Source organism: Hyphomicrobium facile (assembly GCF_900116175.1).
Taxonomy (GTDB): domain Bacteria; phylum Pseudomonadota; class Alphaproteobacteria; order Rhizobiales; family Hyphomicrobiaceae; genus Hyphomicrobium_B; species Hyphomicrobium_B facile.
Genome location: NZ_FPCH01000001.1, coordinates 971731 through 1029110, shown reverse-complemented (window position 1 = coordinate 1029110; position 57380 = coordinate 971731). Strand labels below are relative to the sequence as shown.

At 59.5% G+C, this 57380-nt stretch carries 54 protein-coding genes, 1 tRNA gene and 1 pseudogene (1 of these 56 running past the window's edge); 33 read left to right on the top strand and 23 right to left on the bottom strand.

Annotated elements, in window-relative coordinates; genetic code table 11:
- The first annotated feature begins 418 nt into the window (after positions 1 to 418).
- Positions 419 to 2584: a putative bifunctional diguanylate cyclase/phosphodiesterase gene (locus BM399_RS04960; protein ID WP_143111332.1), complete on the top strand. Its 2166-nt coding sequence runs from the start codon at positions 419 to 421 to the stop codon at positions 2582 to 2584.
- A 7-nt stretch (positions 2585 to 2591) separates the two neighbouring features.
- Here BM399_RS04960 and BM399_RS04955 read toward each other — a convergent pair whose 3' ends face one another.
- Entirely contained in the window at positions 2592 to 3965 is a 1374-nt protein-coding gene (locus tag BM399_RS04955) for an MATE family efflux transporter (RefSeq protein WP_092864970.1), read from the bottom strand.
- Between the two features lie 211 nt (positions 3966 to 4176).
- On the opposite strand from BM399_RS04955, the gene BM399_RS04950 reads away from it, so the two are divergent.
- Both BM399_RS04950 and BM399_RS04945 read left to right on the top strand, forming a co-directional pair.
- Positions 4177 to 5997, top strand: coding sequence for a sensor histidine kinase (locus BM399_RS04950; RefSeq protein WP_177228045.1), 1821 nt, complete (start codon positions 4177 to 4179; stop codon positions 5995 to 5997).
- A gap of 50 nt (positions 5998 to 6047) precedes the next feature.
- Positions 6048 to 6554, top strand: a complete 507-nt coding sequence (locus tag BM399_RS04945; RefSeq protein ID WP_177228044.1) for a response regulator — start codon at positions 6048 to 6050, stop codon at positions 6552 to 6554.
- Positions 6555 to 6562: 8 nt separating this feature from the next.
- Here the strand turns inward: BM399_RS04945 and BM399_RS04940 are convergent, their stop codons facing one another.
- Positions 6563 to 7372, bottom strand: coding sequence for a GNAT family N-acetyltransferase (locus BM399_RS04940; RefSeq protein WP_092864961.1), 810 nt, complete (start codon positions 7370 to 7372; stop codon positions 6563 to 6565).
- Positions 7373 to 7638: 266 nt separating this feature from the next.
- Here BM399_RS04940 and BM399_RS04935 point away from each other — a divergent pair, with 266 nt between their 5' ends.
- Positions 7639 to 7833 (top strand): DUF892 family protein, encoded by a 195-nt coding sequence (locus BM399_RS04935; RefSeq protein ID WP_244531076.1) that lies wholly within the window; start codon positions 7639 to 7641, stop codon positions 7831 to 7833.
- Between the two features lie 134 nt (positions 7834 to 7967).
- On the opposite strand, the gene BM399_RS04930 is transcribed toward BM399_RS04935, so the two are convergent.
- On the bottom strand, positions 7968 to 8156 hold the full coding sequence (locus BM399_RS04930; protein ID WP_092864955.1) for a hypothetical protein: 189 nt from the start codon (positions 8154 to 8156) through the stop codon (positions 7968 to 7970).
- Between the two features lie 97 nt (positions 8157 to 8253).
- Here BM399_RS04930 and BM399_RS04925 point away from each other — a divergent pair, with 97 nt between their 5' ends.
- Positions 8254 to 8439, top strand: a complete 186-nt coding sequence (locus BM399_RS04925; RefSeq protein ID WP_092864953.1) for a hypothetical protein — start codon at positions 8254 to 8256, stop codon at positions 8437 to 8439.
- Between the two features lie 530 nt (positions 8440 to 8969).
- Here the strand turns inward: BM399_RS04925 and BM399_RS04915 are convergent.
- A complete protein-coding gene (locus BM399_RS04915; protein WP_092864947.1) occupies positions 8970 to 10094 on the bottom strand; it encodes a YihY/virulence factor BrkB family protein in 1125 nt (374 codons plus the stop codon).
- A gap of 947 nt (positions 10095 to 11041) precedes the next feature.
- On the opposite strand from BM399_RS04915, the gene BM399_RS04905 reads away from it, so the two are divergent.
- On the top strand, positions 11042 to 12313 hold the full coding sequence (locus tag BM399_RS04905; protein ID WP_092864941.1) for a DUF892 family protein: 1272 nt from the start codon (positions 11042 to 11044) through the stop codon (positions 12311 to 12313).
- Between the two features lie 122 nt (positions 12314 to 12435).
- A pseudogene (locus BM399_RS04900) lies at positions 12436 to 13502 on the top strand (zinc-dependent alcohol dehydrogenase).
- A gap of 557 nt (positions 13503 to 14059) precedes the next feature.
- Here BM399_RS04900 and BM399_RS04895 read toward each other — a convergent pair.
- The gene (locus tag BM399_RS04895) at positions 14060 to 15220 is read right to left on the bottom strand and encodes a tyrosine-type recombinase/integrase (RefSeq protein ID WP_342028739.1); all 1161 of its coding nucleotides are present in this window, start codon (positions 15218 to 15220) and stop codon (positions 14060 to 14062) included.
- Between the two features lie 176 nt (positions 15221 to 15396).
- Positions 15397 to 15488 (bottom strand) — tRNA-Ser (locus tag BM399_RS04890).
- A gap of 183 nt (positions 15489 to 15671) precedes the next feature.
- Here BM399_RS04890 and BM399_RS04885 point away from each other — a divergent pair.
- Positions 15672 to 16292, top strand: a complete 621-nt coding sequence (locus BM399_RS04885) for a hypothetical protein (RefSeq protein WP_244531075.1) — start codon at positions 15672 to 15674, stop codon at positions 16290 to 16292.
- Positions 16293 to 16338: 46 nt separating this feature from the next.
- On the opposite strand, the gene BM399_RS04880 is transcribed toward BM399_RS04885, so the two are convergent.
- Positions 16339 to 16608, bottom strand: coding sequence for a sel1 repeat family protein (locus BM399_RS04880; protein ID WP_177228043.1), 270 nt, complete (start codon positions 16606 to 16608; stop codon positions 16339 to 16341).
- Positions 16609 to 17013: 405 nt separating this feature from the next.
- Here BM399_RS04880 and BM399_RS04875 point away from each other — a divergent pair, with 405 nt between their 5' ends.
- On the top strand, positions 17014 to 17283 hold the full coding sequence (locus BM399_RS04875; RefSeq protein WP_092864932.1) for a hypothetical protein: 270 nt from the start codon (positions 17014 to 17016) through the stop codon (positions 17281 to 17283).
- A gap of 19 nt (positions 17284 to 17302) precedes the next feature.
- On the opposite strand, the gene BM399_RS04870 is transcribed toward BM399_RS04875, so the two are convergent.
- Positions 17303 to 17950, bottom strand: coding sequence for a glutathione S-transferase family protein (locus BM399_RS04870; protein WP_092864929.1), 648 nt, complete (start codon positions 17948 to 17950; stop codon positions 17303 to 17305).
- A gap of 8 nt (positions 17951 to 17958) precedes the next feature.
- Positions 17959 to 18927, bottom strand: coding sequence for a quinone oxidoreductase family protein (locus BM399_RS04865; RefSeq protein ID WP_092864926.1), 969 nt, complete (start codon positions 18925 to 18927; stop codon positions 17959 to 17961).
- A gap of 157 nt (positions 18928 to 19084) precedes the next feature.
- Between BM399_RS04865 and BM399_RS04860 the strand changes: the two genes are divergently transcribed.
- From BM399_RS04860 to BM399_RS21070, 5 genes are all read left to right on the top strand, one after another.
- Positions 19085 to 19543, top strand: a complete 459-nt coding sequence (locus tag BM399_RS04860; protein WP_244531074.1) for a hypothetical protein — start codon at positions 19085 to 19087, stop codon at positions 19541 to 19543.
- 108 nt (positions 19544 to 19651) lie between these two features.
- Positions 19652 to 20182, top strand: coding sequence for a DedA family protein (locus BM399_RS04855; RefSeq protein ID WP_092866364.1), 531 nt, complete (start codon positions 19652 to 19654; stop codon positions 20180 to 20182).
- Between the two features lie 137 nt (positions 20183 to 20319).
- Entirely contained in the window at positions 20320 to 20484 is a 165-nt protein-coding gene (locus BM399_RS21075) for a hypothetical protein (RefSeq protein WP_177228042.1), read from the top strand.
- Positions 20485 to 20548: 64 nt separating this feature from the next.
- On the top strand, positions 20549 to 21916 hold the full coding sequence (locus BM399_RS04850) for a cytochrome P450 (RefSeq protein ID WP_092864923.1): 1368 nt from the start codon (positions 20549 to 20551) through the stop codon (positions 21914 to 21916).
- A gap of 183 nt (positions 21917 to 22099) precedes the next feature.
- Positions 22100 to 22246 carry a hypothetical protein gene (locus tag BM399_RS21070; protein ID WP_177228041.1) on the top strand — a complete coding sequence of 49 codons (147 nt, stop codon included), beginning with the start codon at positions 22100 to 22102 and terminating at the stop codon, positions 22244 to 22246.
- 28 nt (positions 22247 to 22274) lie between these two features.
- Here BM399_RS21070 and gatB read toward each other — a convergent pair whose 3' ends face one another.
- Genes gatB through gatC form a run of 5 tightly spaced genes read right to left on the bottom strand, consistent with a single transcriptional unit; the run spans position 22275 to position 26196 of the window.
- On the bottom strand, positions 22275 to 23756 hold the full coding sequence (gene gatB / locus BM399_RS04845) for an Asp-tRNA(Asn)/Glu-tRNA(Gln) amidotransferase subunit GatB (RefSeq protein ID WP_092864920.1): 1482 nt from the start codon (positions 23754 to 23756) through the stop codon (positions 22275 to 22277).
- Positions 23753 to 24061, bottom strand: coding sequence for a hypothetical protein (locus BM399_RS04840; protein ID WP_092864917.1), 309 nt, complete (start codon positions 24059 to 24061; stop codon positions 23753 to 23755). Before BM399_RS04840 ends, gatB begins: the two co-directional genes overlap by 4 nt.
- Positions 24054 to 24368, bottom strand: a complete 315-nt coding sequence (locus tag BM399_RS04835; RefSeq protein ID WP_244531073.1) for a chorismate mutase — start codon at positions 24366 to 24368, stop codon at positions 24054 to 24056. The genes BM399_RS04840 and BM399_RS04835 overlap by 8 nt, the downstream gene beginning before the upstream one ends.
- Before the next feature lie 37 nt (positions 24369 to 24405).
- Positions 24406 to 25905: an Asp-tRNA(Asn)/Glu-tRNA(Gln) amidotransferase subunit GatA gene (gatA, locus tag BM399_RS04830; RefSeq protein WP_092864911.1), complete on the bottom strand. Its 1500-nt coding sequence runs from the start codon at positions 25903 to 25905 to the stop codon at positions 24406 to 24408.
- Between the two features lie 3 nt (positions 25906 to 25908).
- Positions 25909 to 26196, bottom strand: a complete 288-nt coding sequence (gene gatC, locus BM399_RS04825; protein ID WP_092864908.1) for an Asp-tRNA(Asn)/Glu-tRNA(Gln) amidotransferase subunit GatC — start codon at positions 26194 to 26196, stop codon at positions 25909 to 25911.
- A 204-nt stretch (positions 26197 to 26400) separates the two neighbouring features.
- On the opposite strand from gatC, the gene ruvX reads away from it, so the two are divergent.
- The 5 genes from ruvX (at position 26401) to dprA (ending at position 31206) form a co-directional block, all read left to right on the top strand.
- On the top strand, positions 26401 to 26895 hold the full coding sequence (gene ruvX / locus BM399_RS04820; protein WP_092864905.1) for a Holliday junction resolvase RuvX: 495 nt from the start codon (positions 26401 to 26403) through the stop codon (positions 26893 to 26895).
- A 153-nt stretch (positions 26896 to 27048) separates the two neighbouring features.
- Complete coding sequence (locus tag BM399_RS04815; protein WP_092864902.1) at positions 27049 to 28023, top strand: aspartate carbamoyltransferase catalytic subunit; 975 nt, start codon at positions 27049 to 27051, stop codon at positions 28021 to 28023.
- Positions 28020 to 29351, top strand: a complete 1332-nt coding sequence (locus BM399_RS04810; protein WP_092864899.1) for a dihydroorotase — start codon at positions 28020 to 28022, stop codon at positions 29349 to 29351. Before BM399_RS04815 ends, BM399_RS04810 begins: the two co-directional genes overlap by 4 nt.
- Before the next feature lie 51 nt (positions 29352 to 29402).
- Entirely contained in the window at positions 29403 to 30035 is a 633-nt protein-coding gene (gene plsY, locus BM399_RS04805) for a glycerol-3-phosphate 1-O-acyltransferase PlsY (protein WP_092864896.1), read from the top strand.
- Positions 30019 to 31206, top strand: coding sequence for a DNA-processing protein DprA (dprA, locus tag BM399_RS04800; RefSeq protein WP_092864893.1), 1188 nt, complete (start codon positions 30019 to 30021; stop codon positions 31204 to 31206). Before plsY ends, dprA begins: the two co-directional genes overlap by 17 nt.
- Here dprA and BM399_RS21330 read toward each other — a convergent pair.
- Positions 31203 to 31526 carry a hypothetical protein gene (locus BM399_RS21330; RefSeq protein WP_244531072.1) on the bottom strand — a complete coding sequence of 108 codons (324 nt, stop codon included), beginning with the start codon at positions 31524 to 31526 and terminating at the stop codon, positions 31203 to 31205. The two genes, dprA and BM399_RS21330, sit on opposite strands and share 4 nt — an antisense overlap.
- Positions 31527 to 31613: 87 nt before the next feature.
- Here BM399_RS21330 and topA point away from each other — a divergent pair, with 87 nt between their 5' ends.
- The 5 genes from topA to rpmG all read left to right on the top strand — a co-directional run bounded on the left by topA (position 31614) and on the right by rpmG (position 38130).
- Positions 31614 to 34370 carry a type I DNA topoisomerase gene (gene topA / locus BM399_RS04790; protein ID WP_092864890.1) on the top strand — a complete coding sequence of 919 codons (2757 nt, stop codon included), beginning with the start codon at positions 31614 to 31616 and terminating at the stop codon, positions 34368 to 34370.
- Between the two features lie 20 nt (positions 34371 to 34390).
- Entirely contained in the window at positions 34391 to 36661 is a 2271-nt protein-coding gene (rnr, locus tag BM399_RS04785) for a ribonuclease R (RefSeq protein WP_092864887.1), read from the top strand.
- 53 nt (positions 36662 to 36714) lie between these two features.
- A complete protein-coding gene (locus BM399_RS04780; protein WP_342028738.1) occupies positions 36715 to 37173 on the top strand; it encodes a DUF983 domain-containing protein in 459 nt (152 codons plus the stop codon).
- A 12-nt stretch (positions 37174 to 37185) separates the two neighbouring features.
- A complete protein-coding gene (locus tag BM399_RS04775; RefSeq protein ID WP_092864883.1) occupies positions 37186 to 37887 on the top strand; it encodes an NUDIX hydrolase in 702 nt (233 codons plus the stop codon).
- 75 nt (positions 37888 to 37962) lie between these two features.
- Positions 37963 to 38130, top strand: coding sequence for a 50S ribosomal protein L33 (gene rpmG, locus BM399_RS04770; protein WP_045836778.1), 168 nt, complete (start codon positions 37963 to 37965; stop codon positions 38128 to 38130).
- Positions 38131 to 38710: 580 nt separating this feature from the next.
- Here rpmG and BM399_RS04765 read toward each other — a convergent pair.
- On the bottom strand, positions 38711 to 40081 hold the full coding sequence (locus BM399_RS04765; protein ID WP_092864880.1) for a PleD family two-component system response regulator: 1371 nt from the start codon (positions 40079 to 40081) through the stop codon (positions 38711 to 38713).
- Between the two features lie 23 nt (positions 40082 to 40104).
- On the bottom strand, positions 40105 to 40539 hold the full coding sequence (locus BM399_RS04760; protein ID WP_092864877.1) for a response regulator: 435 nt from the start codon (positions 40537 to 40539) through the stop codon (positions 40105 to 40107).
- Between the two features lie 141 nt (positions 40540 to 40680).
- Here BM399_RS04760 and BM399_RS04755 point away from each other — a divergent pair, with 141 nt between their 5' ends.
- A complete protein-coding gene (locus BM399_RS04755) occupies positions 40681 to 40950 on the top strand; it encodes a DUF3572 domain-containing protein (protein ID WP_244531071.1) in 270 nt (89 codons plus the stop codon).
- A gap of 42 nt (positions 40951 to 40992) precedes the next feature.
- On the opposite strand, the gene BM399_RS04750 is transcribed toward BM399_RS04755, so the two are convergent.
- Entirely contained in the window at positions 40993 to 41862 is an 870-nt protein-coding gene (locus BM399_RS04750) for a cell envelope integrity EipB family protein (protein WP_092864871.1), read from the bottom strand.
- A 126-nt stretch (positions 41863 to 41988) separates the two neighbouring features.
- Here BM399_RS04750 and BM399_RS04745 point away from each other — a divergent pair, with 126 nt between their 5' ends.
- The 4 genes from BM399_RS04745 to BM399_RS04730 all read left to right on the top strand — a co-directional run bounded on the left by BM399_RS04745 (position 41989) and on the right by BM399_RS04730 (position 44965).
- Complete coding sequence (locus BM399_RS04745) at positions 41989 to 42450, top strand: RidA family protein (RefSeq protein WP_092864868.1); 462 nt, start codon at positions 41989 to 41991, stop codon at positions 42448 to 42450.
- Positions 42451 to 42454: 4 nt separating this feature from the next.
- Positions 42455 to 43204: a glycerophosphodiester phosphodiesterase family protein gene (locus BM399_RS04740; protein ID WP_092864865.1), complete on the top strand. Its 750-nt coding sequence runs from the start codon at positions 42455 to 42457 to the stop codon at positions 43202 to 43204.
- Between the two features lie 114 nt (positions 43205 to 43318).
- On the top strand, positions 43319 to 44491 hold the full coding sequence (locus BM399_RS04735) for a GNAT family N-acetyltransferase (protein ID WP_092864862.1): 1173 nt from the start codon (positions 43319 to 43321) through the stop codon (positions 44489 to 44491).
- Between the two features lie 54 nt (positions 44492 to 44545).
- Positions 44546 to 44965: an HIT family protein gene (locus BM399_RS04730; protein WP_092864859.1), complete on the top strand. Its 420-nt coding sequence runs from the start codon at positions 44546 to 44548 to the stop codon at positions 44963 to 44965.
- A gap of 30 nt (positions 44966 to 44995) precedes the next feature.
- On the opposite strand, the gene BM399_RS04725 is transcribed toward BM399_RS04730, so the two are convergent.
- The 4 genes from BM399_RS04725 to clpS all read right to left on the bottom strand — a co-directional run bounded on the left by BM399_RS04725 (position 44996) and on the right by clpS (position 49017).
- Positions 44996 to 45694 carry a GNAT family N-acetyltransferase gene (locus BM399_RS04725; RefSeq protein ID WP_092864856.1) on the bottom strand — a complete coding sequence of 233 codons (699 nt, stop codon included), beginning with the start codon at positions 45692 to 45694 and terminating at the stop codon, positions 44996 to 44998.
- Positions 45695 to 45880: 186 nt separating this feature from the next.
- Positions 45881 to 46114 (bottom strand): hypothetical protein, encoded by a 234-nt coding sequence (locus tag BM399_RS04720; RefSeq protein WP_092864853.1) that lies wholly within the window; start codon positions 46112 to 46114, stop codon positions 45881 to 45883.
- Between the two features lie 85 nt (positions 46115 to 46199).
- Positions 46200 to 48656, bottom strand: coding sequence for an ATP-dependent Clp protease ATP-binding subunit ClpA (gene clpA / locus BM399_RS04715; protein WP_092864850.1), 2457 nt, complete (start codon positions 48654 to 48656; stop codon positions 46200 to 46202).
- Positions 48657 to 48663: 7 nt separating this feature from the next.
- Positions 48664 to 49017 (bottom strand): ATP-dependent Clp protease adapter ClpS, encoded by a 354-nt coding sequence (clpS, locus tag BM399_RS04710; RefSeq protein WP_092866355.1) that lies wholly within the window; start codon positions 49015 to 49017, stop codon positions 48664 to 48666.
- A gap of 743 nt (positions 49018 to 49760) precedes the next feature.
- On the opposite strand from clpS, the gene BM399_RS04705 reads away from it, so the two are divergent.
- Both BM399_RS04705 and BM399_RS04700 read left to right on the top strand, forming a co-directional pair.
- Complete coding sequence (locus tag BM399_RS04705; RefSeq protein WP_092864847.1) at positions 49761 to 51587, top strand: serine hydrolase; 1827 nt, start codon at positions 49761 to 49763, stop codon at positions 51585 to 51587.
- Between the two features lie 82 nt (positions 51588 to 51669).
- Positions 51670 to 52035, top strand: a complete 366-nt coding sequence (locus tag BM399_RS04700) for a cupin domain-containing protein (protein ID WP_092864844.1) — start codon at positions 51670 to 51672, stop codon at positions 52033 to 52035.
- A 53-nt stretch (positions 52036 to 52088) separates the two neighbouring features.
- Here BM399_RS04700 and putA read toward each other — a convergent pair whose 3' ends face one another.
- On the bottom strand, positions 52089 to 55271 hold the full coding sequence (gene putA / locus BM399_RS04695) for a bifunctional proline dehydrogenase/L-glutamate gamma-semialdehyde dehydrogenase PutA (RefSeq protein WP_092864841.1): 3183 nt from the start codon (positions 55269 to 55271) through the stop codon (positions 52089 to 52091).
- A gap of 166 nt (positions 55272 to 55437) precedes the next feature.
- On the opposite strand from putA, the gene panC reads away from it, so the two are divergent.
- Both panC and parE read left to right on the top strand, forming a co-directional pair.
- Positions 55438 to 56289: a pantoate--beta-alanine ligase gene (gene panC / locus BM399_RS04690; protein ID WP_092864838.1), complete on the top strand. Its 852-nt coding sequence runs from the start codon at positions 55438 to 55440 to the stop codon at positions 56287 to 56289.
- A gap of 169 nt (positions 56290 to 56458) precedes the next feature.
- Positions 56459 to 57380, top strand: the start of a protein-coding gene (gene parE / locus BM399_RS04685; protein WP_092864835.1) for a DNA topoisomerase IV subunit B. The gene runs 1085 nt beyond the window's last position; only the first 922 of its 2007 coding nucleotides appear in the window; the start codon lies at positions 56459 to 56461; its stop codon lies beyond the right edge, outside the window.

Genomic DNA, 57380 nt, shown 5'->3' with positions numbered 1-57380 from the left:
GTCGCGTTCGCGCCCGGTGAAAAGCCAAAAACTGGACCTGTCCCCTCTCCTCACACGAAGACCGACAGAAGCGCGCGGCACTTTCAAAGCATTAGGGAATTCTACACTCACGCCTGCCGTTGTGAGAGATTACGTGGCGCTTTTGAGGGCGTAACGTCGGGATATCTTACCGCCCAATTATGAAGCGGGCGGCAACGTTGTGTCCTTCAAACACAAGAAATGAACCGTTGGATTGAGCGTGAGTCCTCATCGGGCAACAGGAAATTTACCCTGCCCTTACGGCTTTTTATTAAGAACCCCCCCTTAATCTTCGGGTAACCTGAGTGTGTCGAAGGCGTGCCTCGTGATTACATTACGACATTTCCTGCGAATTCATGATAACGGAAGTGAAGCCGCGGTTACGAGGCAAGTGCACCGCTTGACGATCGCCGCAGCGCTGACCGTCGCGTTCGCAGCTCTTCTCGTCATGACAACCGTCGAATGGTCCGCTCGCCGCAGCGACGACATCTCTAAATCTAGACAAATGGCGATGGCTTCCAGCGCTCTGGATCGCGAGATTCAAAGAATTCCCTACGATCAAGAAAGTGTCGCTGTCTGGGATGACTCGGTCAAGAATGTTCGCAATAGCTTCCAGCCAGAATGGGTCGACGTCAATCTCGGGGTTTGGATGTCGACCTACTTCAAGCATGACCGCGCTTATGTTCTCGATGCAAATGATCGCGCCCTTTACGCGATGTCGGAAGGCAAAGCCATCAAGGTTGATGCAAATAGCGTCACACCGGAGATGATGAAACTGGTGCGCGATCTTCGTCGACAGATCGCAGATGGCGCACTTAGTCTTTTTGAGAACTCCAAAGCTCGAATTCCCCGCTCTGTTGACATCGCGGTCATTGATGCCCATCCGTCCATCGTGAGCGTCATGCCTCTCGTGCCGCATTCCAGTGCGGTTTCGCAAGCACGCGGCTCGGAAGCACTCATTATCGGAATTCGATACCTAGACACCAGCTTCCCCACCAATCTTCAGGCTAAGTATCTGCTTGCCAATGCCCGGTTTTCTCTCGCCGACGACGTCGCACCTGGTGAAGCCGCATTCCCGATCGCCGCGAAAGACAAGACCATTGTGGGTAATATTGTTTGGACTCCAGAGTCGCCTGGGCGTTCTATATTTCGGGGAATCTTGCCATTTCTGGGAATGGGTCTCGCCATTATCGGCGTCGCGATGTTTTTTGTCGTGCGTCGCTTGCGCGCCGCTTGCGCCAAACTCGTCGCAAACGAGGAACATTCTCGATACATCGCTCGCCACGACGTGCTAACCGGATTGCCAAACCGCGCTTTTTTCGTCGAAGAGCTAAACAAGGCGCTGGCTGATTTGGATCATAGTCGCGGACTTCTGGCTGTGCTGTTCCTTGACCTGGATCGTTTCAAGCAGGTCAACGATACGCTTGGCCATGCAATTGGCGACGAGCTGATCGTGCATCTGGCGCGCCGGTTCAGCGAGACTGTAAAAAGCGACGGCTTGATTGCACGCATGGGCGGTGACGAGTTTGCCATCTTCAAAAGGCTCTCGTCGTCCGCAGACGACATTCAGCAGCTCTGCGGACAGTTGCTGACCGCTGTATCAGAGTCATTTGAAACGATGGACAAAAAGGCGACGGTTGGTCTGAGTATCGGTGTTACGATTGCTCCGAACGACGGCATCGATCAAAGCGAGCTGTTGCGCAAAGCTGATATTGCCCTCTATCAGGCGAAAGTGAAGGGAGGCCAGCAATTTCAGATCTTCTCCGAAGACATGAGCCGACATCTTGTCGAACGTCAGCAGCTCGAGACCGAACTTCGCTGTGCGCTTGAAAATGGCAACGAACTCGAACTTTTCTTTCAACCCATCTATGCGTCGGAAGATCTACGAATAACGAGTGTTGAGTCACTCGTTCGCTGGAATCATCCTCGCCGCGGTCTCGTAACGCCTCTTGAGTTTATTCCAATAGCGGAAGAGACGGGCTTGATCGGCAAATTAGGCGAATGGGTTTTGCGCGAAGCCTGTCGCGCAGCGAAAGACTGGAGCATCGAAACGATTGCCGTCAACGTATCGCCGATCCAACTCTCTCAACCCGGCTTTCCGGAGATGGTCTTTGATGTCCTGCTGGAGAGCGGACTATCACCACAGAAGCTCGAAATCGAAATTACGGAGACCGCTCTCCTCGATAGTTCGAACACCACCAGCAAGAGAGCACTGAAAGCGCTTCGCGATGCCGGCGTCCGAATCGCCCTCGACGATTTCGGGACTGGATATTCTTCGTTGAACAACCTCATCGCGTTGCAGGTGGATTTCGTCAAAATCGACCGCTCGTTCTTACAGCCAACATCGTCGCGCTCGGTCATCTGGGCGATCATAAACATGTCTCACGCGATCGGATTGGAAGTTACGGCGGAAGGCGTCGAGACCGAAGATCAAAAAGAATTCCTGATCGCTGTCGGCTGCGACCATATTCAAGGGTATCTGCTTTCCAAACCCCTTCCAGAAGCGAGCTTCACCGCTCTCCTGGAGGAGCAGATTAGTGGCGTCAAAGACTCTGCTGCGGCGTAGGAAGCCACTATCGGCCGGTGGCGAACGCGTACGAAGGTTTGGCTTTCCGCAGAAAGCGGTGAGCCAGAAGAACGGCAGCAAGAACGACTCCACATCCGAAGCCCGACCAAATTCCGACCGGCCCAAAATCAAAAACGAACCCGAGCAAGATGCTCATTGGAATGGCCACAAGCCAATAAGAGATGAGCGCCGCACTCGTCGGCCAACGATTATCCAGCAATCCGCGAAGGGCACCGAGTGCGACGCACTGCAGGCCATCCAGGATCAGGACGATACCTACGGTGCCCAACAGTACGCCAGCGAGCGGCGCGATCGTGTGGTCCGACACGAAGATCCGGGCCACTTGCTCGCCGCTCGTAATCATTGCGGCGCAAAACGGCGAAGTTATCAAGGTCACGAGCGCAAAACTTGCGATACCTATGGAGCGAATGCGTTGGTGGGCGTTTTCGCCTAGTGCCTGCGCGATCAATATTCCGACGGCGCCTGCAATGCCGAGAGGAGCCATATAGACCAGTTCCCCCAACGACAGAGCAATTTGATTTGCGGCAAGTGCTTCCGACCCAAAAAAACCGACGAGCAGCCCAATCACGCCTATCGCGCTGCTCTCGGCAAGATACTGCAGAGACATCGGGAAGCTGAGACGGGCAAATTTCGACACCCCGACCCTGTCGATCGCGCTGAAGGTACGATGGGCAATCCCATTGGCCGTCACAAAATAATATCGCAAAATAAAAAAACCAAATGTCTGCGCGATGAGCGTGGCAATCCCTGCTCCCAAAAGGCCTAATGCCGGAAAGCCCCAATGGCCATAAATCAAAAGCCAGTTGAGCGGGATGACCGCACCAATGGGGAGAATCGCGAGAGCCGCCGCAATCCATGGTCGCCCGATTGCATCGAGCAGAAGCTTGATTACCATCGCGGAAGAATACGGAATTAGTGACAACGACATGGCTATCCAATAACCGGGAAGCGCAGCGATGACGTCCGACGGTTGCCCGATGTGTGCCATGACCGGCAATAGACCGAGCATGATGGCGGCCGCGACGCCACCTCCGATTAGCGATACTCGAAGCCCATTGTGATAGACTAATACTATCCCATCGGATTTTCGCGCGCCGTAGGCGTTGCCTGCCAAAATGCTAGCAGGGGCCGCCAGACCAAAAATTGCCGAATAAAACATTATCAGCACGCTGCTGGTCAGTGAGGCGCAGGCGAGCGCTAGTTCGCCGACTGGCCCGAGCATGTAGGAATCGATCGCGCCGTATGCGCTGCCTCCGAGGAGACCCACAATGATTGGAGCGGACAGGCTCCCAAGCGTTACCATTTCCTTTAGGATCGAGGCGAGCGACTTCGGGAGGCGTCCAATTCCAATGATGTTCATCCTGCGTCTGCATTCCTTGAGAAGCCGACTTTGAGTGGGCCGCTTCTAAGATCGTCGTTTCATACCGAAAGAAACTGTTCTTTAAGCATGATCAGCGGCAATGTCGAAGCATTGCTGCCGCAACAGATTCTGTTCACTACGAAAAAACACTTTTTCCCCACGATGCGTCCGAGCGAATTCGGAGAAGAACCTCGTGCGTATCGCATCCAAATTGAACGCCGCACTCGTCGGTGTGTTAGCGTGCGGAACCCTAGCGGCATTCTGCATTCTTGAAACGACGATCAAGCCGCGTTTCGACGAGATCGAACAGTCGGACGCTCGTCTCAACCATGCCCGCGTCGTCGATGCCCTCAATGCGGCTACTGAAAAGCTTCAGACCGCGACACAGGACTATGCGTTTTGGGATGAGACCTACCGCTTCGTCCAAGGGGAAAACACCGACGCGTTTATCAAATCGAATCTTGAACCCCAGTTCAAAGCTGTCGAGAACCTCGGGATCAATATCCTCATTTTTCTCGACCATGCCAATAAAGTACGCTGGGGTGCAGCATATAATCTCGAAACTCAGGAGCCGTTGCCCGGCGTATTGGACGAGCTTGCAGCCTTCAGCAAGGCGCAACCCAATATTAAGGACCAAGCGCCATTTGCGAAGCGCGGTTTGGTGCGATCGTCGCAGGGCCTTCTACTCGTCGCCATTTCCCCCGTACTCAAAAGCGACCGCTCAGGCGATCCGATGGGACGCGTCATCTCTGCAAAGAAGCTTGATATCGACGGGCTAAAGCAGCTGACTGGGGTCAGTTTCACGATTGACGATTTTAAAGGGGGTTCTACGAACACCGGACCTGACGATATTCGCCTTGATATTCTCAATGACAAAATCCTTACGTCTTCGGTCATCGAGGACGTCAGTGGCAATCCGTTGGTGACGCTTGAGGCTACCTCGCCACGCGAAGTCAGCCGCGTGGGCTCTGATGCCATCCGTTCGGCGATCCTGCTTATGGCCGCCGCGTTTCTGATTGGAAATATCGTACTGTGGGCATTCCTTCGCCGCAGCGTCGTCAATCGCATCGATGCGCTGAAACATCATATGGCCGTCGCCGGCGAGAGCGGCGCCATTCAAAGGACCTCGCTCACCGATAAAGACGACGAAATTACCGAACTCGCGACCTCGTTCAATGCGATGGCGGAACAGGTCAATCATCTACGTGACGCACTGGCGGACAGCGCCTACATGGCAGGCCTTTCGGAGTGGGCTGCCGGAACACTACATAATGTTAGAAACGGGCTAACACCAATCACGGCCGCAGCGTGGAAGATCGGCGAGGCATACCCAACGACATGGCTGGATAAAGTCGCGACGGCGGCGTCCGAATATGCCAAGCCGACGACCGCACCGGATCGCCGTGAAAAGCTCGCGATTTATCTTATCGGCAATGCCGTAAAGCTGGAGCAGTCGGCCAGACACTCTCTTTCCCTGCTCGGCGAACTGAATGCGGCGAGCCGAAACGTTGTTGAGATGGTGTCGGAGTTCGAGCGCTATGCGACACGGAAAGTTGACGTCGAGCCAACGGAATTGCTGCCGCTTTTAAAGTCCAGCGTTTCGGCAACAACGCTTTTGGCCGAGCGCAATGTGAACGTAGTGATCCCGACCCTCTCAATTTCGGTGAGCGCCAACGGCATCATCCTTCGTCAAATTCTAGCAAACATCTTTCTGAACGCCGCCGAGGCCGTCCAAGGGCAATTGGATCGAGGCCAAGTGGAGGTTTCGGTGGATGATTCCAGCCCCGACGTCGTCCGAATTGCGATATCAGACAACGGCGAAGGCATTCCTGAAAATCGACTGGCATCGATATTTCAGAAGGGCGGAAGTACGCGATCGTCTCGATCGGGCGGTCTCGGCCTCCATTGGTGCGCTAACGCGATCAAGCTGCTTGGCGGCACAATCTCAGCCACAAGCGGCGGACTTGGCCACGGAACAACGATCACGCTCGAACTCCCCCGGCCCTCCCAAGTTGAAAAGAAAGCGGCGTGATGCTCATGACTTGTCCGCCGCGCTTGCTGGTCGTTGATGACGATCCGTCCGTGGCCGCCGCCTACAAACTCGTTCTGGAGGAGCCAACCCGGTCACAGGACGGAGAAAATCACTCGAGCCTTGATGACCTGGAGGCCGAGTTGTTCGGCTCGAGCGAAAAAAAGGAGAGTCCGCACGGTTGGAGAGTGTCGTTTCTCGACCAGGGCCTTGATGCTGTCGCAGAGGTTCGCCGTTCGCTCGAATCGAACGATCCGGTGGCGGCCGTCTTTTTGGATGTCCGAATGCCACCGGGCATAGATGGCTACGAGACAGCCAAGCGAATCCGCCAGCTCGACAAGAATGTCCATATCGTCATTGTTACGGCCTTCTCCGACTACAGCTATGAGGATTTTTTGCTTGTTGCCGGCCCGGCAGATCGGCTGAACTATCTTCCGAAGCCGATCTGGCCGCACGAATTGCGGCAGGTCGCTCGGCTGCTGACCAGCGAGAACGAAAAGCCTTCTTTCGCTGAGGAACATTCGATCCCAACGCGTGATACTTCAGCTTGCTGCAAGTAAGGCCGTTTTCAAGCAGCGTGCCAGACCCAAACGTTGGGTTCTACATAGGATCCAACACCACTCCGTCGATCCACGAAAAGGGGTGCCAGGCCTCCTCTCAGCGGAATGAAGCCTTCATCGCGGTCGTACACCGCCGCCCATTCTTCCCAGAAGGCGATAGGTTGTTCAACGACCATTGAGCGGTCGCACACGCCTTTGAGAACTCCGCCGGCTGCCACATGACTCCGTAGCCAAGGATCGAAGAGTCTTCCCCGATCGTCCTGCCAAGAGACATACTCCGTCATTTCGACCAAGGGGTAGTCTCTCTTCGCGCTTGGCCTGACCGGTGCGATCACTCCCGAGCATCCATGCAACCTCGCGACAATACTCATGGCTGTGATGAGATCTCTCGCCAGCCCGCGATGCCGTTGAGCCTCAGGTACGGAAATCGAAAGAGCTCCGATGACGTTGGCGAAATGGCCCTTCTGGACACTCGCGGTGTCGACGATCCAATCCCACCCTTCGCGCGGAAGCGCTTTATCGTTCGGCAGATTGAGCGGAACGCACATTCCGGTGGCAACGAGTTCACCCGTATCCGCTTCCGTCATGCACAGGTGACATTCCGGGTGACGCTCCAGGAGCTCTTCGTAGTGAGCGTGGTGGGCGTCGGTATAATCGAGAAACGCTAGGTCATCCCAGACCTCGTTCTCCAATGCCACGCAAGCGTCAAACAGGTCTGGGCGGTTTTCGCACGTGTCGACGATAAAGCGCTCTGTCTTAACTGGGCTGATCTTAGCCGGTCGACTACCGGCAACGCGTCTCTCGACAATCTGAAGCACAATGCCACCCGTATCTGTCCCAATCTGAGACAGTGTTAAACGAAGTGGTCATCTCCGGCAACGAGACCGGTGTTCGGCCTTTGCGTGCAATGCAATACACGGCCGACTGCAATCACAAATGGTCTGTCGTCTCAAATCGTTGAAAGCGTAATGCAATCCAAGTCGGATCGCCGAGTAAGGCCCTAAGCGGTCGCGCGCGATAGGTGGGATAAATGGATATCAAAATCGCGAAATGAGATTGCCGCCGACGGCCCATTCGAAGTGCTTTGCGAAGTTCGAGGGCAACGAAGCTCGGCCTGAACGATGCCGCAAAAATCCTCGGCGAGACTTTGCAGGAAGAGAAGGCGACCGACGCAGCTCTCACCAAACTTGCGAAGTCGGAAATAAACATCGAAGCCGATGATCAGCGTGAGGAGCACGAAGGTGAGATGAAGCCGAAGAAGCGCGTCTCATCAAAATAGAAGACATTATTCGTCGCCGATGGTGCGTCTCTCAGCTACCGGTGCAGAGGTCGGACGATTGCTCGTCCGGCCTCGTCGCCATTGCCTTCCGTCCTAAAATTCAGGCAAAGACATGCGTGTGATCGCCGCCAACTTCAGCTGTTCGCAATCAAGTATGGCGGCATGCCTTGACCCAGATTGAAGACAATCTTTGCTAACCGCTGTTTTGCGGCTTCGCCACCGTCGGGCTCGTGTTCGACTTGGATTTCCTTCCAAGCCGAATCAAAAATCTGCTGGAGAACATCGATTTCATCCGGCCCGACCACGACCCTTTGGCCATTCATGACGCTGACCTCTCACAAAAAATGCGTGAGACCAGGCTGCCAGAGCGAAAATCTCTGACGTTCCGGGAGCCGTTTGCCCACAATGGAGGACCGGATAATGGCGATTAATAAGCCCCTCGGCGATGATGCCAGAAAAGGAGCGGTGCAAAAATGCTCGCAGTTGCAAACGAAGATCGAAGGCGAAGACACCTGGATGAAGCGCAGCAGCGAGACCGGGCAATTCCTGGATCAAAAGAAGTCGCCGGCGAAGACGCCCTACAAGGGCGTGCGGAAAGAGCGGTAACCCCGAACTATTTATCACAAGTCATCTCGGGACATCTCTTGGCGCCGTTAAAAAGGGGCTCGAGGAACAGCGATCTCCTTCGCGAATTTATGCAACGTGAGCCAAGGAGATCCAACCATGTATTTCAAACACACAGTCATAGCTGCAGCATTCGCATGCATGGCCGCAAGTTCGGCCGCGAGGGCAGACGAGTCCTCTGATAAAATGAACAAAGACCTGAATATGAATTCTGGTTCCGCAGCCGGAGCGTCCACGGGTGAACAGGGTAAGACGTCTGATCGCACTCCTGGCAACCCGTCACCCGATCGCATCCAGGGCTCCTCGAAGGCCGGCGCTCCGGGTACTGATGCCGGGAAAACCCCTGAAGGCACCTCGGACCGCACGCCTAGCAACAAGAGCCAATAAAGGACGCGGCTCCCCCGGCGCGAAGCATCGCGCGACTCGAGCATGGCTTGCGTTCATTGGATTCAGTCCAGTCATATCGCGATAAACCTCGGCTTTGAGCGTTTCGACCTCCGGAATCCATTTCATTAGTGTGAGCGTGCGCCCAAGCCAAGTGGCGGCTCCACGAGCGTATTAGCGAAGGGGGCCGCGTCGCGTCTCCCCGCGGGCTTCGGACCGCTCACTGGGGTATTCCGGGCCGTCCGGCGCTCCATAACTCTATCGATTTCGGCCCCCACAAGGACAACAATCATTGAGATCCAAATCCAGACCATGAAGCCGACGATTGCGCCCAACGAACCGTAGGTCCTGTTGAAACTTCCAAAGTTGGCGGCATACCAGGAGAACGAAATCGAGGCGATCATCCATAGAACGGCGGCCGTCGCGCTCCCCCAGCTCACCCATTTCCATTTCGGCTCACTGCGGGATGGGCCGAAGCGGTAAAGCACGGCCAACGCAAGGGTCAGCACGATCACGAGCAACGGCCAGCGACCAATCTGAGCGGTCACCGCGACTTCGCCCGGCAGCCCAATGCTGTTGATGATGATCGGCAGAGCGATAACGGCAGCTATCGCTAAGGCGAGAAGGACGATGGAACCGGCCGTAAAAGCGAGCGAAACGAGATTGAGCTTGATGAAGCCGCGTTCTTCTTTTTCGCCGTCAACCTGATTGAGGGCGTCAAACAGCGCCTTAACGCCTGCATTCGCGCTCCACAAGGCTATTGCCACACCTGCGACCAGCGCGAAGCTCAAGGTGCCATTGCCTTGAGACGTGACGCGCTTGAGTTCCTCTGCGAGCACATCCAATGCGCCGCCAGGAATGATGCCCTGTAAAGCTTCGATCTGTTGCCCAATTTCGTGCGGGTCTGAAAAGAGACCATACACTGCGATGACTGCTGCCATCGCGGGAAAGAATGAGAGAAGCAAATAGTAGGTCGATCCCGCTGCTAACGCGAAAACACGATCCGCGTAGATCGCCTTGTACGTCTGGATAACAACGTCCTTCCAACCCTGTGCCGGAATTTCGGAGGACGTGGTCGCGTTTCGGTATCGCTCAGAAATATTGGCGGCCGCCGGAACGATATTTTGCCCGCTTTGCTGCGCTTCCGGTCCGGGCATCGACCGAAACAAGAGAAACGCGGCCAAACCGGCGGCCAGAAGATAAAGCCCTCTTTCGCCAATTGCGGAAGGAGCAGGTTCGTCGTTAACAGACATTCAGCGACAATCGGCATCAGAGAAAGCTTAGGATGATTACCCAACGATGCTTATGGGAGTTCCCCTGACCAAGGGGAGTCAACGGACGGATTGTATTGCCCTGTCTGGATCGACCAGTCCGGAACAGTCCAGACCTTGATGGGGTTTATCTCGACACTCCTTTGAAAAGGCCGCTCTCGTGCGATCGTTGCCCGCCTGAAACATTTTTTTGAGAACACAAAACAATCTTATGAAGCTTCCGCTGCAATGATCCTTTGCATTGCCACTGCGGCTGGCTTCGGCCTTGCGGCGGGGGCCATAGGCCTCGCGATGTTTGTGGGCCCAATCTTGTCGTGCGTGATTTTCGGCGGAGCCTTTCTTCTTCTCGCGTTTATCTTCTGGCTAATCGGGCGTTCAAAGGCAAACACCGCCAGCCATGAATTGGAGACGGCAAAGCACACACAGTTTCTGCGGGTGTCAGCGCGGCTTCAACCGCTGTGAAGGCATTGACGTCTAACCCTGCGAAATCCGCCGGAAGGCTGGATACCCTAGCGGCGGGAGCGCTCCTGCTCTTCTTGCTTTATCTCGCTGTTGGCCGAAAAGAGCCGCTGTCGACGGGAAATCAGCGGATCTTTCCAGTGGGCTAACTTCGGGCCGCAAACGTTGCCTTTATAGCCGTCTGATCATGCGCCCCGCTTTTCGTGTCGAGCTTCTCCAGCGCCGGTGGCGATATTAAGCGCGTCAACGGACGCGAATTTCGGAACACCGCCGTTCGCAACTCGTTTGTCATTTGAACTCGCGCTTATCAGTGCACAGAGGCAGCGTTCTAAAATTGCAAGCGCTGAAGCAAAACCCGAGGGGGTAGGCAGTACGAGCCTGCCGGACGACCCGCATTACGCGGGCCTGTTCTCCGTCAATAGAGACCTGCGGCAGTCGTTGCCGTCTCTCAACTGTTGAGATTGGACACAATGTATCATCACGTTAAACAACTCATGTACACGGTCCGCGTCGACGAACCGGACCCGCGCTTCGGTAATATGCTTCTCGAACAGTTTGGCGGCGCCAACGGCGAGTTAGCAGCCGCTATGCAATACTCGGTCCAGGGACTGAATTGCGATGATCCTGCGCGCAAGGATCTCCTTATGGATATCGGGACAGAAGAACTCTCTCACTTGGAAGTGGTTGGCACCCTTGCCCGCCTGCACCTTGCCCCCATGAAATTTTCTCGCGACGCTGCGGAAGCGGACCCGCTGATTGCCATCGCGGGCGGTGGAGGTGTCAATCTCTTCAATTCGATGGGGACCGCCTGGACAGCAGATTATCTTAAAGTCACGGGCGAACTTGATGTCGATCTTCGAAGCAATATTGCAGCCGAGGCCCGCGCGAAGATCGTATATGAGCGACTCATCGGGTTCTGCGACGACATCGGAACGAAGGACGCGCTGCAGTTTTTGATGACCCGCGAAATCACGCATATGAAGGCGTTTGCTGCGGCGCTCGACAGTCTTGAGAAGCCGCGCTTCTCCGTCGGACAAATCGCGCCGTCGACGCCGTTGGTCAATCAATACTTCAATGACTCGACTGGCAAAGGCGAACGCGGAGAAATCGACACCACAGGACCCTGGAACAAAGGCGGCGAGTGGGAAATCGTTGAAAGTCCTGCTTTGAAGACCCTCAACGGTTCAACAACTTCCGGCAAGGGTGCCGAGATGCAAACCGAAGCTTCCGAAGCCGACGATCCAGACATGATCGAGGAATTGCTCGCCGACCAGTTGCGGGATCTCCTTCACGCCGAGAAACAAATTACCAAGGCGCTTCCCAAAATGGCCAAAGCGACGAAGACCGAACAACTCGCCCTGTTGTTCACGCATCACCTGGAGGAGACGGAAGCTCAGATAGAGCGTCTCAATGAATGTTTGAAGCTGCTGGGTGCTCCAGCTCGAACGAAGGCTTGCAAGGGCATGATGGGCCTTCTTGAAGAAGGCGACGAGATCATCGCCAAATATCAGAAAAATCCTTCCGGACTTGATCTGGCACTGATCGGTGCTGGTCAGAAAGTCGAGCACTATGAGATTGCGGGCTACAAAACGGCTCGCGATCTTGCTCAACAACTGAGACAGACCGCTGTCGTACATCTTTTGCAGCTTTCCCTTTCTGAAGAAGAGAACGCGGACCTACTTCTCAATCAGCTCGCTCGGCCACTCATGTCATCGGCAACCATGCCTGAGGCTGTTGTGTAAGTATCGATCGCTTTGTGAGGTGCGATGCGGCGTTGATGACGTGCTCGCACCTCCGAATGCACCAGCGTCGCCGCTCATAACAATTGCGGCTGCGGCTTGAACGACGTAAAAAGGAAGTTCTCATGCGCGCACTATGCTGGCACGGCAAGGGGCGACGTTCGCGTCGATACGGTTCCCGACCCCAAGATCCAACACTCCAATGGGTGAAGTCGTCGAGGTTGGGGCGGATGTAAAAAACCTCATGGCCGGAGATCGGGTCGTCGTACCTTTCACGATTAGCTGTGGCGAATGCTGGTTCTGCTCCCATGGGCTTTTCTCCTGTTGCGATAGGACGAACCCCAATGCAGAAGTCGCCATCAAGGCTATGGGGCATTCTCCGGCGGGGCTCTTTGGCTTCAGTCATATGCTGGGTGGATATTCGGGCGGCCAGGCCGAGTATCTCAGGGTGCCGATGGCAGACGTCGGGCCCATCAAAGTGCCGGACAGCGTGACTGACGAGCAGGCGCTTTTCCTGTCGGACATCTTCCCGACTGGTTACATGGCTGCGGTCAATGCCCAAATACAGGCAGGCGACACCGTTGCTATCTGGGGATGCGGGCCGGTTGGCCAATTTGCAATCCGGTCAGCACTAATGTTGGGCGCGGGTCGTGTGATCGCAATCGACGAGGTGCCGGAACGGCTTGCAATGGCCGAAGTCGGAGGCGCCGAAACGATCAATTTCAGCAAGACCGATGTGTACGATGAACTGATGGCGCGAACTGATAACAGGGGACCGGACAGTTGCATTGATGCCGTCGGATGCGAAGCCGCCGGACACGGCGCTGCGGACGCGATACTGGACAAGGTGAAGGCTGCTACGTTCCTCGCGACCGACCGAGTTCATGTTATCAGACAGGCGATCATGAGCTGCAGGAAGGGAGGGACGATATCCATTCCCGGAGTGTACGTCGGCATGGGCGATAAAGTTCCCTTGGGCGCCCTCATGAACAAGGGGCTGACGATTAAGACCGGACAAACTCATGTGCAGGCTTACACCAAACCACTGCTGGCAAGAATTATCGCCGGCGACATCGATCCGAGCTTTGTGGTGACGCATCCTGCAAGCCTTGAAGATGCTCCAACGATGTACGCAAAGTTTCGGGACAAAACGGACGGAGTCATTAAGGTCGTGCTGCGGCCCGGCGGCTGACCAAACACAACCTCAGAAGCTCTGCCGCGCGTACTGATCAATCAGCCTGTGAACGCGGCACGACGCTTTGCCAGTCGCAAGCTGGAATGGCTATCCTCTTTGGTCTTCAAGAGAGATTGAAATTCATCGCCGTCTGTATCCCGACTTCAAGCGCTAACTAAGGTCCTTCCGGGACGTACGAAATCGGCGATGAAGTGGCGAGCGCGCAAAATCGGCGTTGCGAGGTCAGCTCACCCGACAACGGAGATGTCTCGCCTCCGCAAACCGTGGACTCAAGGCGCCGCCAGGAGCGAAATCGAAGAATTCTCAACGATCGCTTGGCCAGCGATCATGGGTCAAATAGGAGTGCATCGCTTCCGAAGGCCCAAGAGAGCAGGGGCTCAGGCCGGTTCTCCGCCGACGATTGCCTGCCAAGCCTTTTAAAATTTGGGGAAATGCGCGGCGATCCTGCATCGAGGATGAATATGTACCGCGCGAAATCGAATCTTCGAAGACGAGCTAGTCCGTCTCACTAGATTCACCTGGACCGGATAGCACGAACTTGCACCAATCGTCCATCAACCGACGACGCTTTCCCAAAAGCATTCCACGCCGATAAGCAGCTTCGACTTTCGACTTGACGGTGTGAGCGAGCGCCATTTCGGCAACCTCGCTCGAAAAGCTCGTTTCCTCGCTGCACCAATCGCGAAAACTAGAGCGAAAGCCGTGTGCGGTCGCATCGATCTCGAAGCGGCGCAGAAGCTCCGTAAGCGCCATGTCGAAAGCGGCTTCTCGGGATTTGTCGGCGATGGAAAAAGTAGCGGTCTATCCGGATAGAGGGCGCGAGCCGCTCGTGCGATATCAAGCGCTCGAGGGGTGAGAGGCACGATATGCTCGCGTCCCCCCTTCATGCGTGCCCCTGGAATGGTCCAAAGCGCTTTGGCGAAATCAATCTCTGACTTTGGTGCCAGACGCACTTCGCCACTCCGCGAGGCGTTGAGCACCAGAAATTCGAAGGCCAACTTTGTGATCTCGGCAGCGTTCGAGTTTCGAAGCTTCGCGATAAAGGCTGGCACCTCAACGTACGGGAGTGCCGCAAAGTGTTCGGTCTCGTCGGTGTGCTTCGGAAGTCCGAGGATCGCCAAGCGGCAGGGATTTTCGCCGCTCCGCATCCCGGCGGCGGTCCCATAGTCGATGATAGTCGAGACGCGCTGGAGCACGCGGCGCGCAGTTTCAGGTTTGGCTGACCAAATCGGAAGCAAAAGCTTGAGGACCTCCGCGGTGCCGATCCGATTGATCGCCATCTGGCCAATTGTCGGGAAGGCATAGAGCTCAAGCGTCTTGAGCCATTGTGCCTGATGCTTGCCGTTGCGCCACGCCGCCTTACGCGCCTTGTGGACGGTTCGCGCGCAGTTCTCGAACTTCGGAACGCCGTCGCGAATGGTCCGACGAGCCGCTACGGGGTCCTGACCCAACTTCGCTAACTTGCGAATCTCATGTGCCTTATCGCGCGCTTCGGCCAGCGTGACCGTTGAAGCGCCGCCCAACCCGACGTCGCGCCGCCGGCCCTCATACATGACGCGCAGCACCCAGCGCGACGCGCCGGACCGATCGACGACGAGATAGAGACCGTTGCCGTCGCCGTAGCGGCCCGGCGCCTTCTTCTGTCGGACAAAGACTGCCGAGAGGCCGTTCGTTCGACGCCGATCCGAGGGGGACTTTTTGAGTTCGCTGGACATGTGGGAATCAAATCCGTTGCCCCACACTTCATCCCACAATTCGTTGGGGATGGCATAGAACAAAACAGCACCCATTCACACTGGATTGGACAGGTTCAAGTGCGTGTTTAGTATCGGATTTGCTGGCCTTTTTGCACTTGCCCGGACTGTATTGGACCAGTGCGGACTGGGCGTTATGGCGGAGACGGAGGGATTCGAACCCTCGATACGCTTTAAGGCGTATGACGATTTAGCAAACCGTTGCCTTCAGCCACTCGGCCACGTCTCCCCAAATCAATGGGCAAGTGCCCCTATAGAGGCCGGACCAGCGCAATGCAAGACGCGACAGGAGAATGCACAGGCGTGATGACGACCATCGCTGGCAGTCGCCGCAAAGTCGTCCTAGTGTCCTGAAAGCAATGGTCCTCCATTGGAAACGGGCTGAGCCGTGCACACTTGCTTCAAAATACAGTTGAGTATCGGATTTTCGGCGCTCCTGGGGGCGGCTGCGGCTAACGCGACCGAACTCTGCGTCAAATGCTCTGCCCCCGAGGCGAGCTACGCGTGCGTCGTCAACGGCACGTCGACTGCCACTGTAGACACGGTAGCCAAGTTGTACTGCATCACGGCTCTCGCCAAGTCAGGGGCTCACGAGAGCTGCTCGGTAGACCGGACGGTGACGGCCCCATGCCCCGGCGAGCGGAAGGAGCTTCCCTTCCCGGCAGCGCTGGACGGCCAAGCGGCCGAAGACCAGCCACAACCCGATGCCTCTCCCGGGCCAGCGAAGGCCGGTGATAGCGCCGCCGTGACGGCGCCACAGGAACCGCTCGCGCCTGCGACGCTGGCAAATCCGTCCGAAGCACCGCACGATCCGGCTGCTGGCGCGCCTCAGAGCGAGCCGCCTCCGAAAACCGTGCAGGAGATGGTTGAGAAGAGCGCGAAAACAGCCGGCGCCGGACTGAGCGATACCCAGAAGTCCGCTGGCGATGCCGCAAAATCGGCAACCACGGCACTCGAAAAAGCTGGGGCAGCAGTCGGCGGCGCCGCCAAGAGTTCTTGGAAGTGCCTCTCGTCATTCTTCACGAACTGCTGACACCGCACAGAAGCGATGCCGCACCCGATGCGTCACATGGTCGACGTCAATGGACGGAGACCAGCCACTCACGGGCCAATTTCTGTGCTTTGATGATGTCGGCCTTGCTCATGTCGGACGCGACCTCCGACCGATAGCGCTTCGCCTCGTCGTTGCCCTTGCTCGCGGCGATATTGAACCACTTATGAGCTTGAACGAGATCGACTGCTCCGTCGCGTCCCGTGCAGCAGCTGAGACCAAGCTCGAAAAAGGCATCCGATTGGTCGCCCTGAGCCGAGTAATCGATTTGACGCGACAACACGTCCATACGTGCCATGAGAAAACACTCCAACAGCCGCCATCGCGCACTTCATGTCGTGAGGCGGCAAAGCCTGCGCTCGCAATAGATGAGCGCACCCGAACCATGGCAGCCGTTGGATGAAAACTCGTAAAAGGCCGAACAAATTTGCTTTAACAACAGGCTAAAATCGCCTTACACACCGCTACTTTTCGATCGGGATCGAAACAATTTGTCCGAAGTGCGACGACTGGTGATTAGACATTAAGAAGGGTTGCCACCCTTTCCTAACCATGCTTCAAAAAGGTGACCGCGGCGCGTCAATCGAACGACGGGGTTCGAATGTTCAGCCGGGGTTCAGCCGCGTGCTGGTAACCTTAAATTCTGGGCCCGGAAAGCGGCCTTGAGGAGGGTTCGGGCTGCTCGCAGTCTGAGTGAGGGATTATGGCTCAATCGGTAGTCTGCCGCTCGTTCGCGGCTGCAGGGTTCCTGTTGCTTGCAGGTTGCGCACAGCAAGGATCACACCCCGCCTACATCGGATTGTCGGACCTGTCCGGCGACGACTTCATGGGAAATCCCCTAACCGTCCATTCCGACGATACACCGGAAGCACTTCGGCACGTACAGTCGAACAAGGTGTTGAGCGCGATGGCGTTCCAAAAAGTGACCGGACGCACAGTCGATCCTGAAAGCCTCATCGGTCGCAGCGAATAATCGCCGATCCGTCAGCCGCTCATACCTTCTTCACAGCCAAACCCTTGATGACCGCCGGCCGCTGGCCGATGTCTCCGAGCCACCGCTCGACATTCGGAAACTTGCCGATGTCCTGCGCCAGCTTCTCCCAGATCCGCACCCACGTGAAACTGGCGATGTCCGCGATCGAATACTTCCCTGCGATATAGGGGCGATCGCTCAGCCGCTTGTCCAACACGCCGAACAACCGCTCGACCTCTTTCGTATAGCGATCGATCGCGGAGGGAATTTTCTCCGGCGCAAAGTTGCGGAAGTAATTGCACTGCCCAGCCATTGGACCAAGGCCCGTCGAACTCCAGAATAGCCATTGATCGACATCGGCCTTCGCCCGCTCGCTCGACGGATAGAACGCGCCGAACTTCCGGCCGAGGTATTGAAGAATGGCGCCCGATTCAAAAAGCGCGAGCGGCTGACCATCCGGCCCGTCGGGATCGACGATGGCTGGAATTTTATTGTTGGGCGAGATGGCGAGAAATTCGGGCGCCAACTGCTCGCCCTTGCCGATATCGACGAACGTCACCTCGTAAGGCGCGCCGAGTTCCTCGAGCATGATGGAAATCTTCAAGCCATTGGGCGTCGGCCAAAAGTGGAGCGCGATCGGCTGCTCTTCGTCTCCGTCGTCCAGCATATCACTCCTTAGGGAATGAGAATGATCGAACCCGTCGTGCGCCGGGCCTCGAGATCGCGATGCGCATCGGCGGCACGGCTCAGCGGGTATCGATGATTGATGGTGATCCGAATTTGTTTGCTGAGCACCATCTGGAACAGTTCTGCAGCGTTGTCCTCGAGATCCCTGGGAGTTGCCGTATAAGCCAAAAGCGTCGGGCGCGTGGCGAAAAGTGACCCTTTCAGCGCCGTCAGCGGGAAAGGCGGCACGGGCCCTGACGAGTTGCCGAACGACACCCAAAGCCCCCTCGGCTTCAGGCAATCGAGCGACTGCGGAAAGGTATCCTTGCCGACGGAATCATACACGACATCGCATCCGTTCCCGTTGGTGTATTCGCGCACGCCGCTTACGAAATCATCCCGCTTTGTGTTGATCGTGTACGTGCAGCCGTTCTCCATCGCGAGTTCGGCTTTCTCATCCGAGCTGACTGTTCCGATGATCGTGGCGCCGAGAGCATGCGCCCACTGGCACGCGATGAGACCGACGCCACCCGCAGCCGCATGCAGCAGCATCGTCGTCTCGGGTCCGACGCGATACGTTTCACGGAGCAGATAGCGAACGGTCATGCCTTGCAGCAGCATCGCGGCAGCAGTGTCGTAGTCGATGCCGTCCGGCAACTTAACGAGCCGTTCGGCCCGCACGGCGCGAACTTCGGCGTAACCTCCGATGGAGCCGGCATAAGCCGCCCGATCGCCGACCTTGAACCGGCTGACGCCGGGACCGACGGCAATCACATCGCCCGCACCTTCCGAACCGATGATGGCCGGCAAGCTCTCCAGCTTGTAGAGACCATTCCGATGATAGACATCGATGAAGTTGACGCCGATCGCACGTTGCCGGAGCAGCACTTCGCCCGGCGACGGATCGGCAACGGGCACGTCCTCGTAAACGAGTGCTTCCGGCCCACCGGTGGCGTGCACCCGAACTGCAAATGGCATGTCGTAGGCTCCTCTCGGATGATCTCTGGTCTAGAGATGCCGTTCTGCGGCGAATCCCGCTAGTGGCTTGACACGGGCCACATCTTAGACCCCCGTTCGCCACGAGCCTGCCACGCTGGCTTTCTACCGCCTGAGGGAAACGAAAACGGAAATTACCTTGAATCATTTCGAATATGCGCCGCACACCAGAAAATCGAACACCGCCATGGCGCTTCTGCTCGCAACTTTCGCGGCGGCTGGATGTGCCGGCAATGAAGCTGCATTGGGCGACCCGGCACGTGGATTGAAATGCGTCGACGACAGCAACGTCTGCATCAGCCAGCGCAAAATGGTCTACGATTCGTACATGTCAGACCCTACCCGCGCTTGGGTGAAACACCCCGCTGGCCCTCACGAATATGCCTCCGGCGTTCGTCTCATGGCCTTCAGCAGAAAGCGCAAAGAACTGAATTGCAACGAGTTGGCGCACGGCAAGGCAGAGGCAGACCGGGGCCCATACGCCCTCAGCGGAGGCGCGTACGTCGGCTTGACCACAGGACAAATTGCACGCGCTGCGATGCTCGCGCGCGAGGTTTCGCGTGAACTTGCACAAGAAATCGCGCGCCGGTGCCGCTAGACTTGAACCTGCGATTTGGCTTCTTATTTGGCCGTCACAGGGCACACGACCGCCAGCCGCTCCGGCTTGCACGCTGACAATGACCTCCAAAATGAAAGTCTCTACGAAATGAGCGTGCAGGACTTTGTCAATGCGATCGTAGAGTTCGTGAAAGCCAACGACGACTGGGCCGTGCCTATCGCATTTGCTGTCGCATTTCTCGAAAGCTTCTGTTTTCTATCGATCATCTGGCCGGGCACCGCGATTTTGATCGGGATTTCCGCCTTGCTGGCCAAAAGCGGCGTAGGGCTCGACGTTCTCTGGCCAGCGATCGTCGCTGCGAGTATCGGCGGCACCGTCGGTTACGCCGTTTCCTATTGGATCGGCCGCTACTACAAGGACGACATCCACAAGCTTTGGCCCTTTAATCGCAAACCGGAGTTGGTCGAGCGCGGCGAGGCATTTTTTGCGAAATGGGGTGCGCTCGGCGTGTTTTTCGGGCACTTCTTCGGCCCCGTCCGCGCGGTCATCCCGGTCGTTGCAGGCATGTACTCAATGCCGCAATGGCAATTCCAGCTGGTCAATGTTCTATCGGCCGCAATCTGGGCGGCAGGCATCATCGCACCCACCTATTTTGGCTTGAGCTACTTCCTGGAATAAGCGCAAATCCAGGCATTCGGCCCGCAAAAATGACGGCCGTACTTGCACGAACTGGCGCGATCCCGTAGAGGATCGCCCAACTGCTGCGCCAGGGCGCAGCGTCGATTCCTTGCATTCCACCTCTCGAGGCCTGTTTCATGTCTAAGACGTCGCTCAAGAATGTTCAAAAGCAGAAGAAAAAGGCCAAGCGCACCATTCCGCGTGCCCCTCAGACCCGTATTCAGGGCAACACGACCGGCGTCCGCACGCGCCTGAAGAAGCTTGCAGGCCAGGCCCGCGCAAAGAAGGCAGCATCGGCCTAGCTAGAAGCGCAGTCGCTCACTACGTACTCTGTCTGCCGGCGTGAATGGTGACGCGAGTAACGACATGACGACGACTGCGTTCTACCCGCCGACGGTCACGCCGTCCGCGCGCCCACTGCCCTTACTTCCCTTCCTGGGCCGTTTTGTCCGCAATCCTCTGCGGGCAATTCCGCGCGCCGTCTACCATGAGCCCATCGTAACCTACGGCGGCAAACGCCCGCTGATAGCGTGGGTTACGGGTCCGGCGCTCGTCGAAAACATCCTTCTCAAGAACGCCGAGCAGTTTCCAAAAACGCGGCTCGATCGTCGCGTTCTGAAGCCGATCATCGGCAACGGGCTGTTGACTGCGCAGGGCGAGAGCTGGCGCTGGCAACGTAAAGTCGCGAGCCCGCCTTTCAGGCACGCCGAGCTTCTCGGCTATGTGCCGACAATGGTCGACGCCGCGGTCAATTGCGTGATGCACTGGCGGTCGCGTGGTTCGAGCCCGTTCGTCACCAATGTCGAACAAGATCTGACAGATACGACGTTCTCCATTATCGCCCGAACGATCTTGGCAGGCGTCAGCACGCGCGACGGCGACGCCATAAAGCGTGCGGGCCGCGCCTATCTCGATCCGATCTCCTGGGAAGTCGCGGCGTCGCTCCTGCAGCTACCCGAGACCCTCTGGCACCCTGGCAAGGGCCGTATGCGGCGAGCCGCCGTGGAACTGCGGGCAATCGTCGGAAATCTTGTCGCCCAACGCCGGGCGGACGGCGCGACCGGTAGCGACCTCGTCGCGCGCATGCTGGCGGCGAAGGATCCCGACACCGGCGAACCGATGTCGGACGAAATGATCGCCGATAACCTCGCGACGTTTCTATTTGCTGGCCACGAAACGACGGCGAAGGCTTTGACCTGGACGCTCTACGTTTTGGCGCGTGCACCGGAATGGCAAACCCGGGTACGCGAAGAACTGGATGCGGTGATCGGCTCGGGCCCCGTCGATGCCGCAACGATCGCCAAGCTGCCCGTCACATCGCGCGTTTTGAAAGAGGTCATGCGCCTCTATCCGCCGGCACCCGTCATGACCCGCGTGAACGCCGAAGACGTAGAGATCGGCGGGATCTTCCTTCCAAAGCCCACGCTGATCGTCATCCCGATCTTTGCAATTCATCGCCACCGGTCGCTCTGGCAAGATCCTGATAGCTTCGACCCGGACCGGTTCCTGCCCGAGAACGAAGCGCGCTACCCCCGCACCCAGTTCATGCCCTTCGGATACGGACAGCGCGTCTGCATAGGCTCTTCCTTCGCCATACTCGAAGCGACGGCAATTCTCGCGACGCTGTTGCGAAACGTCCGCTTCGAATGGGACGGACGGCACCTGCCGGAGCCCGTGAGTCGCGTCACGCTTCGCCCGAAAGGCGGAATGCCGTTGATCGTCCGCCCCTTGTAACGGGCCCTTGTAACTGGCCCGATCCAAAGGCCGCGCCGGGGAATTGCCGTTAACTCCGCGTTTACCACGAGTTACCGGATCGCAAATATCGTCGTGCCATTTGTCATGGACGCATGAGCGGAGCTTCAAACTCTCGCTGCTATGATTTGTCGCATCAGCACCCCAGCCTCCAAGGAGAGGCAAATGACAACGACAAAAATCGCTTACGGGTTTGCAGCCGTCGTGCCGTTCGGCTTCGTCCTCTTGGCATGCATCGGCATCACGCACGTCGTCCTGGTCGGCCTTCGCGAACGCAAGGCGAGACGCCTCGCCCTTCAGAAAGCGTTCTGACAGCCTCCCCGGCGGCTGCGAATGACCGTCAGATTCCGAGCTTGGCTTTCAGGATGTCGTTGACCGCGGCAGGGTTTGCCTTGCCGCCGGTCGACTTCATCACCTGACCGACAAACCAGCCCAGCATCGATGGCTTGGCCTTCGCTTGTTCGACCTTTTCCGGGTTGGCCGCGATGATGGCGTCGACCGCCTTCTCGATGGCGCCGGTGTCGGTCACCTGCTTCATGCCACGCTTGTCGACGATTTCGGCCGGATCGCCGCCTTCAGTCCAGACGATCTCGAAGAGATCTTTGGCGATCTTCCCCGAGATGGCATTGGAGCCGATGAGATCGACGATGGCGCCGAGTTGTGCCGAAGACACCGGTGAATCCTCGATCGCTTTGCCTTCTTTATTCAAGCGCCCGAACAGCTCGTTGATCACCCAGTTCGCGGCGACCTTGCCATCGCGGCCTCCCGCGACCTTCTCGAAATAATCGGCGGATGCCCGCTCCGCGACGAGCACGTCGGCATCGTAAGCCGAAAGGCCGAAGCTCTCGATAAACCGCGCCCGCTTTTCGTCGGGGAGTTCCGGCAGCTTCGATTTAAGCTCTTCGACATAGTCGTTCGAGAACTCGAGCGGCAGAAGATCGGGATCGGGGAAATAGCGATAATCGTGCGCTTCCTCTTTCGACCGCATCGAACGCGTCTCGCCCTTCGCGGCATCGAAGAGACGCGTTTCCTGATCGATCTTGCCACCGTCCTCGATGATGTCGATCTGGCGCCGCGCCTCGTATTCGATCGCCTGACCGATGAAGCGGATCGAGTTGACGTTCTTGATCTCACAGCGCGTGCCGAGCTTATCGCCAGGCTTCCGGACCGAAACGTTGACGTCGGCGCGCAAGTTGCCCTTGTCCATATCACCGTCGGACGTGCCGAGATAACGCAAGATGCTGCGTAGCTTCGTAACGTAGGCCTGCGCCTGCTTCGACGACCTGAGATCGGGCTTCGAGACGATTTCCATCAACGCGACACCCGAACGGTTCAGGTCGACGTAGGAATAATCGGGGTGCTGATCGTGGAGCGACTTACCCGCATCCTGCTCGAGATGCAGCCGCTCGACACCGACAGTCAGCATCTCGCCGTCGACCGTGATCTCGACTTCGCCTTCGCCGACGATCGGCTGCTTGTACTGTGAGATCTGATAGCCCTGCGGCAGGTCCGGATAGAAATAGTTCTTCCGGTCGAAAACGCTCTTCGTATTGATCTGAGCCTTGAGACCGAGACCGGTACGAATGGCCTGCGCCACGCACTCGCGGTTGATCACGGGCAGCATGCCGGGCATGGCGGCGTCGACCAGCGAGACGTGGCTGTTCGGCGGCGCGCCGAAGCCCGTCGAAGATCCCGAAAAGAGCTTCGAATTCGACGCGACCTGGGCATGCACTTCAAGGCCGATGATGACTTCCCAGTCACCCGTCGCACCTTCGATGAAGTTCTTGGACTTCGGCTTTTCAGCGACTTTCTGAGAGTTCATTTCTCGCCTCCAGTCGAACCCTTGGTCGCATAACCGATGCCGGCATAAACGATGCCCGCGATGAGCGACGTCGTGAAAACGCCCGCAATAGCGCGGCCGAGCGTCGGCGCATCCCAAAGGCGCAGGAATGTTGCAATATAGAGCAATGCCGCTCCCGCGGCCGCTCCTGCGAAACCTGCTATTATGAGTTTGGCTTTGTCATCCGCACGCCGCCCAAGCATGAAGGCGACGACGATCGTTGCGGGATTGAGCACGCCGTAAAGAAAAACTTCAATCAGCGGCACGTCGGGCTGGAAATCAGGCACCGTCTACTCCCGACTTTTGGGTATCGTTTTGGACTTGTCTCAACTTTTCTTCTTCGAACTGGACAAACCAGCCGATCATGTTCCGCCACTGGGCGCCGACCATCTCGATCATCTCGGGCGGCAGGCCCTTTTCCGCAGCTCGCGCCTTGACGCGATCGATCACCTGCTGGATGCGCCATTGCACGATGGCGCCTTCGCTCGAGTTCATCTTGAGCTGCCACGCGCGATCGACGTAGCCGAAGCGCTCGGCGATGAGATCGACCAAGGCCGCATCGATGCGATCGATTTCAGTGCGCACCTGGGACATGTCTGCGCATTCCCACGGCCGTTTCGGATCCATGATGTCAGCCCTTCATCCACCAAGCGTCCGGCACGGATAGGCGGCCGGCTGCATCCTCGATAACCTGAGCTGTGCGAAACAGCGTTTCCTCGTCGAACGGCTTGCCGATCAGCTGCAGCCCGAGCGGCGTTCCTTCCGACGAGAGACCGCCCGGAACCGACATCCCCGGCAGCCCTGCCATGTTCACGGTGACCGTAAAGATATCTTCAAGATACATGGCCAACGGATCGCCGGTTTTCTCGCCGAACGCGAATGCCGGCGACGGCGTCGTCGGCGTCAGGACAACGTCGACCTTATTCCAGGCTTCGTCGAAATCGCGCTTGATCAGCGTCCGAACCTTCTGTGCCTTGAGATAATAAGCGTCGTAGTAGCCCGCCGAAAGAACATACGTGCCGATCAGGATACGGCGGCGCACTTCCTTGCCGAAGCCCTGATGGCGCGTATTCTCATAGGTGTCGATCAGATTGTCGCCGTTGACGCGCAGGCCGTAACGCACGCCGTCGTAACGCGCGAGGTTCGATGAACACTCGGCCGGCGCCACGATGTAATAGGCCGGCAACGCATATTTCGTGTGCGGCAGCGAGATGTCGTGGATCGTCGCGCCCGCCGACTTGAGCCAAGCGATCCCATCGTCCCAGAGCTTCTGGATCTCGGGCGACATGCCCTCGACGCGATATTCCCGGGGGATGCCGACTCTCAGCCCTTTGACGCCTTTGCCAAGCACCGCTTCGTAATCGGGAACAGGTGCGTCGACTGACGTCGTATCCTTGAGATCGTGGCTCGCCATGGCTTTGAGCATGATCGCAGCATCGCGCACGGTCTTGCCGATGGGTCCGGCCTGATCGAGAGACGACGCGAACGCGACGATGCCCCAGCGCGAGCAGCGGCCATAGGTGGGCTTTATTCCGACGGTGCCGGTAAGCGCGGCCGGCTGCCGGATCGAGCCTCCCGTGTCCGTTGCCGTCGCAGCTAAACAGAGGCCCGCGGCAACAGCCGCCGAAGAACCACCCGATGAGCCGCCGGGAACGAGCTTGTCGGTCGACAGCTTGCCGTCCTTGCCCTTGCGCCGCCAGGGACTGACGACGTTGCCGAAGGCGCTCGTCTCGTTCGACGAACCCATCGCGAATTCATCGTTATTGAGCTTGCCGAGCATGACAGCACCGGCATCCCACAAATTCTGTCCAACGGTCGACTCGTAGGTCGGATGGAATTCGCCGAGGATGTTCGAGCACGCCGTCGTGCGGATGCCGCGCGTGCAGAAAAGATCCTTGTTGCCGATCGGCAGGCCTTCGAGCGGACGAGCACTGCCAGCCGCAATCCGCTTGTCGCTATCCTTGGCCTGCACGCGCGCATGCTCCGGCGTCTGCAGGACGTATGCATTGAGCGCGGGGTTGGCTTTCTCGATTGCGGTAATGAACGCGTCGGTCAGCTCGAGCGCCGTGAACGTCTTTTTCGCCAAGCCGTCGCGGGCCTCGGCCATCGTCAATTTTGTAAGATCCGTCACCAGCTACTCCACGACCTTCGGCACCACGAAGAAATTGTCCTCGGCGAGCGGCGCGTTCGCCACGATCTGCTCTGCGATCTCGCCGTCGGTGACGACATCGTCCCGCATCTTGAGCTTCTGCGCGACGACACGCGTCATGGGCTCGACGTTGCTCGTATCGACCTCGTCGAGTTGCGCCACCCAGTCGAGGATGCCCGAGAGCTCTTTCTCGAGCCCCTTGGCCTCGGCGTCGCTGATTTTGATCCGGGCGAGGCGCGCGATACGGCGAACGGTCGCTTCGTCGACCTGCATGGAAAGTTCCCTTCAAGGAAATCGGGGGATGTTGCGAAGCTCTCTTACCCGCCCTCCCCGCTTCAATGCAACCGGCGGTACTATCTGAGGGACCCTCAGTGGGTTAAACCGAAGACAAAGGGCGGCGAACGATGCCAATTTGCCGCCGAAGCTGGTAGAGGCAGCTTTGCAATCCTCCCCTTACACATATTCAGGCATGCCTTAATGAACCAGTCGGCCGCCCCAGCGATACCGGGCCGCACCACGGAAGATCAGCACGAATTCCATGCCATCGCGGCTGGACGCCTCATCGGCATCGATGCGGGCACCAAAACGCTGGGCCTCGCCCTTTCGGACGTACGGCGCACGATAGCCTCTCCCCTCGAAACGATCCGCAGGACCAAGTTTACGGCCGACGCGGTCCGTCTCTTCGCCCTGGTCACAGAGCACAGCGTCGCTGGGCTGGTGCTGGGTCTCCCCCGCAATATGGACGGGACGGAGGGTCCGCGCGCACAGGCGACCCGGGCACTCGCGCGCAATCTCAATAAAATGTCGCCGCTGCCTATACTGCTCTGGGACGAAAGGCTGACGACCGCGGAAGCTCAACGAATGTTGATCGACGCCGATCAGACGCGCAAACGGCGCGCCGAGGTGATCGACAAGCTGGCCGCGACGATCATCCTCCAGAGCGCGCTCGATCGCCTGAATAACAAGGACTAATCGGCCACGGGAGGACGCGCCCTGCGCCTCGCCCTGCCCGCTTCGAGGCGATCCGTACCCCGATCGCACTTCACGCGCCGTTAAGCCCCTTTGGGATTGATGTCGTTCCCCTGCTTGCGGCCCCGCAAGACTCCCCCTATAGAAGCGCCTTTAATGACATCGAAATCGAATACCAATGCGCTGAAAGTTTTTCCGCGCCGCCACCTGCTGACCTGCGAGGGTCTGTCGGCTAACGAAATCAATTTCTTGCTCGATCTCGCGGACAAGAACGCGGATCACATCCGCAATAATGGTCGCAAGCGCGACGTGCTTGCGGGCCGAACCATCATCAACCTCTTCTTCGAATCGTCGACGCGAACCCAAGCCTCGTTCGAAATGGCGGGCAAGCGATTGAGCGCCGACGTGATGAACATGAACGTCGCGACGTCGTCGGTCACGAAGGGCGAGACGCTCATCGATACCGCGGTGACGCTGAACGCGATGCGCCCGGACATCATCGTCGTCCGCCATCATGCGGCCGGCGCCGTCGAGCTTCTGTCTCAGAAGGTTGACTGCTCGGTCATCAACGCCGGCGACGGCGCGCACCAGCATCCGACGCAGGCCCTTCTCGACGCGCTGACCATCCGCCGGGCCAAAGGCCGTATCGCCGGTCTGACGGTCGCGATTTGCGGCGACATACTCCACTCGCGCGTTGCGAGATCCAATATCAACGTCTTGAACGCACTCGGCGCCCGCGTGCGGCTCATCGCACCGACGACATTGATGCCGTCATCGCCCGAGCGCCTCGGTTGCGAAGTCTTCACAGACATGTGGAAAGGCATCGAAGGCGTCGACATCGTCATGATGCTCCGCCTCCAGCGCGAACGGATGGATGCTTCATACGTCCCGTCGACCCGCGAATTCTTCCATTTCTTCGGGCTCGATCACGAGAAACTGGCCCGCGCCAAGCCCGACGCCCTCGTCATGCATCCAGGTCCGATGAACCGCGGCGTCGAAATCGCCTCGACCGTCGCCGATCATTCCAAAAGTGTTATCCGCGAACAGGTTGAAATGGGCGTTGCCGTCAGAATGGCCGTACTCGAAGCGTTATCGGCGCACCTTCCGGGCTTCGCGGAGGACGCCCGATGAGAAAGCCGATCGAAAAGCCGAAAAGCCTCGGCACCGCGACTGTCTTCATCAACGCGCGCCTCATCGATCCGGCTTCGAACCGCGACGAACCCGGTGGACTTCTCGTCAAAGACGGCATGATCGCCGACCTCGGCGCGCATCTCAGGCGCAACGCTCCGGAAGGGGCGAATGTCATCGATTGCAAAGGCAATGTCTTGGCGCCCGGCCTGATAGACGCGCAGGTCTTCACGGGCGAACCTGGCTACGAGCACCGCGAGACGCTTAAGACGGCAAGTCATGCCGCCGCGGCCGGCGGCGTCACGACAATCGTCGTGATGCCCGACACGAACCCGGTGATCGACCAGGTCGCACTCGTCGATTTCATCCAGCGCCGCGCCCGCGACAACGCCCTGGTGCACGTGCAGACCATGGCCGCCATGACGAAGGGCCTGCAGGGCGAGGAGATGACCGAGATCGGTCTTCTGAAGCGCGCCGGAGCAATCGGCTTCTCGAACGGCAAATCGAGTGTCATCAATACCCGCGTCATGCGCAATGTCCTGAGCTACGCCAAGGACTTCAACGCACTCGTGGTCCACCACACCGAGGACCCTTATCTCTCGAGCGGCTCGATGAACTCGGGCGAAGTCGCATCCCGCCTCGGATTGCCCGGCATATCCAAAATCGCCGAGACGATCATGCTGGAACGAGACGTTCGCCTCGTCGAAATGACGGGCGGCCGCTACCACGCCGCAACGATCAGCTGTCAGGAGAGCCTCGACGTCGTCAAAAATGCCAAGGCGAAAATGCTGCCCGTCAGTTGCGGCGTCTCGATCAATCACCTGACGCTCAACGAAAACGATATCGGGCCATATCGTACGTTCTTCAAAATGCGTCCTCCCTTGCGCAAGGAAGAAGATCGCGTCGCAATGGTGCAGGCGGTCGCCAACGGCGATATCGATGTCATCGTATCGAGCCACGACCCGCAGGACGCCGACACCAAGCGTCGCCCATTTGCGGAAGCAGCAGATGGCGCCGTCGGCCTCGAAACGTTGCTTTCCGCCGCCCTGCGCCTCGTCCATTCAGGAGACATGACGCTCTCTGCAATGCTGAAGGCGTTGACCATCAATCCCGCACGGCTCTTAGGCCTGCACTCCGGACGCCTCGCCAAGGGCTCCATCGCGGACCTCGTCCTGTTCGATCCGGGCGAACCCTGGGTCGTCAACAAGGACCTGCTGCGCTCCCGCTCGAAGAACACGCCCTTCGACGAAGCGAAAATGCAGGGACGCGTGCTGAGGACGATGGTTGCCGGGCAAACGGTCTACGAATACGCTGGCGTCGAACGCACGTAGACCCACCACTCCCCTGTCACACCAGCGGATCTTGCGAAAAAGATTTAGGCCATGAGCTCCTTGTTACCTTTGGCAGTGCTGACGGACAGCGGCTCGCCGCTTGAAATCGCGCTCGCATTGGTCATCGGTTACCTGCTGGGCTCGATCCCATTCGGACTGTTGCTCACACGTGCAGCTGGACTGGGCGACATCCGGAGCATCGGATCGGGCAACATAGGCGCGACCAACGTTTTGCGAACCGGCAACAAAGGTCTCGCGGCGGCGACCCTTCTTCTCGACGCCGCGAAGGGCGCCGTCGCCGTGCTCATTGCGAGACATTTCCTGGGCGAGACGCCCGCAATGCTCGCAGGTCTTGGCGCCTTCATCGGCCACATCTTTCCGGTCTGGCTGGGGTTCAAAGGCGGCAAGGGCGTCGCGACGTACCTCGGCGTCTTGATTGCTCTCGCATGGCAGTGCGCCGCGGTCTTTGCCGTGCTTTGGTTGTCCGTCGCCGCACTGACGCGAATATCTTCCCTCGCCGCCATTGTCGCTACGATCGCCGCGCCCGTCGCCGCGTGGATATTGGGAGACTCCGTTCTGGCGACGGTTGTCACACTTATGAGCCTCATCGTTCTCATCAAGCATCGCGCCAACATCGAACGCCTGATTGCGGGACAGGAGCCGAGCATTGGCTCCAAGACCTGACGAGCCGCAGCTTTTCCGCCCCGCGCCGTTGCCGACGGCAGAGCTTTCCGATGAGGAAAGACTGGCCTGTCTGAGGTTGATCAGATCAGAGAACGTGGGACCGGTAACCTTCCGCGATCTCATCAATCACTTCGGCGGCGCCACCAAAGCGCTCGAAGCCCTGCCCGCACTTACCCGGCGCGGCGGCTCCGGCCGGACGATCCGGATCTGCCCGAAAGCCGACGCGGAACGCGAACTCGACGCAGCCCGGCGAATAGGTGCGACGCCCCTCTTCACGATTGAGCCGAACTATCCAGCACTTCTCGCCCGCATCGAAGCCCCGCCCCCAATGCTCTACATCAAGGGCAATCACGAGCTTCTGAACGTTCCGGCCGTCGCGATCGTCGGATCACGGCAATGCTCGGCCGCCGGAGTACAGTTGACGCGCCTCTTCGCGGGCCAATTGGCAGAAGCTGGGTTCGTCATTGTTTCGGGCCTCGCGCGCGGCATCGACCGGGCGGCGCATGAGACGACGCTGAAAAGCGGAACCGTCGCCGTCGTCGCCGGCGGCATCGATTGGATCTACCCGCCCGAACATGCCGAATTGCAGGCCCGCATCGGAAGTGAAGGCTGCCTGGTCACCGAGCGGCCGCCGGGACTACAGCCAAGGGACAAGGACTTTCCGCGCCGGAACCGGATCATCGCAGGGCTGGTCAATGGCGTCGTCATCGTGGAGGCTGCGGCGCGTTCCGGCACCCTCGTAACGGCCCGCTACGCCAATGACCTCGGCCGCGAGGTCTTCGCCATCCCCGGACATCCCCTGGATCCCCGCGCGGAAGGGACGAATCGCCTGATCAAGCAGGGTGCAACGCTCGTCACCGAAGCCGCGGAAATCGTAGAAGTTCTTCGCCCTATCCTGGGCCTCGAAGAACGCCGATACGACTATACGCTGCCCATGGAGCAGCCAGCCGCCGCACCAACCTCGGCGAAACCTTCAGCACCGGAACTTGCGCCGGAAGACGTCTCGAAAGCCGTCCTCTCGGCGCTCGGACCAGCCCCCGTCACCGTCGACGCCATCGCACGAAACGCCGGCTTGACGATCCAGGCGGTACAAATTGCACTCCTCGAGCTTGATCTCGGAGGCCGGATCGAGCGTCAAGGACATAGCCTCGTGGCATTGAAAAGCGTTTAGCTTTGATGGCGATCCGTTTCGCGCCGCGCCTCGGCATGCGAAATAGCCAGCATACGGGATAACTTCCGGCACCCCTCGCGCTCGGCCATGAGCTGTAATTCGCCCAACAAATCAGCAAGATATTCTAGGTGCTCTCGCTTCTCACCGCCTGACCGGCCGAAATGTCCGCTATCCTGCAACGCTTCCATCGCCCTTGAGAAATTATCCGCACATTCCATATCCTTAATGTATAGTACTCTAGTTATGGTGGCAACAATAATAAATGCACAATCACTAGTCGTAACAACCTGGGATTTGACAGCGCCGCGGCGATCAACCATGTTCCGGCCCCGCCGCGAGGCGGCGAATGAAGGCCGCTTACCCGTCGACCCGACGGGCGGAGAGCGGCCCAGGAGCGAAATCGCCAGATGAACGTCGTCATCGTCGAATCAGCCGCTAAGGCCAAGACGATCAATAAATATTTGGGCTCAGGCTACAAGGTCATCGCGTCCTACGGGCACGTGCGCGACCTGCCTGCGAAGGACGGCTCCGTCGAGCCCGAGCAAGATTTTGCGATGCACTGGGAAGTGGATCCGAAGTCCCAGAAGATCATGCGCGAGATCGCCGACGCGCTCAAGAAAGCCGACAAACTGATCCTCGCGACCGACCCTGATCGCGAAGGCGAGGCCATTTCCTGGCACATCCTCCAAATTCTCAATCAGAAAAAGGCTCTGAACAAGAATACCGAGGTCGAGCGGGTCGCGTTCAACGCCATCACCAAGCAATCGATCCTGGCCGCGCTCAAGGAGCCGCGCAAGATCGACGAACCCCTGGTTGACGCCTATTTGGCGCGCCGCGCCCTCGATTATCTCGTCGGCTTTACGCTCTCGCCCGTGCTCTGGCGGAAGCTGCCGGGCTCCCGGTCGGCCGGCCGCGTCCAGTCCGTCGCCCTCCGTCTCGTCTGCGACCGCGAGGCCGAGATCGAGGCCTTCAGAACCGACGAATACTGGACGATCGAGGCGCTTCTCTCGACCGCAAAGGGCGAAGACGTCAGATCCCGCCTCGTCGCGATCGATGGAACGACGCTCAAGAAGCTCGACATCAAGGACGAAGCGACGGCGACCGCCATCCGGCAGGCGCTGATCGGTCAGAATTTCCGCGTCGCGTCGATCGAGAAGAAAGCCACGAAGCGCAATCCCTTCCCGCCGTTCACGACGTCGACATTGCAGATGGACGCGTCTCGTAAGCTCGGCTTCTCGGCGAAGCAGACGATGCAGATCGCCCAGCGCCTCTATGAGGGCGTCGATATCGGCGGCGAGACCGTCGGCCTCATCACTTATATGCGAACGGACGGCGTCCAGATCGTGCCGGAAGCCGTCGGCCATATCCGCGACGTGATCTCTGCCGAATTCGGCAAGAACTACACGCCCTTCGCACGCGAATACAAAAGCAAGGCCAAGAACGCGCAGGAAGCGCACGAGGCCATCCGCCCGACCGACCCACGCCGCAAGCCCGATCAGGTTCGCAGGTACCTCGAAAAGGATCAGGCCGCGCTTTACGATCTTATCTGGAAGCGCGCCATCTCGAGCCAGATGGCACCTGCCGATATCGAGCAGACGGCCGCCGAGATCGAGGTCAAGGGCGCCGACGGCAAAGCCTACGGCATGCGGGCGAACGGCTCCGTCCTCCTGTTCGACGGCTTCCTCAAGGTCTACGAGGAAGGCCGCGACGACCGCGTTCTCACGATCCAGAAGGGCAAGGACGATCCGTCCGACGACGACAGCGACAATCGCCGTCTTCCGGCGCTCGCCGTTGGCGATCATCTGAAAGATAAAGAGATCAGCGCCGACCAGCACTTCACGCAGCCCCCGCCCCGCTTCTCGGAAGCGACGCTGGTGAAGCGGATGGAAGAGCTCGGCATCGGCCGCCCTTCGACCTATGCGTCGACGATGGCCGTGCTCGTCGACCGCGATTACGTCCGCATCGAAAAGAAGCGTCTTGTCCCCGAGGACAAGGGACGCCTCGTCATCGCGTTCCTCGAAAGCTTCTTCAAGAAATACGTCGAATTCGACTTCACAGCCGAGCTCGAAGAAAAGCTCGATCTCATCTCTAACGACGAACTTGCCTACAAGGACGTGCTGCGCGACTTCTGGCGCGACTTCATGGCGGCCGTCGGAGAGATCAAGGATCTGCGCGTCGGCGACGTTCTCGAAGCGTTGAACGAAATGCTTGGACCGCACGTCTTCCCGGATAAAGGAGACGGCAGCGATCCGCGCCTTTGCCCCAAGTGCGGATCGGGACGCTTGAGCCTCAAGATTTCCGGAAAGTACGGCGCCTTCATCGGCTGCGGAAACTATCCGGAGTGCAACTATACGCGGCAGCTGACCCAGTCTGCCGACGGCGACGCGAACGCGCTCGACGGCAAGATTCTCGGCTACAATGACGATGGCGTTGCGGTCACGCTGCGCACCGGCCGGTTCGGGCCCTACATTCAGCTCGGTGAAGCGGCAGGCGACGAAAAGCCGAAACGCTCGAGCATTCCGAAGGGCATTGACGCAGCGACGCTCGATTTCGAAAAGGCGCTGCAGCTCCTGTCGCTTCCACGCGAAGTTGGCGCGCATCCCGACGAGGGCGGCGCGATCACCGCCGGTCTCGGCCGGTTCGGACCGTTCATTGTTCACGAGAACGCCGGAACCAAGACCTACGTCAATCTCGAGAGCATCGAGGACGTGTTGACCATCGGCCTCAACCGGGCCGTCACGCTGATTGCCGAAAAGCGCGCCGGCGGCGGCAAGAGCCGCTTCCAGCGAAACGCGCCGAAGGTCCTGAAAGATCTTGGCGCACATCCGAGCGAAGGCGGCGCTGTGCAGGTGCTAGAGGGCCGTTACGGGCCCTACGTCACGCACAACAAAGTCAACGCCACGGTACCTCGCGCGAAGGACCCGGCATCCCTCACGATGGATGAGGCGGTGTCGCTTCTGGCCGAACGGGTCGCCAACGGCGGCGGCAAGAAGTCGAAGTCGTCGCGCGCCGCAAAGCCGAAGGCGACGAAAGCGGCAAAGCCTGAGAAGGCCGCGAAACCCGCAGCCGCCAAGAAGCCTGCGGCCGAAAAGAAACCCGCAGCAGCCAAAAAAGCGGCGAAAACCGCCGCTCCCGCAAAGAAACTCGCTAGGGCTAAGGCCTGATCGCAAACACGAGGCGCCAGGTGGCCCGCAAATCGAACGTGACGCGCGCTCCTGCAAACGGCGGACTTCCGAGCAAAGAGCAGATCATCGACTTTCTGAACTCCGCTCAGGGCAAAGCCGGGAAGCGCGAGATCGCGCGCGCCTTCGGCGTATCGGGCGGCGCCCGCATCGCGTTGAAGCGACTGCTCGCCGAGATGTCGGAAGAAGGCACTCTGGCTGGCGATAAAAAGCACATGCGTGAGAAGGGCAAACTGCCGCCCACCACGACGCTTGAAGTCACCGGCCGCGACAAGGACGGCGATCTCATTGCAAAGCCGTTGCACTGGGAAGAGGACGACGGCAAGCGACCGATCGTTCGCATGCTGACCGGCCACGGTCGCGACGTCGAGATCGGCATCGGCGATCACGTTCTGGCGCGCCTCGAAAAACTGCCGCGCGGAAGCGGAGCCGCATCCTACGAAGCGACGCCGATCAAGAAGCTGCCGCGCGAGAAGCGCCGTCTTCTCGGCATTTACCGCGCATCGAAACGCGGCGGCGGCACCATCGAGCCGATCGATCGGAAAGAATTGAAGAGCTGGCAAATTCTCCCCGATGATGCCGGCGGCGCCAGCGACGGCGATCTCGTTCGCTTCCAATTGAACCGCCGCGGACGTTTCGCAACGCCCCGCGCCGAGATCGTCGAAAGCCTTGGCAATCCCGACGATCAGCGAAAGATCTCGCTCATCGCCATTCATGCCCACGGCATCCCGGAAGATTTCCCCGAGTCGGTCATTCAGGAATGCGAGACACTGCCGGCGCCGACGATGAAAGGCCGCACCGATCTTCGCGACCTTGCGCTCCTCACCATCGATCCGATGGATGCCCGCGATCATGACGACGCCGTCCACGCGGCCGCCGATACGGACTCGAAAAACTCAGGCGGCTTCGTCGTAACCGTCGCCATCGCCGACGTCGCTCATTACATCCGCCCCGGCTCGAAGCTCGACCGCGAAGCGCAACTCCGCGGCAACTCGGTCTATTTCCCTGACCGCGTCGTGCCGATGCTGCCGGAGAAAATATCGAACGATCTATGTTCACTGCGTGAACTCGAAGAGCGCCCGGCCCTCGCTGTCCGCATGGTGTTCGACAAGCACGGCGAAAAGCGCAGCCATACGTTCCTGCGCGCCATGATGAAATCGGCCGCCAAGCTTTCGTATCAGGAAGCGCAGGCCGCCATCGACGGCGACCCGTCGGAAAAATGTCAGCCTCTCATGGAGACTGCGCTGAAGCCGCTGTGGGCGGCTTACAGAGCCGTCGCGAAGGCGCGCGACAAGCGTGGCCCTCTCGACCTCGATCTGCCTGAGCGCAAAATCCTTCTCAATGCCGAAGGCAAAGTCGATCGCGTCGTGACGCCTCAGCGATTGGAGGCGCATCGCCTGATCGAAGAGTTCATGATCCAGGCGAACGTTGCAGCCGCCGAGACGCTCGAGGAAAAACGCCTTCCGCTCGTCTATCGCGTCCACGACGCGCCGAGCCCGGAGAAACTGAAGGGCCTCAGAGACTTTCTCGAAACGCTCGACATGAAGGTTCCGCACGCCGGTGCGCTGAAGCCGGAAGCTTTCAATCGCGTCCTCGAGCAGGCGAAGGATCTGCCCGTTCCCGACCTCATCAATGAAGTGATCCTCCGTTCGCAGTCGCAGGCCGAATACAATCCGAAGAACATCGGGCATTTCGGTTTGAACCTCGTACGCTACGCGCACTTCACGTCTCCGATCCGCCGCTACGCCGATCTGATCGTGCATCGCGCATTGATCCGCGCACTCGGTCTCGGATCAGATGGACTGAGCGACGACGAAATCCCGCGCCTTGCAAGCATCGCGAAGGCAATCTCCGACACCGAGCGTCGCGCCATGTCCGCCGAGCGTGAAACGACGGATCGCCTGATCGCCGCTCACCTCGCCGATCATGTTGGCGCGACATTCCATGGCCGCATCGCCGGCGTCACGCGGTCCGGACTCTTCGTGAAACTCAAGGATACCGGAGCCGACGGCTACATTCCGATTTCCAGTCTCGGCAACGATTACTACCACCACGTCGAAGCGGCCCACGCTTTGATCGGCGCCCGTTCCGGTACGGGCTATCGGCTCGGCGACACCGTCGAGGTCCGCCTGCTCGAGGCAATCCCGTCCGCCGGTGCACTACGATTTGAAATGCTGACCGAGCCGACCAAGGGAAATTTCACTTCGAAGGCGCTCAGCAGCCGCAACGCTCGGCCGCGAAAGTCTCATAAATTTCGGGGCCGCGGGCGATAACGCCGCAGAAAGACGCGCCGACCCTTGACCATCGCGCTGTGACGTCCCATCACATGCTCATGCTCGACACCGCAGGCAACATCCCCGTCGCGAATGATGGCACAGATCGAAATGTCTGGCAGGCATTGGGCCGTGGCTGGAATCAGAAGTGCCCGGACTGCGGTGACGGACGGCTTTACGGAAAATATCTGAAGGTCAACGACCTCTGCCCGGCTTGCGGAACCGAACTTTTCCACCAGCGCGCCGACGACGCTCCGCCCTATTTCGTCATGACGATCACCGCACACGTCATCGTCGCCGGCATCATCATTGTCGAGCGGCTTTATTCACCGCCGACGTGGGTGCAGCTTGTGATCTGGATGCCAGCACTAATACTGCTGAGCTTGTGGCTGTTGCCGCGCGTGAAGGGATCGCTCGTCGGATATCAATGGGCCCTTCGCATGCATGGCTTCGGAGCTCCGAATACGGACGAGCCGGAAGAATGGCCGCCGTCGCCGCCCGCAGCCTCCTGACAGCCCGTCGCGATGTCGGACGCATCCAGCGACCCACCGACTGAAACGCCGATCCGCGACGCAGCGTGCCTCGTCGTCGTCGACACGTCGGGAACAGAACCGACACTTCTGATGGGGCGCCGCCACGCCAGCCAAATCTTTCTCCCAGACAAATGGGTGTTTCCCGGCGGCCGCGTCGAGGAAGACGATCGCACGCTCGCCGATGGGTTCTCGGGCGCTTTCATGCCGGCGAACCTGGCGCACGAAATAAAGCCCTTCGCGCTGGCGGCCGTTCGCGAACTCTGTGAGGAAACCGGCCTCATAATCGGCACGAAGAGCCTATTCGCGCATCAGAGCGCGGCATGGGAGGCTTTTGCAGCCTCGGGGCATAGCCCGTCCCCCGCCGAGCTGCTGCCGTTTGCGCGCGCCATTACGCCCCCCGGACGCGTCCGCCGTTATGACACTTGGTTTTTCGTGGCGAAGGCGAACGCTGTATCCGGAAATTTCACGCCACCCGACGGCGAGTTGCTGGATCTCGGTTGGTTTACCATTTCGAAGGCTTCGGATCTCGACCTGCCGCGGATCACCAAACATGTCCTCGACGATGTCGCAGCACTGCTTCTGGACGATCCGGAATTGAGCGGCACGCGCGAATTCCTGCCGTTCTATTATTCGGCCGGATCCGCCTATCGTCGCGATCTAATATCCTGTAAAGTCGCACCTCCGCCGCCTTGACACGGCAAAGTTCGCGCGTATGTTGCGCGCTTCCTCGCCAAGGTTCATTGGCGCTTTCACTTAGGGCCAAGATCGATGGCGAAACCAGTTACACAAAAAATCAAATTGCTCTCGTCTGCCGGCACCGGCTTCTTCTACGTCACGAAGAAGAACCCGCGCACGTCGACCGAAAAGCTCGTATTCAAGAAATACGATCCGGTCGTGCGCAAGCACGTGGAATTCAAGGAAACCAAGATCAAGTAGGCGCGCGTTAACGCCAACCTACACTGGTTTATTTTTGAAAAAATAGATGTGTTGAAGGAGCCCTGGCTGAAAGCGGCCAGGGCCTAAAGCAAACTCGGCAGCGGGGTAAATCGTTCCGAGACAGCTTCGCGACCCTGGCCACAACCGGGCGAGGTTCAAAGAGGGCGTTGTTCCTCACCCAGCTTCGCGATCGACCCTCTGCAACCGTTCGAGGAGGCCACTCGTGTGGTCGCTCGGTTCGATCATACCCACTCTATCAGGCTATGCGGCGGGCCCAATAGCGCGGGATTTCTCAGTCGCCATCCAAACAGCATGCTGCAGGCTTCGCGACCAATAAATCTGACGTAATGTTCTTGTTATCCCCACGTCGTTATTCAAATTGGTGCCAGAATACAGTGCAGAAAGCAACAACTGCTTTACTGTGTCGCCAGCGCAACGATTCGACCCAAGCAGCGGCGTTTCGTTGACCGACTAATCAACTGGAAATAATGCGAAAATTGGCCTGGGATCGGCAACGCTCAAAACGTTGCATCAGCACAATTGCGCAACAGCAACGACCCCATTGTCCCGAAAGTCTCAGCTACGCCGCGTCGGCGACAACCCTGTTTCGTCCGCGCCTTTTGGCGATGTAGAGCGCGCAATCCGCACGCTTGAACATCGTCTCCGGAGTGTCCTCAGGAGTTTCGAGCGTGCCGATCCCGACGCTCGCCGTCACGCGGATGCTTCTCCCATCGCCGATCGCAAATTCATCGGACGCCACGCATGCCCGCAGCCGCTCGCCGACTTGGTAGGCGTGCGTGAGATCAGTGTCCGGCATGATGATAACGAACTCTTCGCCCCCGAGCCGGCACGCAAGATCTATCCCGCGCGTATTCCGCCGAAGGCGTACGGAAAACTCCCTGAGCACTGCATCGCCGACGTCGTGACCGTACGTGTCGTTGACGTTCTTGAAATGATCGATGTCGGCAACGAGCATCGACAGGTTGCGGCCGGTGCGGATCGCTTCCGAGACCAATGTTCGAAGATGCCCTTCCATGTAACGGCGGTTATGAAGCCCCGTCAGCGAGTCGGTGATTGCCTGCTCGACGCTCTCGGCGAGGCGATGCCGCAGGAAATCCGAATGCCGCTTCCGCTTGATCTGCGTCTTCACGCGCGCGAGCAGCTCGTGCCGATCGATCGGACGCATCAGATAGTCGTTGACGCCCATATCGAGCCCGCGGAGCAAGCGCGCCTCGTCTCCCGGCTCAACCAGCATGATGACCGGCAGATGCCGTGTACGCTCGAGTGAACGCACTTGCGAGCAAAGCCTCAGGCCGTCGGCGCCCTGCAACGACAAACTCACGATCAGAAGATCGAAATTGCCCTCCGCGAGACGCACCAGCGCGATCTGCGCGTCGCGCTCCGCGTAGGCGTCGTTGGCTTTGGACAGAACCTCGAGAAGACGCGCAGCCGAACGCGGATGGTCGTCGACCAGCATGACCCGGCCCGACCTCGCGGAAAGCGCCCGCGCGAGCGAGCCATCGTCCGGAATGCCCATGTCCTTGCCTGTCGAGGCACGCATGATCATTTCGTCGTTCAGCATCTTGAGGCGCGCGAGATTTTTCACGCGCGTCACGAGTGCGATGTCATCGACAGGCTTGGTGAGGAAGTCGTCGGCGCCGCTTTCGAGGCCGAGCACCTTGTCGGACGGCTGATCGAGTGCCGTGACCATGACGACGGGAATGTGATGGGTCGCGTGGCTGCCTTTGATGCGCCGGCACACCTCGAACCCGTCCATGCCGGGCATCATGACGTCGAGCAGCACGACGTCGATGCTTTCGCGCGCCAGAATGTCGAGGGCCTGCTGCCCGCTGTTGGCGGTGAGAACTTCGAAATACTCCGCCTGCAGCCTCGCCTCGAGAAGCTTCACATTGGCAAGAATATCATCAACGACGAGTACGCGGGCTGTCATGGATCACTAAATCTGGAGACGAACTACGGCTTCGACGGGCCGATGAACTTTCGAACGGTTTCGAGAAACGCCATCACCGAAATCGGCTTCGAAATGTAAGCTTCACAGCCACCTGACCGAATCCTTTCCTCGTCCCCCTTCATCGCGAAGGCCGTTACGGCGACGATCGGAATTTCGCGGAGACTGTCATCGTCCTTCAGCCATCTCGTCACCTCAAGGCCGGAAACTTCGGGCAACTGGATGTCCATCAAGATGAGATCCGGACGGTGCCTGCGCGCGAGTTCGAGCGCGTCGAAGCCATTTCGCGTCTGGATCGTCTTGTAGCCGTGCGCCACGAGGAGGTCGTTGAAGAGCTTCATATTGAGCTCATTGTCTTCGACGATCAGGACAGATCGCACCGTTGGCCGCGGCTCAGGCACGCGACGCTCGACGTTCGTTCTGGATTCCTGATACGTCATTGAACCGCCCACTCTCCATCGCGGTCGTTTTGCACCGATTCTCGCCCAAACCCTGGGTCATCTTTGCCTCGAAAGCCGTAACCAACAGTTAACATCAGCCTACGCATAGGAAACGCAATGCTACGCTCCAGATCAAAACCTATGACTAAGGATGATGCAGAATCCCTAGCGTTGCAGGTGCTGGCATTCCTGCTCGCCGACCCAAATCAGACTTCGCGTTTTCTTTCATTGACTGGACTTTCACCTGACGATCTTCGAGGCGTTGCCAGTTCTCTCGAGCTGCAAACAGCGACGTTCGACTACATTCTTTCAGACGAAGGACTGTTGCTGTCGTTCTGCCAGGAAGCCGGCATCGATCCCGCGATCATGGGCCCGGCCCATCAACTCCTGACAGGACCAATCGATTTCTAATGATCGCATCAGCCGAGGGGCCGCGACTGAATTACGAACTGGCTAGTGTACGTCCTTCGTTTCCGGGCACTTGCCCGGCGTCAGCGCCGTCAGTTCCTTAAGCTCGCCCTTGATGGAGAACTCGCCGTAGTCAATCTTCAGATTGCTGGTGACGCCATTTTCGAAATAGCGAAACGATAGCTCGTAGGACGGCGTTTGATCGTTCTTGTCCTTGCCGGCCTCAAAATAACTGATCGTCATCGGCCAGGAATCGACGCTCGCCAGAATGTCCGCACCTTTGAAGGAAGCAGGGACAGTCTTTGTGCTTCTGTCGAACTTTTTGCCGATGACAGTATTGGTCAAATAATACTTCTCGCCTTGCTCCGACCCGTCGTAGAGATTGGCCGCAAACATCTTCAAACCACTTTTGGCCGCCTGGACGAGAGTCGACGCGTGCTGCATCGGAAAATAAATATCGGGCGGCAACGACACGCGCTTTTTCGCGGGCTTCACGAGATCGACGCCGACGACTGGCATCGCACCCTTCGAGCGCGCGGCATCCCCTTGGCTCGTGTCGGCGAGCTTATCGTTCTGATATTGCGTTGAAGAAAACCTGAGCTTCTTCGCGTCGGCCTCTTCCCAGCTCGAATTCCTGAGATCGCTGAGCGTCTCGGTTCCTTCCTGGTTCGTCATCACCGTCACGAAACGCATGTTCTGCGTATAGCCGTCGCACTGCGAGCCGCTGAGCTCATAGACCATCCGGCCAGCGACGCCCGTCACGCCCGAGCCCGCCGTTGAACCTCCCAACGAAAGCTCGTAGACCGCTCGATGTGGGGCAAACGGGATAAGATCGGCTGCAGCCGCGGGCGAAACCGGCATCTGACCGGCAAGCACGAGAAGCGCGATCGTGACATAGCCTTCACGCACAATCATTGGGCTCACTCGCTCTCCAGGCCTGTATACTTAAAACTGCAGCAGTGTAGTTCGCAGATAAAGCGTTGCAAAGAGGCGCTAGCACGGCACAAGCTGCACCGAAATCTAACTATGGGTAATATGCCAATGACAACAGTCGATCAAAGGCTTTCCGAATTGGGCCTTAAACTCCCCGAAGCGCCTCAACCCGTCGCTAATTACGTGCCTTTTCTCATTTCCGGTGACCAACTCTTCATTTCCGGACAGGTCGCCAAGGATGCGACCGGCCGCGTGCTGACAGGCAAGCTTGGAGCCGGCGTATCCATCGAAGACGGGCAGGAAGCCGCCCGGCAATCTGCCCTCAGCTTGCTGGCACAAGCGAAAGCCGCTCTCGGCGATCTTGAACGCGTGGTCCAGGTCTTGAGGCTGACTGGCTTTGTCGCGTCGACGCCGGAGTTCGTCGATCACCCGAAAATCATCAATGGCGCATCCGACCTTCTCGTCGCTGTCCTCGGCGACGCCGGACGGCACACGAGATCCGCTGTCGGCGTCTCGAGCCTGCCGCTCGGCACGTGCGTCGAAATCGATGCGATCCTGAAAATCCGTTGACGCCATGCTCGACCGCGCAGCGTTTCTTCGACCGATCGCTCACCGCGGCCTGCATGACGCGAAGCGCGGGGTCATCGAGAATACCGGCCCCGCGTTCGAGGCGGCCATTACGGCGGGCTACGGCATCGAATGCGATGTCCGGCCCATCAGAGGCGGCTTGCCCGTCGTCTTTCACGATGAGACGTTGAACCGGCTCGTCGACGGACGCGGGCCCCTCTCGGCCGTCAAGGAACGTGATCTCGCATCGCTTCGCCATCGGGTCGGCGGCGCGACGATCCTGACACTCGCCGGCCTGCTGGACCTGGTCGGCGGGAGCGTCCCGTTGCTCATCGAAATCAAAAGCGAATGGCAGCCGCCGGACCGCGAGTTCATCGCCCGCATCGCAAGGCTCGTCTCCGATTATCCCGGCCCCGTCGCCCTGATGTCGTTCGATCCGGATGTGATGACTGCTGTGCGGAGCTTGGCCCCGGACGTCCCGCGCGGGATCGTTTCGGGAAGTTATGCGGGCGCCGGTTGGTGGTCGCGCAAGATCAAAAGAAAGCGCGCAGCCGGGCTTCGCAACCTGCTCGAGTCTGGCCCAGTTGCGCCCAACTTTTATGCCTACCAAGTCGATGCACTGCCGACGCCGGTAACGGAATACGTGCGCCAAGTCTCGGGCCTGCCGCTCTTCACCTGGACAGTGCGCACACCGAAACAGCGGCGCATAGCCGAAGCACACGCCGACGCCATGATATTTGAGGGCTTTCATCCCTAACGATTGAACCGCCGCTCCGGATCACCGCATGCAGCGCGGATCTGCCCTGCTCTTTGTCGCTTTGAGACTGCAATGGAGTTGCATAGACTTGGGACATACTCAGCAGCGGTAAAGATGCCGACATCTCCCGACACAGCCGTAAAGCTCGCCCCGTCGATCGCAGCGGTCGACGCAGCAGAGTGGGATGCCTGCGCCAATCCCGACCCGGCGACGTTCAATCCCTTCGTCTCCCACGCCTTCCTCAAGGCGCTTGAGGAATCGCACGCGGTCGGAACGAGAAGCGGTTGGCTGCCGCGCCATCTCGTCATCGAAGACGAAACCGGATCGATTACCGCAGCAGCGCCCGCGTATTTGAAATCGCACAGCCAGGGAGAATACGTATTCGATCACGGCTGGGCCGATGCCTACGCCCAGGCAGGCGGACGCTATTATCCGAAGCTGCAGATCTCCGTGCCGTTTACGCCCGTCCCCGGCCCCCGCCTGCTCGTGAAACCGGGAGCAAAGTCCTATTCCGACGAGCAGATTCTGGCCGCTGCAGCGATTGAGGTTGCCCGCCTCGGCGGCCTTTCGTCAGTGCACTTGACATTCCTCGACCGCGACGTCGCGGCCCGCCTGCGCGCCCTCGGCTTCCTGACGCGAATTGGTCAGCAATTCCATTGGCAAAACCAGGGCTACGGCTCTTTCGACGATTTTCTTGGAACCCTCGCATCGCGCAAACGCAAGGGGATCAGAAAGGAACGCCAAGCGGCATTGGCGCACGGAATCGAGATCGAACGGGTCGCCGGCAGAGCCATCGGCGAAGCCCACTGGGATGCGATGTACGCCTTCTACATGGACACCGGAAACCGCAAGTGGGGCCGGCCCTATCTCAATCGCACGTTCTTCTCGCTCCTCGGACAGGCAATGCCCGAGCGGTGCCTGCTGGTCTTCGCGAAGCGGCACGGAAGCTACATCGCGGGCGCCTTGAACCTCATCGGCGGCGATTGCCTTTACGGCCGCTACTGGGGTGCCATCGAGCACCACCCGGCTCTCCACTTCGAGGTCTGCTATTATCAGGCGATCGAGTACGCCATCGAACACCGGCTCCCGCGCGTCGAAGCCGGCGCCCAAGGCGAGCATAAGCTCGCACGCGGCTATCTACCGGTCGAAACATACTCCGCGCACTGGCTCGCCGACCCGGCGCTCGAACGAGCCGTGGAACGCTTCCTGAACCAGGAGCGCCAGGCCGTGACCCGCTTCAATGCCGACTTGACCGAGATGGGCCCCTATCGCAAAGACGAAGCCTGAAGCGGCGCCAAGTCGAAGGCTGCCGCATAGTCATATTGAGCCGGGCGGAACACCATGTCGTACGACGCAAACAACATCTTCGCGAAGATCCTGCGCGGCGAAATTCCGTGCCACAAAGTCTACGAGGATGCCGACGCGATCGTCTTCATGGACGTGATGCCCCAGTCGCCGGGCCACACGCTGGTCTTACCGAAGGCTCAGTCCCGCAATCTTCTCGATGCCGACCCGGCAGTGCTGGCGAAGATCATTCCACTCGTTCAGAAAGTCGCCATCGCCGCGAAATCCGCGTTCAATGCCGACGGCATCAGCATCGCACAATTCAATGAAACAGCGGGCGGCCAGACGGTCTTTCACCTGCATTTCCACGTCATACCCCGCTACGAAGGCAAGCCGCTCAATTTGCACGCTCGCAATATGGAAGAAGGCTCCGTGCTCACCGCAAACGCTGAAAAGCTGAAAGCAGCGCTCGCCTAAAAATCCCGCGCCGAAATTACCGATTTGTCGTCAAGCAGGTGTCCGCCCTTGTTCAAGCGCAGCGGCGGCCCCCAATCGCGCCCTCTGCTGCTCGGCATCGTCAAAGTTTTCCGGCGCCAGCCAAGCCTCGTAGGCCGCTTTAAGGGCCGGCCACTCCTTGTCCAGCATCGAAAACCAAGCGGTGTCCCGGTTGGCTCCTTTGGCCACCATGTGCTGACGGAATAGTCCCTCGTAGGTGAAACCGAAGCGGTGCGCGGCGCGCTTGGATGGCTCGTTATCGTTGTGACACTTCCATTCGAAACGGCGATAGCCCAGATCCTCGAAAACATGCGCCGCGAAGAGGTAGAGTGCTTCAGTTGCGACGCGTGTGCGCGCAATCGCCGGACCCCAAAGGATCGATCCGATCTCGATAACGCCGTGGGCCGGTTCGATGCGCATCAACGCCTGCCGCCCGGCAGCGCGGCCGCTCGTCTTATCAACCACCGCCCAGAACATTGGGTCTTGGCTTTGCGACATCGTATCGAGCCATGGCCGCAAATCGGCGCTTGTCGCGGGCGGCGGTTCGAAGAGATAGCGAAAACGCTCTTCAGCCCCGCGTGCAGCCGATTGTTCGAACAAGGCATCTCCGTGCCGTGCAGGATCCAGCGGCTCGAGCCGCGTGTAGCGACCGTCCATGACAACGCGCGCCGGACGCGGGCGGCGCGTCCAGCAGGAAAGATCATGGCCCATGATCCCGTGCTTTCTCTCGATTTTTCATAGATGGATGGATCATTCTCTCTTGGCGCTTACACCAAACCACAGCCACCCGGAAGGCCAGCATGCCTGCCTGCATGCCTTCCGCACCGAACGTCGAACAATTTGTTCAGAACTGCGAACGCAGGCGGCGCTCGCCAGCCGATCCCTTGGTCCGGACGGCTAACCGGCAGTCGTACGAGAACGTCTCAGGAAACGGCCGCCGCCCCACACGACAAAAATCGCCGCGATGATCATCGCAAGCGTCGCTGCCGTGCTTCCCGTGAATTCATTCGCAGCGATGCTATCGATCGCAATCATCAACCCGGCAACGATGCCGATCAGGATCGGCGCCACCCAGCCGCTTCCGAGCCAGCCGAAAATTCCCGCGAGAAGCAAAGTGGAGAGCCAGATCATGCAACCACACGGGCCTTCCGGTCATCATAACGGATTTATCGACACATAAAGAAACGGCACGACCCGAAGGTCGTGCCGTTGAACTTTATTCGTCTTTCTTCTTCCGCGGCACACTCGGCACCGCTCCGGAGCCGTTGGGCTTCTCGCCCTTTTCCTTCGGCCCGGGCAACGCCTTTTTCGGCGTCGCATCCGCAAGAACCGGCTGCGGAAGATCGTCGTCGTCATCCGTCTCTTCGTCTTCCGGCGACTTGGCCTTCTTCGAAGGATCGAGCGGCAGGAAGTCGAAAGCCAACGTCCTGTCGGGGCCCTTGCCGGAGACCAGAACCTTCACCGTTCCGCCGTTCTCGAGCTTGCCGAACAGCAGTTCTTCAGCCAGCGGCTTCTTGATGTATTCCTGGATGACGCGAGACAACGGCCGCGCGCCGAACTTCTCGTCGTAACCCTTCTCGGCGAGCCACCGTGTCGCCTCATCCGACAGTTCGATCGTAACGCTGCGATCTGCGAGCTGCGCTTCGAGCTGGAAGATGAACTTCTCGACGACCTGCGCAATGATCTCGGGCGACAGGCCCGCGAACGGCACGATGGCGTCGAGACGGTTGCGGAACTCCGGAGTGAACAGCTTCGTCACTGCTTCCGTATCCTCACCTTCCCGCTTCTGACGGTTGAAGCCCATTGGCGGCTTCGCCATGTCGGACGCGCCCGCGTTCGTCGTCATGATGAGAACGACGTTGCGGAAGTCGACCGACTTGCCGTTGTGGTCCGTGAGCTTGCCGTGGTCCATCACCTGCAGGAGGATATTGAACAGATCCGGATGCGCCTTCTCGATTTCGTCGAGCAGCAGCACCGAGTGCGGATGCTGATCGATGCCATCGGTCAGAAGACCACCCTGATCGAATCCGACATACCCCGGAGGCGCGCCGATCAAACGCGAAACCGTGTGCTTCTCCATGTATTCCGACATGTCGAAGCGCAGAAGCTCGACGCCCATCAGGTTGGCGAGCTGCTTGGCGACTTCCGTTTTGCCGACGCCGGTCGGGCCGGAGAACAGATAGCAACCGATTGGCTTCTCGGGCTCGCGCAGGCCGGCACGCGCCAGCTTGATCGCACTCGAAAGAGCCTCGATGGCCTTGTCCTGACCGAAAACCAGCCGCTTCAGATCGCGTCCGATATGGGCGATGACTTCGGCATCGCTCTTCGTGACGGTTTTCGGCGGAATGCGCGCCATGACGGCGACGGTCGCCTCGATCTCCTTCGTGGTGATCTTCTTCTTCCGCTTGTTTTCCGGCACAAGCATCTGCGAAGCACCCGTCTCGTCGATCACGTCGATCGCCTTGTCCGGCAGCTTCCGGTCGTGGATGTACCGCGCCGACAGCTCGACCGCGGCCTTGATGGCCTCGTTCGTATACTTGATCTTGTGATAGTCCTCGAAGACCGACTTCAGGCCCTTGAGGATCTCGATCGCATCCTCGACGGTCGGCTCCTTCACATCGATCTTCTGGAACCGGCGCACGAGTGCCCGGTCCTTCTCGAAGTGCTGCCGGTACTCTTTGTAGGTCGTCGATCCGATGCAGCGGAGCGTTCCCGACTGCAGCGCAGGCTTCAGCAGGTTCGAAGCGTCCATAGCTCCGCCCGAAGTCGCACCCGCACCGATCACGGTGTGGATCTCGTCGATGAAGAGAACCGCGCCGGGGAACGCCTCGACCTCTTTCATAACGGCCTTCAACCGCTCCTCGAAATCACCGCGATAGCGGGTTCCGGCAAGCAGCGCGCCCATGTCGAGCGCGAAGATCGTTGCGCCCTTCAGAACGTCAGGCACCTGACCGGCAACGATCTTGCGTGCCAGTCCTTCGGCAATAGCCGTTTTACCGACACCCGGGTCGCCGACGAAGAGCGGATTGTTCTTCTGACGGCGGCAGAGCACCTGCACGGTGCGCATCACCTCCTGCTCGCGGCCGATCAACGGATCGATCTTGCCGTCGCGAGCTTTCTTGTTGAGGTTCACGCAATACGTGTTGAGCGCATCGCCTGGCTTCTTCTCTTCACCCTCGGTTGCGTTCACGTCGTCATCGACTCCACGAACCGTCCGCGGCTCAAACATGCCGGGCCGCTTTGCAATCCCATGAGCAATGTATTGAACGGCGTCGAAGCGTGTCATTTCCTGCTCCTGCAGGAAATACGCCGCGTGGCTTTCGCGTTCCGAGAAAATGCCGACGAGCACGTTGGCGCCCGTAACCTCCTCCCGGCCCGACGTCTGGACGTGGACGATCGCCCGCTGCACGACCCGTTGGAACGAATTCGTCGGGTGAGCGTCGCGCGCTGATTTCGACACGATCGGCTTCAGCTCGGTGTCGAGATATTCGATCAATCGGGCACGCAATTGCTCGATGTCGACGGAACAGGCCCGCATAACGGCAGCAGCGTCACGATCGTCGACGAGCGCGAGCAGTAAATGCTCAAGCGTCGCAAACTCGTGGTGGCGGACGTTTGCATACTGCACAGCGCGGTGCAGCGAGGCTTCAAGATTTTTGGAGAGCGATGTCAATCGAGTCCTACTCTTTCTCCATGGTGCACTGTAGAGGGTGGCCATGCTGCCGTGAAAAGTCCATCACCTGCGTCACCTTTGTTTCGGCGACCTCGTAAGTATACACCCCGCAAATCCCGACTCCTTTGTGGTGGACATGGAGCATGATGCGGGTCGCATCCTCCTGTCCCTTGTTGAAGAAGCGTTGCAGCACCAGAACCACGAACTCCATCGGCGTGAAGTCGTCGTTCAACAGGAGAACCTTATATAGGTTCGGCTTCTTCGTTTTTGGACGGGTCTTGGTGACGATACCTGTTTTCGACTCGCCGTCGCCGTCATCGCGACGCGGCCCATCGGGCGGGTCGTCCTTGTTCGCGGCCATGCGGTGGGCCGCCAACGAGGGAATAAGTTGCACCGTCTTCATCGCGTGCCTCGGGGAAAACCCGAATCCGTCGGATGGTTCAAAGCTATCCCGCATCAGGTGCATGTTGGAGGCAGAAAGGTAACGCCCGCTTCCCCAAATGCGTGCCCAGCGGGGCACTCGTCTTTCTTGCCAAATGTTCAAGCTAACACCCGTCTCCATCAAGCACGTAATATAGGCACGCTGACGAACAAAAAATAGAACGAGCCGAGTGACGCATCTGGCATTTCCAACAATTGAATGACGAAACTCCCTTCAAGTTCCGGTTTGCCTGACTGAATAGCAACCGGGCTCCGGTGCCGGACACGGCGCTCCGCCTCGAGCGGCAAGAGCTTACTCCGTCCGCACGCCGAACCTCACGTTGAATCCGTACCCCTGTCTTGCCCCCTGCTATTGAACTCTGGCGGGTCCACGAACCGCCGCCCTAAGCTTGCCCTCCGGACGCTGGCTTGGCGAGCGAAATTGAGACACCGCAACAGGGTATTTTTACCGCGTTCTTTAACCCTGCTGCAGTCCTCCGCCCATACACTTCCCCGAGCATCGGCGGGCGCCGAAAAATTCGGGGGCGCCCAAAAGGTGCCCAAAAACAGTGCTCTGCTTTCGACGTTGACTGCGGGGCCTTCCACGGGAGCCTTTACCGCCAACCCGTGGATCAGGGTTGTCAAAACAACCGCTCGGTTTGAGCGGCAGAGGGAATTAGCGTCTTGTTGCGACGAGCGTTGGCCTATGCGCCGGCTTTTGCAGTTGTGTTTGGTGTGTTCCTGGGAGGCGCAAGCGCCGCCGGGGGAAATCGCCACGCAGCACTAATCCTTGATGCCAATACGGGCACCGTTCTGCACGATGCAGACGGCAATGCGCTCCGGCATCCGGCATCTCTCACGAAGATGATGACCCTTTATATGACCTTCGAGACGCTCCAGTCGGGGCGCCTGAAGATGTCGGACAAGCTGACGATCTCCGCAGCTGCCGCCGGTGTCGCACCCTCGAAGCTCGACCTCAAACCAGGCGAGCAAATCACGGTCTCCGACGCCATCAGGGCCGTTATCACAAAATCCGCCAACGACATCGCCGTAGCGCTCGCCGAAAAGGTCGGCGGCTCGGAGGCCAATTTCGTCCGTCTGATGAATGCGCGCGCCCTCGAGATCGGCATGTCTAAGACGCATTTCGAGAATGCTTCGGGCCTACCGAACAACGCTCAGGTGACAACCGCCCGAGACATGGCGACGCTTGCCCTGCGTCTGCAGGACGATTTTCCGTCGTATTACCCGCTCTTTGCCACCCGCACATTCGCGTATGGAGGCAAAAACTTCCGCAATCACAATACGATGCTGAACAATTTCGCAGGCATCGACGGCATCAAGACCGGCTACACCCGCGCCTCGGGTTTCAATCTCGTGACCTCATGGCGCCGGGGTGATCATCACCTCATCGGCGTCGTCTTCGGCGGTGACACCGCGGCCGAGCGAAATGCCGAAATGCGGGTCCTGCTGACGCGGATGGCCTCGCGGGCCTCCGCCCAGAAGACCCGCAAGCCCACGCAATTCGCACGCCTGAAGAGTGAGCCCAAGGCGGCCCAGCGCCCTGTCGACCGCAAGCCGCGGCCGACCGAGGTTGCAGAGACAGCGCCGCCTGCCCCCCGCCAGCAGCCGAGCGCCGCACAGTCGCCGGAGCCTTCTTCTGCTGCAGAGCCTGAAACGCAGCCTGAAACGCCGGTCCAGATCTTCAAGGTTCGCGCCGTGCCGATGGTGCCGAAAGCACGTCCGGCCGCCGCATCCCCTGAAGAAACGACCGACATGGAAGCCTCAGATCGGCGGCCCGACCGCACGGCACCGCCGCCGCGCGGCACTCCCACGAAGTCCGACCAGGTCCGTGTGGCTGACAACGCGACGAGCCAAAATCCGGCAAGTCAGAATACTCCCACTGAGGACATAGTCCTGCGTCCCTTCGCGCCCGCCAGCCTCGGAGCGTCCGACGCCGAAGCAGGCATGCCATCGACTGCAAGCCCTCAGACGGCCGGGACCCAAGGCGCAATGCTCAACACTTCGGAGGCCAAGCCCTACCGTGCGGCAGCTGCAATCGCGGCCGAAGCCCCGGCAGCTTCACCGGCAGCCGATGTGAAGCCCATCGCCCGGACGAAGCAGAAGAATGCGAACACCGCGTCGCATTCGGCGCCCGTGATCCGCGGACTGCCGCCGTCCACGCTCGGCGCACAAGCGAGCGCGCTGCACCTCGCTTCCGTCCAAGGGAGCTACGAGCCAAGGAACGCCGGCAAGAAGGCTTCCGGCGGCCGGTACACCGTGCAAATCGGCGCCTATGGCTCGATTGACGATGCGCAGCGTGCCCTCACGAACGTACAAGGCCGCGTAGGCAAACTTCTCGCCGGCATCCCGACGGTCACACATCCCGCCCAGAAAGACGGCCGCCAAGTCTATCGCGCGCGCTTCACAGGCTTTGACGCCGACCGGGCGACGACCACCTGCAACGCCCTTCGCCGGCAATCCGTCGATTGCTTCGTGATGGCGGGCGACTGACGACACTTGCCCAACCACAGGCTTGCCCACGGAAGTGGCCGCGTCGTACCGTTGCAGGCAATCCGTCAATGAAGGCTCATCCGTGACAACCCAATCAGAATTTCCGAAGCTGGTCCTCTTTCAGGGCAATCTGCCCGCTCCCGAAGTTTACCGGCCGGCGGCCGAACGCATCACCGCCGGCGATCCGGTTCAAAGCGCGCAGAACTTGTTCCAAAGCGCAGACGGCCGCTTCAACAGCGGCATCTGGAGCAGCGAGCCGGGAACCTGGCGAGTCGTTTTCTCGGAAAGTGAATTCTGCCACCTGCTCGAAGGCGTCATCGTCGTCCGGGGCGACGACGGTTCCGAGGCGACCTTCCGCGCGGGCGACGCATTCCTGACACCCGCGGGCTTCACCGGCACGTGGGAAATCGTTGAGCCCGCCAAGAAATTTTATGCGTTTTACGAATAACAAGGGCGCCGGCGGCAGGCTCGCGAATGCGGGCCGCCGACGCCAAAGTTGAATTATCCCTTCCCGCTGAGCAACGTGTAGTTGCCGCCGGTCGCGGTGATGTCCGTCGCGCGCACGCGCTCGGTCGCGAACCGCGCCAGATAGTTGGGGCCACCCGCTTTGGGGCCGGTGCCCGAAAGCCCCTCACCCCCAAAAGGCTGAACGCCGACGACGGCGCCGATCTGATTGCGGTTGACGTAAAGATTGCCGACCCGCGCGTTCTCCGCGACGTAATCGGCAACGCTTTCGATGCGGCTGTGCAGCCCGAGCGTCAGCCCGTGCCCGGTAACGTTCAGCGCCGCAACGACTTTGTCCAAATGCCCGCGCTCGTACCGGATCATGTGGAGGATCGGCCCGAACACTTCATGGTCGAGCTTGCTCAGGCGATCGATTTCATAAAGCGACGGCGTGACGTAGGTCCCCGCGCGGCACGCTTCCGGCATCGCCAGATCGATGATCTCGCGACCCTCGCGCTGCATACGGACTTTATGGCTCTCCAGAGCATCCTGCGCCGTCTCGTCGATGACGGGACCGATGTCGGTCGCATAATCGAGCGGATCCCCGACGTCGAGCGCCTCGATCGCGCCCGCCAGCATCGAGCGGATACGCGGCGCGTTATCGTCCTGTACGAACAGAACCCGGGCTGCAGAGCATCGCTGACCGGCGCTGTCGAAAGCCGATCGCACCGCGTCGCGGACGACCTGCTCGGGAAGAGCGGACGAATCCGCGATCATGGCATTGATGCCGCCCGTTTCTGCAATGAACGGCACGATCGCGCCACGGCGATCGGCAAGCGCCCGCTGAATGGCCCAGGCAGTTTCGTTGGAGCCGGTGAACGCTACACCCTGGATGCGGGCATCTTTGACGATGGCCTCTCCGAGCTTGCCGCCGCCCGTCACCAGATGCAGCGCGTCGCGAGGCACGCCGGCCTCTTGCAGCAGCTTCACCACAAGAAATCCCGCGATGGGCGTCTGCTCGGCTGGCTTCGCGATGACGGCGTTGCCCGCCGCGAGCGCCGCCGCGACTTGCCCCGTAAAGATCGCGATGGGGAAATTCCACGGCGATATGCACGCAAACACGCCGCGGCCTCTGAGCGACAGCGTGTTTTCCTCGCCCGTCGGCCCTTTGAGCACTATTGGATCGGAAAAAAGCCGCCGCGCTTCAATCGCGTAGTAGCGAAGATAATCGACCGCCTCGCGAACCTCGGACTGCGCGGCCTCGAGCGTTTTCCCAGCTTCGCGAATGAGGGCGGCCATCAAAACCGCGCGATCCCTTTCGAAAAGATCGGCCGCGGCCTCCAAGATGCGCGCGCGCTCCGCCGCATCCGTTCTTTCCCAGCGCGGCGCGCCGTTCATCGCCGAGAAAATCGCATCCTCGAGATGCTGCGGCTTTGCAAGCCGCACCGTACCGATCCTGTCGCGATGGTCGTGCGGCGACAAGGAGATCGCAGCCGCATCGCCACCGGCCGTGACCGTGCCGTTCACGATGGGTCCGGCCGAAAAGGGAGTCTTCAGGATCTTCGCAATGTCCGCCTGAAGGCCATCGCGGACGCTTGCCTGCACCAGCGCCAATCCCGCGCTGTTCTTTCGCTCGGGGAGGAAGATGTCCCGCGGCCGCGTGATCAGTTTGACGCGTTCACCCGAGGTAAATTCGCGATCGGCAATCTCGACCGGATCGGCGATGATTTCGGAAATGGACATTTCCTCATCGCCCAGCCGGTTGACGAACGATGTGTTGGCGCCGTTTTCGAGCAAGCGGCGCACGAGATAGCCGAGCAAATCTTCATGCCCGCCGACGGGCGCATAGATCCGGCACGGCCGCCCGAACTTGCCCTCGCCGGAGACCTGTTCGTAGAGCGCTTCGCCCATGCCGTGCAGCCGCTGATATTCGAACTCGACGGCGCCGCCCGCAACCGACGCCGCCGCGATCGTGTGCGCGTTGTGGGTCGCAAACTGCGGGTAGAAGGCCGCCGGATCGGAGATCAGCAGTCGCATCGCAGCCAGATAGGAAACATCCGTATGCAGCTTTCGTGTGAAAACCGGATAATCCTCGAAGCCGCGCTCCTGCGCCCATTTGATTTCGCTGTCCCAGTAGGCGCCCTTGACGAGGCGCACCGGGATACGCTTGCCGGTCTTCTCGCTGAGACGGCGCAGCCAGCGGAGCATCGGAATGGCCCGCTTGCCGTAAGCCTGGACGGCGATGCCGAGACCATTCCATCCCTCGAGGTGCGGACTGACGAGCGTCTCGCCGAAGAGATCCGCCGTAACGTCGAGCCGGTCCTGCTCTTCCGCGTCGACCATCAAACCCAAGCCTTTCGCCCGGGCTGCGCGCGCCAGCGTCAACAGCAGCGGCGCAAGCTCGGCCCTGAGACGATGTTCCTTGCCGGGCTCGAAGCGCGGATGAAGCGCCGATAGCTTCACGGAGATGGAAGGCCGGTCGAAAATCGCATCGGCATGCGGCGTCGTAAACGGCCCGGCATCCGCGCCGACCGCATCGATTGCCGCCATGTATCGTTGAAAATAGCGTTCCGCGTCCTGCTTGGATCGGGCAGCCTCTCCGAGCATATCGTAGGAGAACCGGTAGCCCTTTTCCGCATATGCCCGCGACCGCGATAGCGCCGCCTCGATCGTCGAGCCCAGCACGAACTGCTCGCCGAGAAGCCGCACGGCCTGGCGAATGGCGAGCCGGATCGTTCCCTCGCCCGAGCGCGCCACGAGGCGCTTCATCGCCTGCAGAGGGTTTGCGCCCTTGGCTTCCCTGAGCCGCATGATGCGGCCCGTCAGCATCAAGCCCCAAGTCGAAGCGTTGACAAAGAGGCTTTCCGAATGCCCGCGATGCTTCTCCCACGCGCCACCGGAAATCTTGTCTGCAATGAAAGCATTTGCCGTCTCGGCGTCCGGAATGCGCAGCAAGGCCTCGGCGAGGCACATCAGGATCACGCCCTCGTCCGTCGCCAAGCCGTATTCGTGCATGAACGCATCGACGCCGGCATGGCTCGCCTTGTCGGCCCGCGCCGCGTGCACGAGCCGCCGCGCCACGTCCGCGGTCCGCCGCCGCTCGTCCTCGGTGAAGAGCGCGCGTTCGATCAGAGCGCCGACAAGCCGCTGCTCGTCCATGAGATATTGTGCGGCGAACTCGTCCCGTGACGGGAGACTCCGTTGTGTCACGCTATCCTCACGCCGCAATATCGCGACCATAATGTTCCCGCTGATAAAAGGCGCTCACAGCGATTCGCCCAGCGCCAATATTAGCAGATTGGGGGGCCTGCGCCTGCGGCTGAAAAAACTGCCATCAGCTTGTCCACTTGACGACTTGCCCGTAATCCCTGCACCACTGCCCTGAAATCTTATCTGGGCCTAAGCTTTGTCCGAAATCATCAAAGTCGTCCGCAACCTGCGCGACCTCCGAAAAGCCACCTCGAAATGGCGCCAGCGTGGCCAGACGATCGCCCTCGTGCCGACGATGGGCGCGCTCCACGCAGGCCATCTTGCGCTCGTCAAGCTTGCCAGGAAGAAGGCGGACAAGGTCGTCGTTTCGATCTTCGTCAACCCCACCCAATTCGGGCCAGCCGAAGATCTCTCGCGTTACCCGCGCGACGAGGCGGGTGACCTGATAAAGCTCGCCGATGCCGACGCTAATCTCGTTTGGGCGCCGGCCGTCGAGGAAATGTATCCGGAGGGCTTTTCCGTGGGTGTGCGCGCCGGGAGCGCCGCCAAGGATCTCGACGGCGCTTTCCGTCCGCACCACTTCGACGGCGTGGCGACCGTATGCACGAAGCTCTTCAACCAGGTCACGCCCGACGTCGCGATTTTCGGCGAAAAGGACTATCAGCAGCTCGCCGTGCTGCGGCAAGTCGTGCGCGATCTCAATATGCCCGTAAAGCTGATCGGCGGACCGACAAAGCGTGACACCGACGGGCTGGCGCTTTCGTCCCGCAATGCCTATCTGAGCGAAGCCGAACGCAAGATTGCCCCCGCACTGTACGCTGTAATTTCCTCGCTCGCCGAAGATGTTGCAAATGGCGCGGATGTCCCGACCGGCATCTCCAACGCCAAGCGCAAGCTCGTCGCAGCGGGGTTTGCGAGAATTGATTACATCGAGGTCCGCGACGCGGAAACGCTGGCCGTGCCGCCTGCGGCAGATGGGCGGGCGCTGCGCGTCCTGGCCGCTGTTTGGCTCGGCAAGACGCGATTGATCGATAACGTCCCAGTCTAAGGCATTTGGCGCGTTGCAGTGCCGCCACAAGTCGCAAACGCGATGGTGGCATGACCCCGGCTCAGGCTATAAGGAGCCCTCAAGATTCGCATCTGCGGCTTCTGCTGTCGTGCGTCCCGCCGCTTCTTTCCGAACGTGTGGTCACGCCTCAGACGATCAAGGGCTGCAGATGAGCCGATCTCAAACCGACCTCTTTCCGGAATTCGATAGCGAAATGACTGAAAAATCGTCGCGTGCACGCAAGCCCGTCGAAACTGGCTACAGCGAGCATCATATCGAGGTGCTCGAAGGCCTGGAGCCCGTACGCCGCCGCCCCGGCATGTACATCGGCGGCACTGACGAAAAGGCGATGCATCACCTCTTCGCCGAGGTGATCGATAACTCTATGGACGAGGCCGTCGCCGGCCACGCGACGTGGATCGAAGTCGAACTCTCGGCCGACGGCTTTCTGACGGTTACCGACAACGGCCGCGGCATCCCGATCGGCCCGCACCCTAAATACAAGAACAAGAGCGCACTCGAGGTCGTGCTGACTGTGCTGCACGCCGGCGGCAAGTTCGACTCGAAAGCCTACAACACGTCCGGCGGCTTGCACGGCGTCGGCGTCTCCGTGGTCAACGCGCTGTCCGAAACGCTCGAAGTTCAGGTCGCGCGCGACCAGCAGCTTTACCGGATGGTATTCTCGCGCGGCGAGCCGCAAACCAAGCTCGAGAAACTCGGCTCGATCATGAACCGGCGCGGCACCAAAGTGCGCTTCAAGCCGGACGAGAAGATCTTCGGCAAAGGCTGCGCGTTCAAGCCCGCTCGCCTGATGAAGATGGCCCGCTCGAAGGCCTACCTTTTCGGCGGCGTCGAAATCCGCTGGAAGTGCGACCCCGAACTTATCAAGGACGAAACGCCCGCCGAAGCGGTGTTCCACTTCCCCGGCGGATTGAGCGACTACCTGACTTCGTCGATCGAGGGGCAAGCCCGCGTCACCAAGGACATCTTCTCGGGCCGCGTTGAGAAAGAAGCCGGTCACGGATCGGTCGAATGGGCCGTGGCCTGGATCGCTGACGAGGATGGCTTCTCGTCCTCATACTGCAACACCA

Excerpts from the sequence above, each read along its gene's own strand:
- BM399_RS04895 (WP_342028739.1), bottom strand. The coding sequence starts at position 15,220 with ATGTCCAGCGAACTCAAAAAGTCCCCCTCGGATCGGCGTCGAACGAAC.
- BM399_RS04775 (WP_092864883.1), top strand. The coding sequence starts at position 37,186 with ATGTCGGACGCATCCAGCGACCCACCGACTGAAACGCCGATCCGCGAC.
- BM399_RS04735 (WP_092864862.1), top strand. The coding sequence starts at position 43,319 with ATGCCGACATCTCCCGACACAGCCGTAAAGCTCGCCCCGTCGATCGCA.
- BM399_RS04925 (WP_092864953.1), top strand. The coding sequence starts at position 8,254 with ATGGCGATTAATAAGCCCCTCGGCGATGATGCCAGAAAAGGAGCGGTG.
- BM399_RS04760 (WP_092864877.1), bottom strand. The coding sequence starts at position 40,539 with ATGACGTATCAGGAATCCAGAACGAACGTCGAGCGTCGCGTGCCTGAG.
- BM399_RS04870 (WP_092864929.1), bottom strand. The coding sequence starts at position 17,950 with ATGCTGGACGACGGAGACGAAGAGCAGCCGATCGCGCTCCACTTTTGG.
- BM399_RS04955 (WP_092864970.1), bottom strand. The coding sequence starts at position 3,965 with ATGAACATCATTGGAATTGGACGCCTCCCGAAGTCGCTCGCCTCGATC.
- BM399_RS04875 (WP_092864932.1), top strand. The coding sequence starts at position 17,014 with ATGGCTCAATCGGTAGTCTGCCGCTCGTTCGCGGCTGCAGGGTTCCTG.
- BM399_RS04765 (WP_092864880.1), bottom strand. The coding sequence starts at position 40,081 with ATGACAGCCCGCGTACTCGTCGTTGATGATATTCTTGCCAATGTGAAG.
- BM399_RS04855 (WP_092866364.1), top strand. The coding sequence starts at position 19,652 with ATGAGCGTGCAGGACTTTGTCAATGCGATCGTAGAGTTCGTGAAAGCC.
- BM399_RS04755 (WP_244531071.1), top strand. The coding sequence starts at position 40,681 with ATGACTAAGGATGATGCAGAATCCCTAGCGTTGCAGGTGCTGGCATTC.
- BM399_RS04815 (WP_092864902.1), top strand. The coding sequence starts at position 27,049 with ATGACATCGAAATCGAATACCAATGCGCTGAAAGTTTTTCCGCGCCGC.
- BM399_RS04745 (WP_092864868.1), top strand. The coding sequence starts at position 41,989 with ATGACAACAGTCGATCAAAGGCTTTCCGAATTGGGCCTTAAACTCCCC.
- BM399_RS21070 (WP_177228041.1), top strand. The coding sequence starts at position 22,100 with ATGACAACGACAAAAATCGCTTACGGGTTTGCAGCCGTCGTGCCGTTC.
- BM399_RS04930 (WP_092864955.1), bottom strand. The coding sequence starts at position 8,156 with ATGAATGGCCAAAGGGTCGTGGTCGGGCCGGATGAAATCGATGTTCTC.
- BM399_RS21075 (WP_177228042.1), top strand. The coding sequence starts at position 20,320 with ATGTCTAAGACGTCGCTCAAGAATGTTCAAAAGCAGAAGAAAAAGGCC.
- topA (WP_092864890.1), top strand. The coding sequence starts at position 31,614 with ATGAACGTCGTCATCGTCGAATCAGCCGCTAAGGCCAAGACGATCAAT.
- gatB (WP_092864920.1), bottom strand. The coding sequence starts at position 23,756 with ATGAACTCTCAGAAAGTCGCTGAAAAGCCGAAGTCCAAGAACTTCATC.
- BM399_RS04905 (WP_092864941.1), top strand. The coding sequence starts at position 11,042 with ATGTATCATCACGTTAAACAACTCATGTACACGGTCCGCGTCGACGAA.
- BM399_RS04835 (WP_244531073.1), bottom strand. The coding sequence starts at position 24,368 with ATGTCCCAGGTGCGCACTGAAATCGATCGCATCGATGCGGCCTTGGTC.
- BM399_RS04740 (WP_092864865.1), top strand. The coding sequence starts at position 42,455 with ATGCTCGACCGCGCAGCGTTTCTTCGACCGATCGCTCACCGCGGCCTG.
- BM399_RS04810 (WP_092864899.1), top strand. The coding sequence starts at position 28,020 with ATGAGAAAGCCGATCGAAAAGCCGAAAAGCCTCGGCACCGCGACTGTC.
- BM399_RS04725 (WP_092864856.1), bottom strand. The coding sequence starts at position 45,694 with ATGGGCCATGATCTTTCCTGCTGGACGCGCCGCCCGCGTCCGGCGCGC.
- BM399_RS04730 (WP_092864859.1), top strand. The coding sequence starts at position 44,546 with ATGTCGTACGACGCAAACAACATCTTCGCGAAGATCCTGCGCGGCGAA.
- gatC (WP_092864908.1), bottom strand. The coding sequence starts at position 26,196 with ATGCAGGTCGACGAAGCGACCGTTCGCCGTATCGCGCGCCTCGCCCGG.
- BM399_RS04915 (WP_092864947.1), bottom strand. The coding sequence starts at position 10,094 with ATGTCTGTTAACGACGAACCTGCTCCTTCCGCAATTGGCGAAAGAGGG.
- ruvX (WP_092864905.1), top strand. The coding sequence starts at position 26,401 with ATGAACCAGTCGGCCGCCCCAGCGATACCGGGCCGCACCACGGAAGAT.
- BM399_RS04880 (WP_177228043.1), bottom strand. The coding sequence starts at position 16,608 with ATGGCACGTATGGACGTGTTGTCGCGTCAAATCGATTACTCGGCTCAG.
- BM399_RS04865 (WP_092864926.1), bottom strand. The coding sequence starts at position 18,927 with ATGCCATTTGCAGTTCGGGTGCACGCCACCGGTGGGCCGGAAGCACTC.
- BM399_RS04720 (WP_092864853.1), bottom strand. The coding sequence starts at position 46,114 with ATGATCTGGCTCTCCACTTTGCTTCTCGCGGGAATTTTCGGCTGGCTC.
- BM399_RS04780 (WP_342028738.1), top strand. The coding sequence starts at position 36,715 with ATGCTCATGCTCGACACCGCAGGCAACATCCCCGTCGCGAATGATGGC.
- putA (WP_092864841.1), bottom strand. The coding sequence starts at position 55,271 with ATGGTCGCGATATTGCGGCGTGAGGATAGCGTGACACAACGGAGTCTC.
- BM399_RS21330 (WP_244531072.1), bottom strand. The coding sequence starts at position 31,526 with ATGGTTGATCGCCGCGGCGCTGTCAAATCCCAGGTTGTTACGACTAGT.
- BM399_RS04750 (WP_092864871.1), bottom strand. The coding sequence starts at position 41,862 with ATGATTGTGCGTGAAGGCTATGTCACGATCGCGCTTCTCGTGCTTGCC.
- rpmG (WP_045836778.1), top strand. The coding sequence starts at position 37,963 with ATGGCGAAACCAGTTACACAAAAAATCAAATTGCTCTCGTCTGCCGGC.
- BM399_RS04850 (WP_092864923.1), top strand. The coding sequence starts at position 20,549 with ATGACGACGACTGCGTTCTACCCGCCGACGGTCACGCCGTCCGCGCGC.
- clpS (WP_092866355.1), bottom strand. The coding sequence starts at position 49,017 with ATGGCCGCGAACAAGGACGACCCGCCCGATGGGCCGCGTCGCGATGAC.
- plsY (WP_092864896.1), top strand. The coding sequence starts at position 29,403 with ATGAGCTCCTTGTTACCTTTGGCAGTGCTGACGGACAGCGGCTCGCCG.